This window comes from Streptomyces sp. NPDC048185 (assembly GCF_043202495.1).
Taxonomy (GTDB): Bacteria; Actinomycetota; Actinomycetes; order Streptomycetales; family Streptomycetaceae; genus Streptomyces.
This window is the reverse complement of the sequence record NZ_JBIDAN010000007.1, coordinates 110,772-168,442: the sequence shown is the minus strand read 5'-3', so window position 1 is coordinate 168,442 and position 57,671 is coordinate 110,772. Positions and strand designations below refer to the sequence as shown.

The window sequence follows — 57,671 nt, the reverse complement described above, 5'->3', positions numbered from 1 at the left end:
AGGTCACCGAACTGCGCCACCCGCGCGGTGTCGTCGGCCAGATCGCCCCCTGGAACTACCCGCTGGAGCTGTCCGTCGGCGACGCGCTCCCCGCGTTCGTCGCGGGCAACGCGGTCGTGATGAAGCCCGACACCGAGACCTGCCTGACCGCCCTGTGGGCCCGTGACCTCCTCATCGAGGCCGGGCTTCCCGCGGAGGTCTTCCAGGTCGTCCTCGGCGACGGCCCGGTCGTCGGCCCCGAGGTCGTCAAGCACGCCGACTACGTCTCCTTCACCGGTTCCACCCGGACCGGCCGCGAGGTCGCCCAGGGCGCCGCCGCCCGGCTCGTCGGCGTCTCCCTCGAGCTCGGCGGCAAGAACGCCATGCTGGTCCTCGACGACGCGGACATCGAGAAGGCCGCCGCGGGTGCCGTCCGCGCCTGCTTCTCCTCCGCCGGCCAGCTCTGCATCTCCATCGAGCGGCTCTACGTCCACGAGTCCGTCGCCGACGCCTTCCTGGAGCGTTTCGCCGCCCGCACCAGGGCCATGCGGCTCGGCACCTCCCTCGCCTACGGCGCCGACATGGGCTCGCTCGTGGGCGAACGGCAGCTGGAGACGGTCGAGCGGCACGTGGCGGACGCGCTCGCGCACGGCGCGAAGCTGATCGCCGGCGGCGTCGCCCGCCCGGACATCGGCCCCTACTTCTACGAGCCGACCATCCTCGACGGCGTCGCCGCCCCCATGACGGTGTGCACCGAGGAGACCTTCGGCCCGGTCGTCTCCGTCTACCGCTTCACCACCGAGGACGAGGCGGTCGAGCACGCCAACTCCACGCCGTACGGCCTGAACTCCTCGGTCTGGACGAGGAACGCCCGGCGGGGCCGCGACGTCGCCGCCCGGCTGCGCACCGGCACCGTCAACATCAACGAGGGGTACGCGCCCGCCTACGGCAGCGTCCAGTCGCCGATGGGCGGCATGAAGGACTCCGGCCTCGGCCGCAGGCACGGCTCCGAGGGCATCCTCAAGTACACCGAGGCACAGACGGTCGCCCACCAGCGGCTGCTGCCGATGGCGCCCTCGCTCGGCATGGACGACGAGAAGTACGCCCTGTTCATGAGCCGCAGTCTCCGGCTCATGAAGGCATTCCGATTCAAGTGACCGGCGCGGGGGCGCGGGGAACTGCGCGCTCAGCCACGACGCAGCCGCACGCGAAACTCAAAGAGGAGACCAACGTGCCCCACGACGTGCCCCAGGACGACGCATACGACTACGACGTTCTCGTCGTCGGCTCCGGCTTCGGCGGCTCCGTCTCCGCCCTCCGCCTGACCGAGAAGGGCTACCGCGTCGGCGTCCTCGAGGCCGGCCGCCGCTTCACCCGCGAGTCGCTGCCCAAGAACTCCTGGGACCTCAAGAACTACCTCTGGGCGCCGAAGCTCGGCATGTTCGGCATCCAGCGCATCCACCTGCTCGGCAACGTCATGGTCCTGGCGGGCGCCGGCGTCGGCGGCGGCTCCCTCAACTACGCCAACACCCTCTACGTGCCGCCGAAGCCCTTCTTCGACGACCCGCAGTGGCGGGACATCACCGACTGGCACGAGGAACTGACGCCGTACTACGACCAGGCCCGCCGCATGCTCGGCGTCCGCCTCAACCCGACGATGACCCCGTCCGACGTGCACCTGAAGGCCGCCGCCGAACGGATGGGCGTCGGCGACACCTTCCACATGGCACCGGTCGGTGTCTTCTTCGGCGACGGCGAGGACGCCGACGGGACGGCGCGGACCGAGCCGGGCGGGCAGGTGCCCGACCCCTACTTCGGCGGCGCGGGCCCGGACCGCAAGGCCTGCCACGAGTGCGGCGAGTGCATGACCGGCTGCAGGCACGGCGCGAAGAACACCCTCAACGAGAACTACCTGTACCTCGCCGAGAAGGCGGGCGCGGTCGTCCACCCCATGACCACGGTCGTGTCGGTCACCGACGACTCACGCGGCGGCTACGCCGTGGCCACGCTCCCCACCGACCGGAAGAAGAAGGGCGCCGGCCGCACCTACACGGCCCGCCGCGTCGTCCTCGCCGCCGGCACCTACGGCACCCAGACGCTGCTGCACCGCATGAAGGCGAACCGTCAGCTGCCCCACCTCTCCGACAGGCTCGGCGAGCTGACCCGCACCAACTCCGAGGCCCTGGTCGGCGCCCAGACCGACGACCGGCGCTACCGCAGCGCCACCGGCGAACCCCGGGCCGACTTCACGCGCGGCGTCGCCATCACGTCGTCCATCCACCCGGACGCCAACACCCACATCGAGCCCGTCCGGTACGGCAAGGGCTCCAACTCGATGGGCAGCCTGTCCATCCTCCAGGTCCCGTACGCCGGTGCCACCGCCTCGGGCGCGTCGCGCGTCCTGGGCTTCCTGGGCCACGCGGCGAGGCACCCGAGCCGCGTCCTGCGGTCCCTGTCGAACCGCAAGTGGTCGGAGCGGACCATCATCGGCCTGGTGATGCAGTCGCTGGACAACTCCTTGACGACCTACCTGAAGCCGGGTGGCGTCGGCAAGGGACTGCTCACCGCCCGGCAGGGCCACGGCTCGCCCAACCCCAAGCAGATCAAGGCCGCGACCGACGGCGCCTCGGCCCTCGCGGCGGAGATCAACGGCTTCGCCGGTTCCAACGTCGGCGAGCTGATGGGCACCCCGCTCACCGCCCACTTCCTCGGCGGCTGCCCGATCGGCGCCTCCCGCGAGACCGGCGTCATCGACCCCTACCACCGGCTGTACGGCCACCCCGGCATATCCGTCGTCGACGGCGCCGCGGTCTCCGCCAACCTGGGCGTCAACCCGTCCCTCACCATCACCGCCCAGGCCGAGCGGGCGATGTCGTACTGGCCCAACAAGGGCGAGGAGGACCCGCGCCCGGCACAGGGCGCGGCGTACGAACGCCTGGCCACCGTCGAGCCCAAGTCCCCGGCGGTCCCGGCGGAGGCCTTCGGCGCGCTGCGGCTGCCGTTCCTCGGGATGCCGGCGGTGCCGCCGAAGAAGTAGCGGCCGGGTACGGCACGACGAGAAGGACCTGCGCCCCCCTCCGAGCGCAGGTCCTTCTCGCGTTGTGCGTCAGGCCGTGTGGTTCAGCCCTTACGCCTCGGCACCGGCCTTGCGGCGCCGCACGACGAACACCGCACCGGCACCGGCGACGACGGCGAACCCGCCGACCAGCCCGATCATCGGCAGCGCGGAGCTGGAACCGGTCTCGGCGAGACTGCCGGTGACCTGCGGCGTGTTGGCGGCGGGCTTCTGGTCGGTGACGGGCGCCTTGCCGCCTTCCTGCGGCTCGGTCCCGTCGGTGTCCGTGCCGGGGGCGACGATCTGGAACTTGTACGCCACGTCGCCGTAGCCGAAGCACTCGCTGTCGGCGTCGCCGTAGATGGTCGCCCCGAGCGTGAAGCCGGCGCCGACCGGGGCACCGGCCTTCACGTTGATGCGCAGCGGGACGTCGACCTCGTAGTCCGGCTTCAGCTCGTCGGTGTAACCCGCCCAGCCGACGGCGTAGCCGTCGTCGTCGAGGTCTTCCCAGACCTTGTCGTCCGTGTTCCAGGCCTGGAGGCGGACCTGCTTGCTCTTGAACAGGTCGGCGCCCTCCTCGTCGGGGGAGGCGCCGGCCAGGTAGGCCAGGTCCTGGAGGGTGGAGTCGGAGTTGTTGACCACGTTCAGCGTGAACTTGTGCCAGCCGCTGCCTGCCGTGATCTTGCCGGACAGGCCGGTGATGCTGACGTCGACCTTGACGTCCGCGCACTCGGACGGGCCGGGCTCCGGGCTCTCCGACGCGTCGGGAGCGGAGGTGCTCGGCGCCGGGGACGTCGGCGAGGAGGAGCTGGTGCTGCTCGCCGAGGTGCTGGGCGCGGGAGCGGACTCGGTCGCCGTCTTGCTCGGCTCGGCGGAGGTGGAGGTGCTCGGCGCGGGCGAGGTCTCCGTCTCGGACGCCGTGGCGCTCGGGGAGGCGCTCTCGGTCTGCTCGGGCGCGGACTCGGTGGCCGTGGCGGTCGGGGACGGCGACTCGTCGGTCGCGTAGGCGGCGGGTGCCGCGAGCAGCGCCAAGGGGGCTATCACTGCCGTAGCAGCGGCTGCTGCCATGGCGCGACGGAGCTTCATGAAGACCTCGGAATGTCCGGCGTGCCGCGTGGGCGCGGCACGGGGGCGAGTCTGGGGAGGCCTCCGCGCAGGGGGCGCGGGACGGCCCTTGGTTCATCTGTTCGACGTGTTTGATCAGTGAACGCTGTGAATGGTTGTCCCTGGACTCACAGAATTTTTATGTGCCCTGCGCCACACGTGCGAGAGCGGCGCCGGGGGAGGAGTCGGCGCCGCTGGATCGGTGAAGCTGCACAGGTACGAGGGGAGGCCCTGGGCTCGGGCGGTTCCCGTGGGCCGGCCCCGGGCGTCCCCGGAGCCGGCCGTTTCCTTGGGTGACCGGGCTGCTGTCCCCTGCCGTCCGGTCACTTGCCGGAGCGAGGTCCCACGACGTACGGCACGATCCGTTCGTCTCATCGCCCCAGCGAGCCACGCGTGGTTCTTTCGGGCCCGCCCCTGGCTGGCACGGACACCGGGACCAACGAAGCGTCCCGCGCGACGGTCACGCGCCGTACGGGTGAGAGCGTGCCCGAACTCAGATGCGACCCCGGCACAGCTCCAGCAGCGTCATCGCCAGCGCGGTGCCCGGCTTGCCCAGCGCGTCCCTGTAGTGGCCGAGCACGTCCATCTCGCGGGAGAGGTTCACCCGCCGCCCGCCGGAGGCGATCCGCGCCTCCTGGATGACGGCCGAGACGGCCATCCGTTCCTGGATCAACCCGATGATGCGGTCGTCGAGCGCGTCGATGCGCTCGCGGGCGCCGGTGATCACGCCGGCGGCCTCGGTCGTGCGGGCGCCGGTCGTGTCTGCGGTGGTGACGGTCATGTCGGGGGCTCCTCGCCGGGAAGTGGGTGGCGGTGCCCCGGAGCGGCAGGACCCGGAAACGACAGGCGCCCCGGACCTTGTCGGCCCGGGGCGCCTGGGAAGTCGCTTGTCAGTTGCTCAAGCAGCACGACCATGGCAGCCGGTGGGCCGGTTGCCATAGGTAAAGAGGAAGGTCGGGTGCGTGAGCATGGACCCAGTATGCCCCGGGGGCGGACCGTGTCCAAGCGGGCCCGCATGGTGAGACGTGGGGCCGGGGGCGGGCGGCGCACCGCGGCGGGACGTTCCACCTGCCCACCTCGGTAGAATCGGGAGCACAAGACCCCCGCCCGACCGCCGGAAGGCACCCCGTGTCATCAGCGACTCCCGCTGCCGCCGCCCCCGACACCGTCCTGGTCGTCGACTTCGGTGCGCAGTACGCCCAGCTCATCGCCCGTCGCGTCCGCGAGGCGCGGGTCTACAGCGAGATCGTGCCGAGCTCCATGCCGGTCGAGGAGATGCTCGCCAAGAACCCGGCGGCCATCATCCTCTCCGGCGGCCCCTCGTCGGTGTACGAGCCGGGCGCCCCGACCGTCGACCGCTCCCTGTTCGAAGCCGGTGTCCCCGTCTTCGGCATGTGCTACGGCTTCCAGCTCATGGCGCAGGCCCTCGGCGGCACCGTCGACAACTCCGGCGCCCGTGAGTACGGCCGCACCGAGCTGTCGGTGTCCAAGCCTTCCTCCACCCTCTTCGAGGGCACCCCGGCCGAGCAGTCCGTGTGGATGTCGCACGGTGACGCCTGCTCCGCCGCGCCCGAGGGCTTCACCGTCACCGGCTCCACGCACGTCGTGCCGGTCGCCGCGTTCGAGAACGACGTCAAGAAGCTCTACGGCGTCCAGTACCACCCGGAGGTCATGCACTCCACGCACGGGCAGCAGGTGCTGGAGCACTTCCTGTACCGGGGCGCGGGCCTGGCCCCCGACTGGACCACGGGCAACGTGATCGAGGAGCAGGTCGCGGCCATCCGTGAGCAGGTCGGCGACAAGCGCGCCATCTGCGGGCTGTCCGGCGGCGTGGACTCCGCCGTCGCCGCCGCCCTCGTCCAGAAGGCCATCGGCTCGCAGCTGACCTGCGTCTACGTCGACCACGGCCTGATGCGCAAGGGCGAGACCGAGCAGGTCGAGAAGGACTTCGTCGCCGCGACCGGCGTCCAGCTGAAGGTCGTCGACGCGGAGGAGCGCTTCCTGAAGGCGCTGGCCGGGGTCTCCGACCCCGAGGAGAAGCGCAAGATCATCGGCCGCGAGTTCATCCGCGTCTTCGAGCAGGCGCAGCTGGAGATCATGCAGGAGGAGGGCCCCGAAGTCGCCTTCCTCGTGCAGGGCACGCTCTACCCGGACGTCGTCGAGTCCGGCGGCGGCACCGGTACCGCCAACATCAAGTCCCACCACAACGTGGGCGGGCTGCCGGACGACATCGAGTTCGAGCTGGTCGAGCCGCTGCGCCAGCTGTTCAAGGACGAGGTCCGCATGGTCGGCCAGGAGCTGGGCCTGCCCGAGGAGATCGTCCAGCGCCAGCCGTTCCCCGGCCCGGGTCTCGGTATCCGCATCGTCGGCGAGGTCACCAAGGAGCGGCTCGACCTGCTCCGCGAGGCCGACGCCATCGCCCGCGAGGAGCTGACCGCGGCCGGTCTCGACCGCGACATCTGGCAGTGCCCCGTGGTGCTGCTCGCCGACGTCCGCTCGGTCGGCGTCCAGGGCGACGGCCGCACCTACGGTCACCCGATCGTGCTGCGGCCCGTCTCCTCCGAGGACGCCATGACGGCCGACTGGTCGCGCCTGCCGTACGACGTCCTCGGCAAGATCTCCACCCGCATCACCAACGAGGTCAAGGACGTCAACCGCGTCGTCCTCGACATCACCTCGAAGCCGCCGGGCACCATCGAGTGGGAGTAGTCCCGGCGGTCACGTCCGCTTGAGAGTGCGCACCGGCTCTCCGGGCTTCCAGACCTGGACGACGAGATGCGTGTCGTCCTCGACGTAGGTCCGTACGACCTCCGTCAGCTCGGTGCGGAAGAGGTGGAACGGCTCCGGCGGTTCCACCTCTTTCACGTATCCGCCCTTGGTCCCCGGGTCGTCGACCTCGACGGCCCGTCCGCAGATCCGTACGTCACCGCCGGCCGGGCCGGTGCCCTCCCCGGGATTCGCCTGCAGCGCGAAGCGCGGGTCGCGGAGCAGGTCGAGCGCCTTGAGCGAGCCGTGCATCATGCCGAGCCACAGCTCGCCGTCGAGGAAGCGCACCTCCAGCCCCGTGGTGCGGGGCGAGCCGTCCCGGCGCAGGGTCGCGAGGGTGTGGTGCCGGTACGCGCCGAAGCGCGCCTCGACGAGGGCGGCGAGTTCGGGTGCGGCGGAGGTGAAGGAGGCCCAGTCGCGGCCCCCGGTGCTCGGTGTCATACGGGGAGTGTGCCGCCGATACCCGACATCTTTTGTCGCGTTTTTCCAGCGGGCTCGTCCGCGTGCGGCGACCGTCCGTCAGCCGGTCCGGTTGTCGTGCGTCCCGAAGCCCCGGAGCACGGCCGCCTTCGTCAGGGCGAACTCCTCGTCCGTCAGGACGCCGCCGCGGTACAGCTCGCCCAGCTCGCGCAGCCGGCGCAGCAGTACGTCGTGGTGCCCGGCCGGGGGTCCCGCGGCGGCCCGGGAGCGGGGTCGGACCACCGTCGTCGGGGCGGCCGCCCGGCCCTCGTCGGAGGCGGCGGCGCGGGTCGACGGGTGCGGGAGCCGGGCCGTGACCGCGGTGGCGATCAGCGCGGTGAGCAGGTCGCGGCGGGCGTTGCCCCACAGGTCCAGGGCGTAGGGGTCCTTCTCCGGCGGCAGCCTGGAGAACACCGTCTCCCGGGTCACGAACCGCAGGAAGCCGTCCTCGTGCCCGGAGCCGGGCAGCCACTCGACCCGCACCAGGTCGCCGACGCCGATGATCCGCGGGCCGGAGGCGCGCTTGACGCGGTGCGCGGTGTCGGCCCAGTCGATGCGCACCTGGCTGCCGTCGAAGGAGACGGTGCCGTCCGAGGAACGGACCGAGACCGGCACCGGTGGCCCGGACAGCAGATAGGCCCGGACGGGCTCCTTGGGGATCCGGTCGAGGAGCAGCGCGCGGCGGACCTCCTCGGCGACGTACTCGGCCACCCCGCAGCGGTCCACGTCCACCGCCAGCCGGTACGGGTCCGCCGCGTCCGGCAGCCGCCCGCCGGTCGCCTGGAGCAGGGGGTCGGCGCCCTCGCGCAACCGCAGGCGCAGCCGGCCGCGTCTGCGCTCGGGTTCGAAGGTGATGCCCGAGACGGCCGCCAGCGGTACGGAGACCTCACCGTACGTCTGCCGGAACAGCGGCACCGAGCGGTGGAGCCCGGGCGTGATCCGGACCGTGCTGCCGTCGAACGCCCAGGTCCCGTCGCGCTGGATGATCTCGGCCATGGGGGAATTCTCGCAGCCGGGTCAACACGGCGGCCCGTGCGTCACCCGCGCTGAGCAGAGGGGACCCGGGGCGCCGGGCGTCCAGGGCGTGGCGTACGGCACAATTCGCTGTCGTCGCAAGGGATTTACGGGTGTCGGCACACGGGTGTGCCGCAGGTGTTTCGGCGGGTTTCGGGAAGGCGGGCGTCGGGCGTGGCGGTGCAGGAGGCGAGACGCGGGAGCGGCTCGGGCAAGGGCGCGTACGAGGCGCCGCACACAGGCGGCTGCACGTGCGGGGACTGCCCGCACGGGGCCCGTGAGGGGCACCGCCGGGCGGTCGCCGCGTTCCTGCTCAAGCGGGACGAGTTCGCCGCGGGGCAGGGCCTGCCGGCCGCGGTGGCCCACTCGGCCTCGGCCTCCCGGCAGTGGGTCTCCGAGGAACTGACCCAGTCCGCGGACCTCGTCGCCGAACGCGGCCGGGCCGAGGGCGAGGCGTGGCTCGCGGGCCTGGGACGTCGCACGGCGGTCGCCGTGTGGGCCGCTGTCGCCGTGCTGCTGCTCGCCCAGTCGCTCACCGCGATCGGCGCCGGCTGGTCGGCGGCGCGCACCGCCGGGCTGGCGGCGGCCGTGGTCGTGGCCGGCGCGCTGACGGCGGCGTCCTGGTTCCACCGGGCGCGGGGAGGGGCGCTGGCCCCGGTCGTCGGCGAGGACAACCGCCTCTCCACCTCCCGGGCCGTGGCGGCGGTCTGGGTGCTCTTCGTCGCCTACGCGGTGCTCGTCCTGGCGGGTCAGCTGGCCGTGGCCCCGGGGCACGCGCGGCGGGACGCGCTGATCTCCGGGCTGGAACTCGCCCGCGGCGCCGGAGTGGTGACCGTGCTCGCGGTGGTGTGCGGGATCGCGGTGCTGGTGCGCCGGGTGGTCGGGCTGCGGGTGCTGGGGCAACGGCTCCAGAAGGTGCGCGCCGACCGGCCGCGCGCTGCCGATCTGCTCACCGACGACGCGGGCCGCGGGACGTTCGCCGACATCCAGTACGTCGTGATCAGCGCGGTCGCCCTGGTGTTCGCGGCGGTACGGCTGGCCCGGCGCCCGGAGCAGCTGCCCGACCTGCCGTGGGGGCTCGCCGTGGTGGTGCTGGTCTCGGCGGCGACCTACGTGGCCGGCAAGTACGCGGAGGGCGGCCGGCCCGTGATCCTCTCCGTGGTCCGGGCGCGCGAGGCCGGTGACCTGGACGCCCCGATCCGCACCGGCGACGACATCGAGATCCGCGGCGCCGGGTTCGTGCCGCCGGGCGCCCAGCGCGCGGACCGCCTGTCGCGCATGGTCGTCCGCATTGGTGCCGTCAACGTGCACGTGCCCCTGGTCCCCGTGACGGGCGGCTTCAGCAACCCGACGGACGCCCTGCTGACCGTGCCCGTGCCGGCGGACGTGGAACCGGGCCGGGTGGAGGTCCAGGTGGTCACCGGCGCGGGCGTGGAGACGAACCGGTACGCGATCGACGTGACCGACTGACGGACCGACCGCCCCCCTCCGGGGCGTGGCGTGCGGCCACTTGTCGCAACCGACGGAAAGAAATCGGCCGGACGGGGATTGAGCGCGGCGCGTACGTCGTACGTATGGTCTGTCGAGGGGGTTCGGCACGCGTGGGCGAGAGGCGGCTGGCAGTGATGACTCACGGCATGCGGACGGATCCGCACCCGTCCGGTCTCCACGGCGACCGGGGCTGGCGCGACAACGCCTCTCGGTACGCCCTTCTGCCCCTGCGGATCTTCCTGGGCGTCACCTTCATCTACGCGGGCCTGGACAAGCTCACCGACAGCGCGTTCCTGAAGGACTCGGGCGCCGGGTCCATCGGCGACATGATGCGCACCGTCCGCGACTCCTCGGCCATCCCCGCCCTGGTCGACCTGGCGCTGAAGAATCCGCCCGGCTTCGGGTACGCCATCGCCCTGGGCGAGCTGGCCGTCGGCATCGGCACGCTGCTCGGGCTGCTGGCCCGGCTGGCCGCGCTCGGCGGCGCGCTGATCTCGCTCAGCCTGTGGCTGACCGTCAGCTGGGCCTCCGACCCGTACTACTACGGCAACGACCTCGCCTATCTCATGGCCTGGCTCCCCCTCGTCCTCGCGGGTGCCCCGCTGCTCTCGCTGGACGCGGCACTGCGCACCCGGCGCCGCCGGCGGACCGGCGGGTACCGGTAGGCGCCGTCAGCCCGTGAGGTCCGTCCGGGCCTCGTCCGCGTCCCCGTCCGGGCCCGCGGGCGTGCGCCGGGTCCTGCGGCGTCCGCGCACCGCAGCGGTCAGCACCCCGACGGCGCCGGCCAGGCAGAGGCCGCCGGTGACGACCGGGATGATCACGAACCACGGCGTGTCCCACAGGCCTCCCGCGGCACCGGCGTAGAGCACGCCCGCGAGTGTCAGGAAGGCGCCGGCGACCAGGCGACCGGGCTGGAAGTCATGACGCAGCACGGGAGACCTCCGCCTGTCCGAGACCGACCTGGAGATCGAGGTCGAGCGTGCCGGCCTCCTCGACGCCCTTCGCAGGGGACAGCGTGACCTCCTTGTGCTTGCCGGGTGCCACGTCCACGTCCTTCGCGTCGTCGCCGGGGAGCTGGATGTCGCCCACGCCCACCTCGGCGCTCAGCCGCACGGTCACGTCCCGCGGCACGATCACCCGTATGCGTCCCACGCCGACGTCGGCCCGGGTGGTCACCGTCTGCCCCTTCGCCAGGTGCAGGCGGGACAGGTCGAGGGTGCCGGCGCCGGTGCCCACGTCGTACTGCTCGTGGACGTCGGCGACGGCCGAGGGCGTCCAGGTGCTCCGCGTCCACTCCGTCCCGGCGTCCTTCGGCAGGGCGGCCGATCCGGCGAGCAGGCCCGCCGTGACGATCGCCAGGAAGACCGAACCGGCTCCCGTACGGCCGAGGAACGCACTGACCGCGATTCCCACGCCGAAGACCGCCAGCGCACAGGCCAGCCCGGTCTGCAGGCTGGTGCCGAGCGGCTGCTCGTCCCAGGTCAGACGGGTGCCGAGGAAGCCCGCGAGCAGGGCGAGCAGGAAGACCCAGCCACCGATGCCGTGGGCGCCGCGCGACCGCGCGCGCCGGGAGGACCGGTCGGCCGGGGCGCTCCGGTCCCGGTACGCGCCGCGCCCGATGTTGACGGCCGCCGCGATGTCCCGGTCGCGGGATTCCCGGGGGCCCCACAGGTATCCCGTGCCGCCGACGTGGGTGCCGTCCTTGACGATGGGGTCGCGCCACCAGGACGGGTGGGTGACGGCGGCCGGCGGTGCCTTGGCCTCGGGCGGGGCGTCGGCGACGGCCTGGGCGGCGAGCGGATCGGGGCCCGGGGCGGCGCGCTGCCGCGACCAGTAGCCCGCCCCCGCGAGGAGGAGGGAAAGTATCACGGCGAAGGAGAGCACCCCGCCGTTCTTCAGCATGGTCAGGAACACGCCGCAGCCGACCAGGGCGAACAGCACGGCCGTCAGCGCCTGGCCGTCGACCCGGCCGGTCAGCAGCTTGCGCACCTCGTTCTCCTCCTCGTCGTCGTACGGGACGAAGAGCCAGGCGAAGCCGTAGAAGAGGAGGCCGATGCCGCCGGTCGCGGCCAGCACCACGAGCGTGATGCGGAAGATCACCGGGTCCATGTCGCACTGCCGCCCGAGCCCGGCGCACACCCCGGCGAGGGTCTTGTGCCGCCGGTCGCGGCGGAACCTGTGGGGCGGCCCCGAAGCGTCCGCGTCGAGCGTGCCGCCGCCCGCGGACCCCGTGGCATCCCCGCCGCCCGCGGACCCCGTAGCATCCCCGGCGCCCGCGGCGTCCCGTGGGCCGGCGCCCGCCGGCCGGCGCGGTCCGGAGCCGGGTCCCGGGCCCGGCGCGGCGTGCTCGTGATCTGTCATGGCTCCATGGTGACGGGCGCGCCGCCCCGGCGGCAGCCGGTACGACCCTGGTCGGACCCTGATATCGGTCCCTGACGCCGCGCCCGGGGAGCGTTCGAGGGGCCCGCGGTCCGAAGATCAGGGGAGTCTCCGGGACCGACCCTGATGCTGCCCCTCGGCCGGCCGTGTGACCATCGTTGGCATGCCGGACGCCGCAGCACCTCCCCTTCCCGATCCGCGGCCGCCGCGCAAGCTCTACCGCAGCAGCGACGGACGCTGGCTCGGTGGCGTGGCGCGGGGGCTCGCCGGGCATCTCGGGCTGCCCGTCATCTGGGTCCGGCTCGTCTTCGTCGGCCTGTTCATGGCCGACGGCCTCGGTGCGCTGCTCTACGCGGCCTTCTGGTTCTTCGTGCCGCTCGGTGTCGGCGGCGTCGACGCGCAGAAGCCGCCGTCCCTGGTCACGACGGAGACCTCGCCGGACGGCCGCCGCAGACTCGTCGCCCGCAAGCCGGACAAGGGGCAGATCGTCGCCCTGCTCCTCATGGTCGTCGTGGCCATGGTCTTCGTGGGCAACGTGAATCCGGGGAACGGAGCCAAGGCCTACCTGTGGCCGGTCGTGCTCGTCGGCGCGGGCGTCGCCCTCGTCTGGCGCCAGGCGGACAACGCCCGCCGGGCCCGCTGGGCCGAGGTCGGCCGCGACCGGCGCACCGTCACGCTGCTGCGCTCGGTCGCCGGTGTCCTGCTGGTGACGGCCGGCGTCTCCGGCATCTTCGTCCTGCAGGGGTCGGCCGCCCACCTGGGCTCCGTGCTCCAGGCCGCGCTCGCCGTCCTCGTCGGCATCACGCTCCTCGCCGGTCCCTACCTGGTGCGCATGACGCAGGACCTCTCCGAGGAGCGGCTGATGCGCATCCGCGCCCAGGAGCGCGCGGAGGTCGCCGCCCATGTGCACGACTCGGTGCTGCACACCCTCACCCTGATCCAGCGCAACGCGGAGAACGCGGGCGAGGTGCGCCGCCTGGCCCGCGCCCAGGAACGCGACCTGCGCGCCTGGCTCTACAAGCCCGAGGGCAACGGCAAGGACGAGGACGACGAGCCCACCACCCTCGCCGAGGCGGTCAAGCGCAATGCCGCGGAGGTCGAGGACAAGCACGGTGTGCCCATCGAGGTCGTCGTCGTCGGCGACTGCCCGCTCGACGAGAGGATCGGCGCACAGATGCAAGCGGCACGCGAGGCTATGGTGAACGCCGCCAAGTACGGTGGCGAGGGCGGCGCGGTTCAGGTCTACGCCGAGGTCGAGGGCAGGACGGTCTTCGTGTCCGTGCGGGACCGCGGTCCCGGCTTCGACCTCGACTCGATACCCGCCGACCGCATGGGCGTCAGAGAATCGATCATCGGCCGCATGGAGCGCAACGGGGGCACGGCGCGGCTGCGCGCGGTGCCGGACGGCGGCACGGAGGTCGAGCTGGAGATGGAGAGGGCGGAGAAGTCGTCATGAGCGAGCCGACCGAGGGCAACGCAGCGGCGGGACCGGCGGGAGCGGGGGAGCGCCATGTGCGCGTGGTCCTCGTCGACGACCACCGCATGTTCCGCACGGGCGTCCAGGCCGAGATCGGCCAGACCGCCGAGACCGGCGTCGAGGTCGTCGGAGAGGCCGCCGACGTGGACCAGGCGGTCACCGTCATCACCGCGACCCGGCCCGAGGTGGTCCTCCTCGACGTCCACCTCCCGGGCGGCGGCGGTGTCGAGGTCCTGCGCCGCTGCGCCCCCCTGATGGCGGACGCCGAGCGGCCCGTCCGCTTCCTCGCCCTGTCCGTCTCGGACGCGGCCGAGGACGTCATCGGCGTGATCCGCGGCGGTGCGCGCGGCTACGTCACCAAAACGATCACCGGCTCGGACCTGATCGACTCGATCTTCCGGGTCCAGGAGGGCGACGCGGTCTTCTCCCCGCGCCTGGCCGGTTTCGTGCTGGACGCCTTCGCCTCCACCGACGCCCCGCCGGTCGACGAGGACCTCGACCGCCTCACCCAGCGCGAGCGCGAGGTCCTGCGCCTGATCGCCCGCGGCTACGCGTACAAGGAGATCGCCAAGCAGCTGTACATCTCCGTCAAGACGGTCGAGTCGCACGTCTCCGCGGTCCTGCGCAAGCTCCAGCTCTCCAACCGCCACGAGCTGACCCGCTGGGCGACGGCCCGCCGGCTGGTGTGACGGCCGGCGGGCGTCCTCGGGCGTCCCGGCTATCCGGCGTAGGTCTCGAACTCGGCGACCTTCGGGGTGCCCGACGCGCTGGTGATCGTGAAGGTGACCTTCTTCAGCGAGGTCGCGGGGAAGGAGATGACCCCCGCGCCGCTGCCCGAGGCCAGGGTGGCGCCGGTGTCACCGTTGACGACCTTCCAGGAGCCGATGGCGCCCGAGCTGCCCGCCGCCTCCCGGATGTTGACCTTCGACACGGTGGTCGCGGAGCCCCACTTGACGGAGACCGAGCCCGTCGAGCCGGCCGGTGACCAGTAGGTGCTCAGGTCGCCGTCGCGCACGTTGCCGTAGCTGGTGCCGCTCGCCTTGGAGGAGCCGTCGGCACCGGCCCCGAGGCTGAGGTTGGTGCCGCTGGGCACCGTCGGGTCGGGCGTCGGGTCGGTGGGGTCCGGAGTCGGGTCGGTCGGGTCGGTCGGGTCCGGGGACTGGGCCGAGCAGCTGCCGTCCGACACCTTCAGGCCCTTGTTCGCACCCGCGGTCTGGCCCACGATGCCCGGCACGCAGGTCGCGTCGTCCAGGCTGTAGGAGTACGGGATGCTGACGCTGGTGTTGGACTGCGGGTTCGGGCCGGCCGGGTTGTTGTCCTCGCCGGGCTCGGACCAGGTCACGTTGTCGAAGATGTTGCCGTTGACCTGCCAGGAGCCGGCCGCGTCCGTGTAGAAGGTGCCGAGGACGTCCTTGGAGTCCTCGAAGTAGTTGTTGTCGACCCTGGCCTTCGCCCCGGCCCGGGAGTTGATGCCGGACTCGTTCAGGTGCACGTAGTGGTTGTTGTAGATGTGGGCGATGCCGCCGCGCAGGAGGGGCGCGCGGGAGTCGAGGTTCTCGTACAGGTTGTGGTGGAAGGTCACGTACCCGTTGGAGCGGTCGCTCTCGCTGGAGCCGATGAGGCCGCCGCGGCCGGAGTTGCGCAGGATGCTGTAGGACAGCGTCACGTACTGGGTGTTGTCCTTCATGTCGAAGAGGCCGTCGTAGCCCTCCGACTCCCCGCCGGACGCCTCCAGGGTGGCGTGGTCGACCCACACGTTGCGGACGTCGCTCTCCATGCCGATGGCGTCACCGCCGTTGGAGGTGGGCGAGCCGGACTTCTTGACGTTCCGGACGGTCACGTTCTGGATGATGATGTTGCTGGACTCCCGGATGTGGATGCCCAGTTGGTCGAAGACGGCACCGCTGCCCACGCCGACGATCGTGACGTTGCTGATCTGCTTGAGCTCGATCTTGTCCGCGGCGGTGCTGCAACTGCCGCCCGACACCTTGGTGGTGTTGCCGTGGTTGATGGTGCCCTCGACCTGGATGACGATTGGGGTGCTGCTGGAGGCCCGGTTGCACAGGGCCTGGTGGATCGCGGTGCCCGTGGTGGCGCGGACGGTCTGCCCGCCCGCGCCGCCGGTGGTTCCGCCGTTCTGCGTCGCGTAGCCGGTGGCGCCGCCGGCCGCGGCCGACGCCTCGGGTGCCGACAGGACCGCGGTGGCCGCGGCCGCCAGGGCCAGCGTGCCCACTGCGGTTGAGAGCCGTATGGCGACTGGTCGTCTCATCTCGCCTCGCCTTTCGTCTTCGCACGGCGGCGGTCGCCGCTCGCTGGTGAGGTGGTTCTGCAGGCCCTGAAGGTTGCCGCCTGTGGTGCATTAAGCGGTTTCCTCATGCCCGAGGTGCCTGGTTCCGTGGTGCGGTGACGTTCCGGGGCGACAGCGCTTCGCACAGGGGCTCAGCTCGAGGAAAAGGAGCACCCCAGTAGGTATGAGCTGAGCATGACAATCGGGAAAGCGCTTTCACCGGTCGAGAGAGTAGGCCTGGACCATTGGCGTGGCAAGGGTCCGCGCACGCATCGGTTGTACCGACCGGTCTCACACCACCCGCGCGGCTCCCGCGAACGGCATCGCGTCGACGGGGGCGAGGCGGACCGGCGCCGAGGGGTTCGGGGCGTGGATCATCTGCCCGTTGCCGACGTAGATGCCGACGTGGCTGATGCCGGAGTAGAAGAAGACCAGGTCGCCGGGGAGGAGTTCCGCGCGGGAGACACGGCGGCCCGCGCCGATCTGGGCGTAGGTCGTGCGGGGGAGGGAGACGCCCGCGGCGCGGTAGGCGGCCTGGGTCAGGCCAGAGCAGTCGAAGGCGTCCGGACCGGTCGCGCCCCACACGTAAGGGCTGCCGAGCTTCTGGTACGCGTACGCGACGGCCGCCGCGGCGCGGGAGTTCGGCGCCTGGGCGGAAGCGGCCAGGCCCTCGCGGGCGCCCGCCGAGCGGCCGGCGCGGCCCGCACCGGAGGTGAGGGCGCGCTCCTCGGGCGTCAGCCGGGACAGCAGACGGCGTGCCCGCTCCAACTTGCCGGTGACGGTGGCGCGGTGCCGTTCCAGCTCGGCCTGCCGCGACGTCAGCGAGGCCAGCTCGACCCGGGCGGCCCCGCGCAGCTGCTCGACGTCCCGCAGCTCCTCGCGTGCCCGGGCGACGGCGGCCGTCTGCCGGCTGCCCACCCGCTCGACGAACGCGGCGCCCTCCAGGTACCGGTCCGGGTCGGCGGAGAGCACGAGCTGCACGGCGGGGTCGAGACCGCCGCTGCGGTACTGCGCCGCCGCGACCGAGCCCAGCGTCTCCCGCGTCGTGTTCAGCCGGTCCTCCTTGCGGGCCACCTCGTCCCGCAGCTCCTCCAGGTGCCGCTCCGCGGCGTCGGCCTTCTCCTTCGCGCCGTTGTACTTCTCGGTGGCGACCTCGGCCTCCCGGTACAGCTTGTCGACCTCGGCCCTGACCTGCGCCGGCGTCGGCTCGGGATCGGCGTGCCCGGTGCCGGCCAGCCCGGCCGCGGCGGCCGCGCCCGCGAGGGTGACCGTGACGGCGGTGCGGGCGGCCGTCCCGTTGCCCGCGGGGCGCCGCCGTGGTCTGCGATGCGAAGCCACCGGGGATCCACGTCCTTCCGAACCGTGCGCCGGCCGCTGCTCGGACCGGTCGCCTGCCGAAGGACGCTAGGCCGGTGGGTAACGAGCGGGTGACGGATTGCGCGGAACTGGCGGTACCGGTCCGGCGGAGGACCGTACGTGACCGTGGACCGGACAGGGGGCCGTCGACTTCACGCAGAGTGATGACCGAAACGCCGGATCGGGGACATGTGAGGACGATGAGCTGCTATGGGGCGCATATATGCGCCCTGGCCCCCTCGGGCCGGGCGGCCCGGTGTCGGAGCGTGTCCGGCCGCTGATTAGGCTCCGGCCTCATGGACGTACTCATCCACCTCTTCGTCGGTCTGCACATCATCGGCATCGGAGCGCTCCTCGGCGGCTTCCTGACCCAGATGAAGGCGATGGGCCAGGGCACCGCCCGCTTCACGCCGGCCATGCTGCACGGCGCGCTGACGATGCTGGTCACCGGAGCGGTCCTGGTCGGCCTCAACCAGGCCCAGGACTACTCCATCGACAACGTCAAGATCGGCGTGAAGCTGGCCGTGCTGATCGTGATCCTCGGCCTCGTCTACGTGAAGCGCGACGACGAGAAGGTGGACAAGCCGCTGTTCGGCCTCGTCGGCCTGCTGACCCTGGTGAACATCTTCATCGCCGTGTTGTGGACCTGACGCCCGCGCCGCCCGCGGCCCCCGCCGAAGCGGAGCGCAGCCCGGCCCGGCCCGCGGCGACGGCACCCGCGGCGACCGCCAGCCACGCGGCCACCGCGATCCACACCAGGGCCCGACCGGGCCCCTCCAGCCACGGAACGTCCACGACGGCGGCGACGGACAGCGTCGCCGCCGCCGTCATGCCGAGGGGGAAGACGGTCGACCAGCGGCGCACGTCGTAGCGGGGGCGGGGCCACACGATCTCGCAGACGAGAAGGACGACGTACCAGGCGAGGTCGAGCACGAGCAGGGCGACGGTCGCGTCGTGCAGCACCGCACTGTCGTCGTCGTTCCACAGGTACGTCCCGCCGTCGGCCGCGGCGAGCAGCTTGGCCCCCGCGAGCGCCGAGATGGCGAGCGCGCCGCCCGCGACCCAGTGGTCCCCGGCGCCGCGGGCCACTTGCCGCGGGTCGAAGCGGAACAGCGCGATGACGTAGAGCACGAGCCCCAGCCAGAACGGCACCAGCGCCACGTGCGCGAGCCAGGCCGTGGAGGTGGCCGCGGCCAGCGTGGCCCCCAGCACGGCCAGGCCCTCCGTGGCCACGCAGCCCAGGAACACCGCCCCCGGCATCCGCCGCTCCCAGTGCTGCACGACCACCAGCAGCAGCCCGGGCCACAGCAGCGCGGCCAGTGCCAGCAGCGCCGCCGCCAGGGCCGTCCAGCCGAGCAGCGAGAAACGGGTGCCCAGCACGGTCGTCGCGGCGACGGCCGTGAGCGCGCCCGGTGTCCCCGCCCGCGTCATCCACTTCGCCCGGTCGGACAGCAGCAGGGAGACGAAGTTCGCCGCGAGCGCCAGCCACGCGGCGCAGGCGAGCACCAGCGCGATGCGCGACAGCAGCTCGTGGTGGATCAGGTGCAGGCCGACCGACAGGATGCCGGTCGCCATCACCGCGGCCCCGGCCGCCGGCGGACGCTGCGCCCACCAGGCGCGCAGAGGGTGACTGGAGGCGGATGACATGGGTCGATGCTAGAGAGCGCCGTGCGTCAGGCCGGACGCACCACGCTGTGGATCGACGACTCGCCGTCGTAGAAGACCGACTCCTCGCGGACGTACGCACCCGGCTTCGGGGCGTGGATCATCATGCCGTTGCCGATGTAGATGCCGACGTGGCTGATGTCGTCGTAGAAGAAGACCAGGTCACCGGGTTGTGCCTGCGAGACGGAGACCGTCGTGCCGGCGTCGACCTGGTCGTAGGTGGTGCGCGGCAGCGTCACGTCCGCGGCCTTCCAGGCGGCCTGGGTGAGACCGGAGCAGTCGTACGAGCCGGGGCCCGTGGCGCCCCAGACGTACGGCTTGCCGATCTGGGCCCGGGCGAAGGCGAGCGCCTTCTCGGCCTTGGTGCCGTACGACGGGTCCGGCGCGGAGGAGCCGGTGCCGGTGCCGGTGCCGCCGGTGGCGGAACCGGACGAGCCGGTGGAGCCGGAGGAGCCGGAGGGGTCTGCCGGGGTGTCGCTCTCCTGCGGGGCGGCCTCCTGCTGCCGCTGCCGCTCCTCGGCCTGCTGCCGGGCCAGCTCGGCGGCCTTGCGGGCGGCCTCCTCCTGCTTCCTCCTCTCGATCGCCGCGAGCCGGGCCTTCTCCTCGGCGGTCAGCGTCGACAGCAGCTCGCGCGCGTCGGTGAGCTTCTTCTGGACCGTGGCCTTGGCCGTCCGCAGGTCGTTCTGCGAGTCGGTGAGCGTTTCAAGGCTCTCGGTGGCCTCCCGGCGCTTCTTCATCGTCTCGGACTGCTGGGTGACGTAGTCGTCGACCGCTTCCTTCTGGCGGCCGGTGAGCCGGTCCATCAGCTGGCTCCGGTCGACGTAGTCCTGCGGTGAGTCCGCGAGGAGGAAGGTCGCGGTCGACGGGATCAGGCCGCCCGTGCGGTACTGCGCGGAGGCGTAGGCGCCCAGCTCCTCGCGGGCCTCGTTGAGCTTTTGGGTGCGCTGGGCGACGTCGTCGAGGAGGGTGTCGACGCGCTCGCGCTGCTTCGCGGTCCTCTCCTTGGCCGCGTTGTACTTCTCGGTCGCCGACCCGGCCTGGCGGTAGAGGTCGTCGACCTTCTTCTCGACCTCTTCGAGGGTGGGCCGGTCGTCCGACGGCACGGCGTCGGACGTCTGGGACAGCAGGGCGACGGAGGTGAGGGCCGCCGTGGCGAGGGCGGGGGTCCGTATGCCTGCTACGCGCGTACCGGTGGGGCGCGACTTGCGGTGCGACGCCAAGGGAGGCGACTCCTTCCGTGCTCCGCCTACCGGGTTAGCTGTCGGGTTCGGGCGGTGGTTCGGAAGGATTGCCCTACGGCACCGCCCGTGGTGGGCGGGTGGCCGATTCACCCCAGGAATTCGGTGGGTCCCCGGCTCCGGACGCCGTGCGGCACGCCGGACTCGGCGGAGGCCGCGCGGCCCGGCGACGTTCGCCGGAAGGGGCGTGCGACCTGTCCCGCACCGTAGCCAACTCGTGTGGCGCCTGGGAAGGTTGCCGGGTGATATGCCCGATACATTTTCGTGACCTCCGGTGCGAGGGTCACTCCGTGTGATAGCGCCTGCTCCGAGAGCTCCGATCCCGGCGATGCCGGCCATTTTCCGGGGTGGCAGCCGGTTGTCGGTGGGGCACCCTAGACTCGGAGAGCGATGAGCAGCCTCTTTGACGAAAGCTTCCTGGCGAGCCTCCAGACCCCGCGCGGTCACGAGGAGGAACCCCCGCCGCCGCCCGAGGACGACCACGTGACGGAGCCGGTTCCGCACGATCTGTTCGGCGGGAAGTTCGACGCGCCGCCGGACCGGGACCCGTACTACCGGGACGGCGCCCCCCGCCCCGTCCTGGACCCGGCCGCGCTCCTGGAGGGGCTCAACGACAACCAGCGCGCCGCCGTCGTGCACTCCGGCTCCCCCCTGCTCATCGTGGCCGGTGCCGGATCCGGCAAGACCCGGGTGCTCACCCACCGCATCGCCCACCTGCTGGGAGAGCGGGGCGTCCACCCCGGGCAGATCCTCGCGATCACCTTCACCAACAAGGCCGCGGGCGAGATGAAGGAGCGCGTCGAGCAGCTCGTCGGCCCGCGCGCGAACGCGATGTGGGTGATGACCTTCCACAGCGCGTGCGTCCGCATCCTGCGCCGCGAGTCCAAGAAGCTCGGCTTCACGTCGTCCTTCTCGATCTACGACGCCGCCGACTCCAAGCGGCTCATGGCGCTGGTCTGCCGCGACCTGGACCTGGACCCGAAGCGCTTCCCGCCGAAGTCGTTCAGCGCGAAGATCAGCAACCTGAAGAACGAGCTGATCGACGAGGAGGACTTCGCCGCGCAGGCCGCCGACGGTTTCGAGAAGACCCTCGCCCAGGCCTACGCCCTCTACCAGTCGCGGCTGCGCGAGGCCAACGCGCTCGACTTCGACGACCTGATCATGACGACGGTCAACCTGCTCCGCGCCTTCCCGGACGTCGCCGAGCACTACCGCCGCCGCTTCCGGCACGTCCTCGTCGACGAGTACCAGGACACCAACCACGCCCAGTACGCCCTCGTGCGCGAGCTGGTCGGCGGGGCCTCGGAGCACCCCGTCGACGTGCCGCCCGAGGCGGAGGTCCCGCCCGCCGAGCTGTGCGTCGTCGGCGACGCCGACCAGTCGATCTACGCCTTCCGTGGCGCCACCATCCGCAACATCCTCCAGTTCGAGGAGGACTACCCGGACGCGACGACGATCCTGCTGGAGCAGAACTACCGCTCCACCCAGACGATCCTCAGCGCCGCCAACGCGGTCATCGAGCGCAACGAGTCCCGCCGCCCCAAGAACCTGTGGACCAACCAGGGCGCGGGTTCGCAGATCACCGGGTACGTCGCCGACACCGAGCACGACGAGGCCCAGTTCGTCGCCGACGAGATAGACCGCCTCACGGACGCGGGCGACGCCCGGGCCGGTGACGTCGCCGTCTTCTACCGCACCAACGCCCAGTCCCGTGTCTTCGAGGAAGTGTTCATCCGCGTCGGCCTGCCCTACAAGGTCGTCGGCGGCGTCCGCTTCTACGAGCGCAAGGAGGTCCGGGACGTCCTGGCCTACCTGCGCGTCCTGGCCAACCCCGAGGACTCGGTGCCGCTGCGCCGCATCCTCAACGTGCCCAAGCGCGGCATCGGCGACCGCGCCGAGGCGATGATCGACGCGCTCGCCCAGCGGGAGAAGATCAGCTTCCCGCAGGCGCTGCGCCGCGTGGACGAGGCGTACGGCATGGCCGCGCGCTCGGCGAACGCCGTCAAGCGGTTCAACGCGCTCATGGAGGACCTCCGCACGATCGTCGAGTCCGGCGCCGGACCGGCGACCGTGCTGGAGGCCATACTCGAACGCACCGGTTACCTCGCCGAGTTGCAGTCCTCCACCGACCCCCAGGACGAGACCCGCATCGAGAACCTCCAGGAACTCGCCGCCGTCGCGCTGGAGTTCGAGCAGGAGCGGGCCGAGGCCGAGGGGGAGAGCACCGGCACGCTGGCCGACTTCCTGGAGCGGGTCGCACTGGTCGCCGACTCCGACCAGATCCCCGACGAAGAGGACGGCGACGGCGTCGTCACCCTGATGACCCTGCACACCGCCAAGGGCCTGGAGTTCCCGGTCGTCTTCCTCACCGGCATGGAGGACGGCGTCTTCCCGCACATGCGCGCCCTCGGCCAGCCCAAGGAGCTGGAGGAGGAGCGCCGCCTGGCCTACGTCGGCATCACACGTGCGCGGGAGCGGCTGTACCTGACCCGGTCCACTCTGCGCAGCGCCTGGGGACAACCGTCGTACAACCCGCCGTCGCGTTTCCTCGAGGAGATCCCGGCACCCCACCTGGAGTGGAAGCGCACCGGTGCGAACGGACCTGCTCCCTCCGCGCCGGTCTCGGGAGTGGCGGCCTCGCTGTCGTCGTCCCGTTCCCGCTCCTCGGCGTCGGGCGCGTCCGGCTTCGCCACCCGCCGGACCGCGTCCGAGAAGCCCACGGTCTCGCTCGCGGTCGGCGACCGTGTCACGCACGACCAGTTCGGGCTCGGCACGGTGGTCGGGGTCAAGGGCACCGGGTCGAACGCCGAGGCGACGATCGACTTCGGGGACACCAAGCCGAAGCGGCTGCTGCTGCGGTACGCGCCGGTGGAGAAGCTCTGAGCCTGCGCCGAGGGCGCTCACCTCGTGAGCCCCGTCGGCCGACGGGGCTCACGGCCGGCTGCTGAGACGCCACGCCGTCACTGCGGGTCGAGACCGTGGCTGCGCAGCCACGGGAGCGGGTCGATCGCGCCTCCGCCGGAGGGCCGCACCTCGAAGTGCAGGTGCGGTCCGGTCGAGTTGCCCGTGTCACCGGACAGCGCGATCGGATCGCCGGCCTTGACCTTGGCGCCGTAGGGAACCTGGTAACTGGAGAGGTGGCAGTACCAGGTCTCCGTGCCGTCCTTCGCCGTCAGGATCAGCATGTTCCCGTACGCGACGTTGTACTGCGTGCGCACCGTGCCGTCGGTCGCGGCCATCACCTTCGTGCCGTACGACACGGGGAAGTCGATGCCGGTGTGCGCGGACATCCAGTTGATGCCCGCCTGACCGTAGTAGGCGCTGAGCCCGTGCTGCTCGACCGGGAGCGCGAACTTGGGGCGCAGCCGCTCCTTGCGGGCCGCCTCCTCCGCCGCCCTCCTCTTCTCCGCCGCCTGCTCGGCCTTGAGGTCGATGCGTTCCTGCGTCCGGCTGGCCCGGTCGGCGAAGTCGTCGGCGCCGGCGGAGAGACTCGCGAGCTGCGTGTCCAGCTTGTTGTTGGCGGCGGACGGCTTCACCGGCGCGGCACCCGTGTCGGCCCCGTCCGCCGCCGACGCCGTGGTCTCCTTGCCGTCCTCGCCGCCCAGACCGCCCACGGAGGCCGCGGCGATGCCGGCGACGCTCATCACGCAGGCCGAGGGAACGGCGATGGTCAGCAGTGCCGAGCGCTTGGCCGGCTGACGCCGGCGGGAACGCGCTCCGCCCCGGGAGGCGGTGCGTGCGGCGGGGATCCGGGGAGCCGGGACGACCTCTTCCTGCTCCTCGAGCAGAGGGGTCACGGCGGGCAGTTCGCCGGTGGCGGTCAACCCGTCGTCGCGCGGGGCGGGTTCCTCGGCGGCGGCCGTCGCCGTGTCCGTCGCGGTGTCCTGCGCCGTGTCGTCCGGCGCCGCGCCGTCCGAGTTCCACTGCGTGGCGTCGTAGGCGCCGGTGTCGAACGTGCCGGTGCCGAAGGCCAGGGCCTCGAAGGTCCCTGTCTCGGATGCCCCTGTCTCGAAGGTCCCCGTCCCGGCGGTCACGGTTTCGACGGCGCCGGTGTCGAAGGCCTCTGCTGCGAACGTCCCCGTGGCGAAGGTCTGGGTGCCCCACTCCCACTGCTGGGTCCCGTCGGCGGGGCCACCGGACTGGTCGGGCAGGGCCCAGGCGGCCGTGTCCCACTGGCCCGTCGACTCGCCGCTCGTCGCCTGCGCCGGCACCATGACGGGCTGCTGGCCGCCGGCCGTCCAGGTGGTCGTGTCGTAGGCGCCGGTGTCATGGGCGGCGTGGTGCAGGCCGGCGTACGCGTCGTGGTGCAGGGTCTGGTGGCTGCCGGTGCCCCATTGGGTGGAGTCGTACGTGCCGGTGGCCGCGTAGGCGCCAGTGGTGTCGTACGAGCCGGTGGTGTCGTAGCCGCCGGCGCTCTGGCCCGGGAGGCTGCCGAACAGCGGATCCGCGGCGAACGTCGCCGTGGCATGGGGGCCGGTGGCAAAACCGGTGGCGTCGTATCCGCCGTACGTGGTGAGGTCGCCGTACTGGGCTTCACCGGTGCCGTACGGCGCGTAGTGCGCCGGGTCGGCGTCGGAAGCCGAGGCCGGGGTGGTCATGCCCCCCGACGGGTGACGGTCGTTCACCAACTTCTCTTTCGCCTCGACAACAGGGCTGCCAGAGCAGTGCGGCGACTGTACCCGGCGGTATGCGGGCGCGACAATCTTCTGCAGGTTTCGCCCACGCAGGAAACGGGCAATCGGCCGTGTTTCGGGGGACGGCGGGCGCGAGTTTGGTTTTGTGTTCGACGTTTGTTCGACGTAGAGGTGGGCGCGTCGCGGTGGTCACCGCCGCGGTGATCTCCGTGGTGACCGCCCCGGCGGTGGTCGATGAGGTGCCGCCTCGGCGGCCGAACGGGTGAGGGCTCCGGTCTCAGGCGACGGTCAGTCCGCCCGAACGGCCGCCGGCTGCCGTGCCCGAGTCCGGCCCGGGCGTGTCGAGCGCCTGCCGGATACCGGTGGCCACGGCGGGGTGCACGGGCAGGGCGAGATGGCCGATGCCGCTCACCCGGACGTTCTGGACGGTCAGGTCGGGGTGGTCGAGGCAGGCCGTCTCCAGCGGGTCCATCACCCGGTCCAGGTCGCTCCAGAAGCTGACGAACTGCGTGCGGCAGCCGGGCGCCGGCATCGCCAGCTCGTCGAGCACGGCCGAACCGGGGCGCATCTGGCGCACGATCGGGTGGGCGTTCGCCAGCGGCACCACCCGGGTGCCCGCGTGCGGGGTACCGAGCGTGACCAGCGTCCGGACGCGCAGATCACCGCCGAGGCGCTGCACGTAGTACCGGGCGATCAGCCCGCCGAGGCTGTGTCCGACCACGTCGACGCGGTCACTGCCCGTGCGCTCGCAGATCTCCTCGATGTGCCGGCCGAGCAGCTCGGCGGCGCAGCGTATGTCGCAGGTCAGAGGTGAATAGTTCAACGACTCGACCTGCTGCCTGCCGTGCTGGGCCAGGCTGCGGCGCAGCAGGAGGAAGACCGAGCGGTTGTCGATGAATCCGTGCAGCAGGACGACCGGGGGGTTGTCGGGAGTCGGCAGCTGTGCGGTGGGTGCGGAGGACGCCTTCGGGTCCCGCGATACCGCGCGGGCCGGCGCGGGGACGCACCGGCGCTCCTGGACGATGCCGGAGGGGTAGAGGAGGAGATGTCCGGCGAGGATCGCGGCCTCCAGGACCGTCGCCTTCAGGAGGGCCGTGGAGAGCCCCGTCACCCTGCCCGGAAGGCCGGCCAGACCGGACAGGCCCGAGAAGCCGGTGAGCGCCGACATCCCCGGAAGTCCTGGAAGCCCCGGCAGGGCCGTGAACGCCGGAATCGCCGGGAGTGCGGGCAGAAAACGCTGGCACAGCGGGAGAAGGGGCAGTGCTGCCGTCGTGACCTTCATGGGCCGACCTCCTGTCGGCACGCGGAGGAACGCCTCTGTCCCCGTGTGCCCTCGTGGAGAGCCGTGACACCAGTGATGGGTGGTGTTTGCGAGGTTTACGTAAACCAGTGTGCCAGTGCAGTGGGCTCTGTGCCCTTCGGTGCCGTTGGATACGGCGACGAGGCCCGCGGCTGCCCTGCCTTGCCCTGCCCTCGCTGCGGCTCTCCGTGCGCGTGTTCACTCCCCGCCCCTGCGACGGAGCGCGGCGAACATGTCCCACCGTGTGATTTCCCCCTCTGTCTCCACCGCGAAACTGCGGGTTGCGGGATGCTGGCGATAACGTGCGTTCACTTTCCCCGGACGGTGTGGTGCGGGGTGTCTGTACCGCGAGGGCGGGCATTTGGTGCACTTGGTGCCGAATGCGCGATCCATGCGCACCATGCGTCTGTGTACGGGCATGGGTGATGTGTGCGGTACTTGTCGGTACGGATGGATGTAGTCGCTTCATGGAGGCAGTGATGGGTGTGGCAGCCGGTCCGATCCGCGTGGTGGTGGCCAAGCCGGGGCTCGACGGCCACGATCGCGGGGCCAAGGTGATCGCGCGAGCACTGCGCGACGCCGGTATGGAGGTCATCTACACCGGCCTCCACCAGACACCCGAGCAGATCGTGGACACCGCGATCCAGGAGGACGCCGACGCGATCGGGCTGTCCATCCTCTCCGGTGCGCACAACACGCTCTTCGCCGCCGTGATCGACCTGCTCCGGGAGCGGGACGCGGCGGACATCCTGGTCTTCGGCGGCGGGATCATCCCCGAGGCGGACATCCCCCCGCTGAAGGAGAAGGGCGTCGCGGAGATCTTCACCCCCGGCGCGACGACGGCGTCGATCGTGGACTGGGTGCGGGCGAACGTGCGGGAACCCGCGGAGGCGTAACCGCTGCGCTCGGCCGAAGAGGGGGCGAGTGCGGCGGCCGGCGAGGACGGCAGTGGCCGTCATGTCCGGCGCCCCGATGCCCGTCCCCGGGCACGCCCCGAGGCCGGCCCGAGGAGGGGTGCGGCGTGTGCGGAGGCTTCGGCACGGGTCGCGTGCCGTGATGTGGGTGGACGTGCCGGGCCGCGCGCCCGGCACCGGGCCACGGTGCGGGCCCCGGGCCCGGGCTGCTGCGCGTCGGGCCGAGTGTTCGTGGCTTGCGGAACGTGGCGTCGGGCGACCGGCCCGACTCCCGCATCGCCCTGTGCCGCCCCTCATCGCCCGGGCCGAGTGCCGGAGCGCGGCGTACGTCCTCGTCACCGCCTGGCCCCTACACCGCCCCCAACTCCTCGGTCATCGCCGCGCGCAGCCGCAGCGTCGTGACCAGGCGCTGGAACGCTTCCGCCCAGTACCCGCCCGCTCCCGGTGACGCGTCCTCCGGTTCGTCCGGCACGGCCAGCAGGCCGTCCAGGCGGCCCGCCTCGCAGGGATCGAGGCAGCGCTCGGCCAGGCCCATGACACCGCTGAAGCTCCAGGGGTAACTTCCGGCGTCCCGGGCGATGTTGAGCGCGTCGACCACCGCCCGTCCGAGCGGCGGGGCCCACGGGACCCCGCACATGCCGAGCAACTGGAACGCCTCGGACAGGCCGTGCGTCGCGATGAACCCGGCGACCCACTCGGCCCGTTCGTCACCCTCCAGGGTGCCGAGCAGCTTCGCCCGCTCGGCCAGAGACACCGCACCGGGACCGCCGGCCTCCGGCGCCGTGGGTGCTCCCAGCAGCGCCCTCGCCCACGCGGCGTTCCGCTGCCGCACCGCCGCCCGGCACCACGCCGCGTGCAGCTCGCCCTGCCAGTCGTCCGTCACGGGCAGCGCGACGATCTCCTCCGGTGTGCGCCCGCCCAGCCGGGCCGGCCAGGTCCCCAGCGGTGCCGCCTCCACCAGCTGGCCGAACCACCACGACCGCTCACCACGCCCCGCGGGCGGCTTGGCGACGACCCCGTCCCGTTCCATGCCCGCGTCGCACTCGTGCGGCGCCTCCACGGCGATCGCCGGCCGGTCCGTGGCGTGGTCCAGCGACACACACGTCAGGGCGCGTGCCGCCATCCGCGCGGCCAGCGCCGAGTCCGGCAGCGCCGACAACAGCTCCGCCGCCGTCGCCCGCACATTGCGGCTGCGGTCGGCCAGCGCCTGCTCCAGGAACGGCTCGTCCGCGGGCGCCAGCCCCGTCCGCAGCGAGTCGAGGAACATCAGCCGGTCCTCGGCCCGCTCCGTCGCCCAGGTGGAGGCGAGCAGTTCGCGGCCGGCGGCCGGATCGCGAGAGCGCAGGGACGCCAGCAGGGCGACGCGCTCGGCGAACAGGCCCTCCTGCCACAACTGGCGTATCCGCTCCGTCGCCCCGGGGCCGGGCAGCGCGGTGCCGCCGCCCGGCGTCGCGCGCAGGGCGAACTTCCAGTCCGGGTTCAGCCGGGCCAACCACAGGGCGCGCGGCCCCGCGAAGGCCAGCGCCGCCGGGCGCAGGTCGGTGCGCCCCCGGGCCGCGTCCAGCAGGGCCGGAAGCGTCTCGGGCGGTGCCGCGAAACCGCGGGCGTTCGCCGTCGCCAGCCACTGGGGCAGCAGCTCCATCAGGTCGGGCGCGGTGCCCCTGCGTCCTGTGCCCGCCGCTCCGGGGCGGTCGGTGAGGAGCATCGCGAGCCGGCGGGCGGCCGCGGCCGGCAGCGACGGGCGGTCGTCGTCGGGGGCCGGCTCCGGACGCCGTGCCGCTCGTGCCGGTACCAGGCCGGCGCGTCTGCGGACGGTCTCCACGGCCGCGGCGTCCAGCAGCGCCGCCGCAGCGTTCGGGCCGGGCTCGCTGCCCCGGGGGGTGCGCCGCTGCGTGCCGAGCAGCGCCGAGGTGACGAGTTCCTCCCAGGCCCCGGACGAGAGCGCGTCCGCGTCCGTGGCGGCGTGCGTCGTGGTCATGCGGTTCCCTTCCGTGGAACGGGTCAGCACAGGGTCACCGCCGGGCCCGGTCCGTCCGGCCAGGCCGTCAGCGGGGTGAAGCCCCGGTGGCCGCACTCGCCGAAGACCGTGACCGGCCTGCCGCCCGCCAAAGCGACCAGGCGCCACAGGCCAGGGCGGTTGCGGGCCGCGGGGGCGAGGGGCAGCGCCGTGTCCTCGTCGGCGTCGGCCAGCTGCCAGGAGTCGCCGTCCGGTACCGGTACGACCCGGTCCAGGGTCACCGGGACCGACTCCAGCCACGGGTCGTCACCGAGGGCCTCGCCGTACCGGACGACCGCACGGGAGGTCGTCACGCCCGGCGGGCGGGTCTCCATCCACGTGGGCGGCGCGAACTGTTCACCGAGAGCAACCCGTTGCCGGACCGCACCCGGGTAGGAGGACACCTCCGCATCCAGCGTCAGACCCACCGGAAGCGCGAGCTCCGGCGCCCGGCCCGCGGCCCCGTAGGAGAGGAGCAGCGCGGTGCGCTCCGACTCGACGCCGTACAGCCAGATGCGCCGGGTCGTCAGCCGTGCGTCCGCCGTGTCGTACTGGGCGAGGACCAGCCACCGGTCCCGCACCGGTGGACCGTCCGCCGACGCCGGCAGGCCGACGCGTGAACGGACCGTCGCCGCCAGCGCGTCCGGAAGCCGCTCGCGGCGCAGCCAGCCCTGGTCGAGGAGGTGCAGCAGGGCACACTCCTCCAGCAGCCGTACCGGCCAGCCGGGACCCGACGCCGGGAGGGCACCCAACTCACGTGCCCGGGCCGCCAGTCCCGGCGCCTGGGCGTCGACCATGCGGGCCGCGGTCTCCTCCCACAGCGCGTACCCGGCCTGCTCCGCACCGGCCAGGCCGTCGCGCAACAGGTCCGTCAGACGCTGCTCCAGCTCCGTCGCGCCCGCGGTGATCCGCTCGGCCCGGCGCTCCGCCCGGCGCCGCGCCGCCTCGGGATCGGCGGCCCCCTCCCCGGCTCCGGACGAGCCCGCCGCCTCCTCCCCCTTCCCCCTCCCCTTCGTGCGCTCGCGTCTGCGCGTGATCCACCCCTCCGCCCAGTCCGGGGTATCGGCCCGCGGCACCGCGCCGGGGCCGCCCGCCCACAGGAGCAGCAGCCCGAGCGCGTGCTTGCACGGGAACTTCCGGCTGGGACAACTGCACGTGTACGCCGGCCCGGACAGGTCCGCGACATCGACGACCGTCTGGTACGGCTTGCTGCCACTGCCCTTGCACAGCCCCCACATCGCCCCGTCGTCGGAGCTCCCCGTGCCGGACCACGGCCCGGCCGCGCCGAGTTTGCTGCCCGCTTTGCGCGACGCGGCGTCAGGTGCCAGTGCCAGCACCTGGTCCGCGGTCCAGCGCACCCCCTGCTGAGTCATGTCCCCGAAGGTAGATCGTGCCACTGACAATCGGCTCGACGAAGCGCTCCGCAGGGCCATTCGTGCAGGTCAGAGCGATTGTCAGTGGGGTGGTGCACGGTTGGTGCCAGACCGAACCGGCCGAGCTGGAGGGGGACTCCGCCATGCCTGTGTCCGCAGAACCGACGTCCGTGGACCCGACCGTGAACGGGCCCGTCCCGGAGGCGTTGCGTCCGCACGCCGAGCACGCCTTCGCGGGCGAACTGGCCGCGCTGGCCGCGCAGGACGACCGTCCGCGCCCCGCTCGCTGGAGGCTGTCCCCGTGGGCCGTCGCCACGTATCTGCTCGGCGGCACGCTGCCCGACGGCACGGTGATCACCCCGAAGTACGTGGGGCCGCGCCGCATCGTCGAGGTCGCCGTCACCACCCTGGCCACCGACCGCGCGCTGCTCCTGCTCGGCGTGCCCGGGACCGCGAAGACGTGGGTGTCCGAGCACCTCGCCGCCGCCGTCAGCGGCGACTCGACCCTCCTGGTGCAGGGCACCGCCGGCACCCCCGAGGAGGCCATCCGCTACGGCTGGAACTACGCACAGCTGCTCGCCCACGGCCCCAGCCGCGACGCCCTGGTGCCCAGCCCGGTCATGCGGGCCATGGCGGAGGGCATGACCGCCCGGGTCGAGGAACTGACCCGCATCCCGGCCGATGTGCAGGACACGCTCATCACCGTCCTGTCGGAGAAGACCCTGCCGATACCGGAGCTGGGCCAGGAGGTGCAGGCGGTCCGCGGCTTCAACCTGATCGCCACGGCCAACGACCGCGACCGGGGGGTGAACGACCTGTCCAGCGCCCTGCGCCGCCGCTTCAACACCGTGGTGCTGCCGCTTCCGGAGAGCGCCGAGGCGGAGGTCGACATCGTCTCGCGCCGTGTCGACCAGATCGGCCGGTCCCTCGACCTGCCGGCCGCGCCCGACGGCATCGACGAGATCCGACGGGTCGTCACCGTCTTCCGCGAGCTGCGCGACGGGGTCACGGCCGACGGGCGCACCAAGCTCAAGTCGCCCAGCGGCACGCTGTCGACGGCCGAGGCCATCTCCGTGGTCACCAGCGGCCTCGCGCTCGCCGCCCACTTCGGGGACGGAGTGCTGCGCTCCGGTGACGTCGCGGCCGGCATCCTCGGCGCCGTCGTCCGCGACCCGGCGGCCGACCGCGTGATCTGGCAGGAGTACCTGGAGACCGTCGTCCGCGAGCGCGACGGCTGGAAGGACTTCTACCGGGCCTGCCGGGAGGTGAGCGCGTGAACGGCGTGCGTGCGCGGTCGCGGGCGGCCCTTCCGGTCAGCGGCCCGTCGGGGGACGACGGGGACTCGTCCTGGAACCGGCGGCGAGGAGGACGGCGTGGCGGGCACTGAGGAAGCGGCCGGGTGGCAGCCCGGGGACGGGCCGCTGCTGCTCGGCGTGCGCCACCACGGGCCGGGGTCGGCACGTGCGGTCCGGGCGGCACTGGAGGCGGCTCGGCCGGGGGTCGTGCTGATCGAGGGCCCGCCCGAGGCCGACGCCCTCGTTCCGCTGGCCGCCGACGAGGACATGCGGCCGCCGGTCGCCCTGCTCGCCCACGCCGTGGACGAGCCCGGCCGCTCGGTGTTCTGGCCGTTCGCGGAGTTCTCCCCGGAGTGGGTGGCCGTCCGCTGGGCCCTGGAACACGACGTACCGGCCCGTTTCATCGACCTCCCGGCCACCCACACGCTGGCGTGGGAAGCCCCCGGGAGCCTGCCGCCGGACACCGGCCCGGACGAGGGGGAGCAGCGCCCGGAGCCAGGGCCGGCGGAGGGGACCGGCCCGGGGGAGGGGGGCGAGCCGGGCCCCGGATGCGACGTCCGGGCCGATCCGCTGGCCGTGCTCGCCGCGGCCGCCGGGCACGACGACCCGGAGCGGTGGTGGGAGGACGTCGTCGAGCACCGGGGCGCCGGGCAGGGGGACCCCTTCGCGCCGTTCACCGCACTGGAAGAGGCCATGGGGGCGCTGCGGGAGACGGAGCGGGACGCCGGGCACGACCGGGACCTCGTCCGGGAGGCGTACATGCGGTTGCAGGTGCGGGCCGCCCAGCGGGAGTTCGAGGCGGGCGTGGCCGTGGTGTGCGGGGCCTGGCACGTGCCGGCGCTGCGCCGCCGGGCCACCGTCGCCGCCGACCGTGCCCTGCTCAAGGGGCTGCCCAAGGTCAAGGCGGACATGACCTGGGTGCCGTGGACCCACCGCAGGCTGTCCCGGGCCGGCGGGTACGGGGCGGGCATCGACTCGCCCGGCTGGTACGGGCACCTGTTCAGCGCCCCGGACCTGCCCGTCGAACGCTGGCTGACCAAGGTGGCCGGACTGCTGCGGGAGGAGGGCCGGACGGTTTCCCCGGCGCACGTCATCGAGGCGGTACGGCTGGCCGAGACCCTCGCGGTGATGCGCGGCCGTCCGCTCCCCGGGCTGAGCGAGACGACGGACGCCGTGCGGGCGGTGATGTGCGAGGGCTCGGACGTGCCGCTGGCCCTGGTGCACGACCGGCTGGTCGTCGGGGACGCGCTGGGAGAGGTGCCGGCGGGGGCGCCCGCGGTGCCGTTGCAGCGTGACCTCGCCCGCGTCCAGCGACGGCTGCGGCTCAGGCCGGAGGCGCGGGAGCGGGAGCTGGAGCTCGACCTGCGCAAGGACACCGACGCCGGCCGCAGCAGGCTGCTGCACCGGCTGCGGCTGCTCGGCATCGGATGGGGCGAGCCGGCCGGCTCGCGGGGCAGCACGGGCACGTTCCGGGAGACCTGGCGGCTGCGCTGGGAGCCCGAACTGTCCGTGCGGGTGGCGGAGGCCGGGGTGTGGGGCACGACCGTGCTCGCCGCCGCGACCGCCAAGGCAGAGGCGGACGCGGTCACCGCCCGGGGGCTCGCCGAGGTCACGGCGCTCGCCGAGCGCTGCCTGCCGGCCGGGCTGCCGGACGCGCTCCCCACGGTGATGCGGGTCCTCACCGACCGGGCGGCGCTCGACACGGACGTCGGCCACCTCGCCCAGGCCCTGCCCGCCCTCGTCCGCGCACTGCGCTACGGCGACGTGCGCGGCACCGACACCCGCGCGCTGGCCGAGGTCGCCGCGGGGCTCGCCGAGCGGGTCTTCGTCGGTCTCCCCACGGCCTGTGCCGCGCTGGACGCCGACGCCGCCGAGGAGATGCGGCGTCACGTGGACGCCGTGCACGGGGCGGTGGGCCTCCTCGGCGACGACCCCGCCCCCGGCCACGCCGACCTGCGACCCCGCTGGCAGGCGGTGCTGCGGGCGCTGTCCGCGCGGGACACCGTGGCCGGCGTCGTCCGGGGCCGCGCGGTGAGGCTCCTGCTGGACGACGGCGCGCTCGCGCCGGAGGAGACGGCACGGCGCATGGCGCTGGTGCTCTCACCGGGCACCCCGCCGGCGGACGCGGCGGCCTGGATCGGGGGCTTCGTCGGAGGCGGCTCGGGGGGAGGGATGCTCCTCGTCCACGACGAGCGGCTGCTCGCGCTGGTCGACGCCTGGCTGACCGGCGTACCGGCGGACGCGTTCACGGACGTCCTGCCGCTGCTGCGACGCACCTTCTCCGGCTACGAACCGGGGGTGCGCCGCACCCTCGGCGAGCTGGTCCGGCGTAGGCCGGAAGGGCGGGGGGACGTGACCACGGCCGGCGCGGCCGTACCCGGCTTCGCCGCCGGGCTCGACACCGGGCGCGCGGACGCCGTGCTGCCGGTGGTCCGTCTCCTGCTCGGCCTGGACACGGAGAACGACGACCTCGTGGGGGTGGACGCATGACGACGGAGCACCCGGAGACGGACCCGGCGGGGGAGCGGCTGCGGCGGTGGCGGCTCGTGCTCGGCGGCGACACGGCCGACGGCACCGGATGCGCGCTGTCCGGACGCGACGCCGCGATGGACGGGGCACTCACCGCGCTCTACGGGAACAACGGCAGACCGGGGGCGCGGCGGGACCGCGCGGCGGGGCTGGGGGCCTCCGCCCCGTCCGTGGCGCGCTGGCTGGGGGACGTACGTACCTGGTTCCCGCCGTCCGTGGTGCAGGTCATGCAGCGGGACGCCATCGACCGGCTGGGACTCGCCTCCCTGCTGCTGGAGCCGGAGATGCTCGAGGCGGTGGAGGCCGACGTCCACCTCGTCGGCACGCTGCTGTCCCTGGGCAAGGCGATGCCGGAGACGACGAAGGAGACGGCGCGGGCCGTCGTCCGCAAGGTCGTCGAGGACCTGGAGAAGCGGCTCGCCGGCCGGACCCGGGCCACCCTCACCGGTGCCCTCGACCGCAGCGCGCGCATCGGCCGGCCCCGCCACCACGACATCGACTGGAACCGCACCGTCGCGGCCAACCTCAAGCACTACCTGCCCGAGTACCGGACCGTGGTGCCGGAGCGGCTCGTCGGCTACGCGCGGGCGTCGCGGTCGGTGAAGAAGGAGGTCATCCTCTGCATCGACCAGTCGGGGTCGATGGCGGCATCCGTCGTCCACGCCTCCGTGTTCGGTGCGGTGCTGGCCTCGATGCGGTCGATCGACACCCGGCTGGTCGTCTTCGACACGTCGGTCGTCGACCTCACCGACCAGCTCGACGATCCGGTGGACGTGCTCTTCGGCGTGCAGCTCGGCGGCGGGACGGACATCAACCGGGCACTGGCCTACTGCCAGTCGCAGATCACCCGGCCCTCGGAGACGGTGGTCGTGCTGATCAGCGACCTGTACGAGGGGGGCATACGGAACGAGATGCTCAAGCGGGTCGCGGCGATGAAGGCGGCCGGGGTGCAGTTCGTGACGCTGCTGGCCCTGTCCGACGAGGGGGCGCCCGCCTACGACCGGGAGCACGCGGCGGCGCTCGCCGCGCTGGACACGCCGGCGTTCGCCTGCACGCCGGACCTCTTCCCGGAGGTGATGGCGGCGGCGATCGAGCGGCGGCCGCTGCCGGTACCCGACGAGGGATGACGATGTGTCGACGTACGGCGGCCCGTTTCCGGGCGGCAAAGCGGACATGACTACCCATCGGTAACGGAGGGCTTGCGCAACCCTCCGAGTCCCGTGCGAGGATCGCGCGTCTGTTCGCCGTGCAGGAGGAAGCCCCCGTGATGTCGTCAGCAGCCCTCCCCGGTGCCGCCCTGCGCGTGATGCGCACGGCGGCCGGGTGGCGTGCGCTGCGTCTGGCGCTGCTGGTGGGTGGCTTGTTCGTGCTCGGCGCGGTCTGCGGGGAGCGGGCGCAGGCGGCCGAGGGAGCGCCGTCGGTGCCGGAAGCCGTGGGCAGGGTGCTGGACGTCCTTCCGGCGGAGCGTGCGCAGGCGTCCCCGGCCGGCGGGACGCCTCCCGCCGCACCGGCCTCCCGGCCCGGCCGGGCCGCCGGTCCGACGGTGGCGGGCGACCTCCGCCCGGTGACCGGTCTCGTCGTCCGCACCGTGACGGACCAGGTCGTGCGGCCGGTCGGTGACGTGGTGGGAGCGGTGACCGAGGAGCTCGGGGCGGCCGCGCGGGTGGCGGTGCCGCCGCTGGAGGCGCTGCCGAAGCCACCGTCGGAGCCCTCGCTGCCCGCGCTCCCCTCGCCGCCGCCGCCGTCGTCGACGCCGCCGGACGTCTCCGGCCTGCCCGGCCTGCCCGACCGGCCCGGCCTGTCCGAGTTGCCTGGCCGGCCGGTTCCGCCCGCCCGGGACGCGGGCCCCGCCACCGCGCCGCCGACCGCTCCGGACGTCCACGCCGCCGAGGCCGACAGCGACGACGGCGCGGCTGCCTCCGCCGGCGCCGCGGCCGGCGGTCCGGCAGACGTGCCGGCCGTCGCGTACGGGCCGGCGCTCGACGGGGACGGCGGGGCGCGCTTCACGGCGCACGACGACGCCCGGGGTGTCACGTCCGGTCCCCCCGTCCCCGCACCGGCCCACCGGGCGCCCGCCGGTGGGGCCGACGGAGCGCTGGGCGCCGGCACGGGTGCCGACGGCGGCATGACGCGCCACGGCGACGTCCACGCGCTCGCCCCGCACCACCCGGCACCGGTCCGGCTCGTGCCCGGCGCCGTCGCACACGCCGACGCGCCCGAGCCCCGCGAGCCGTACCGGGACGTTCCCGTCTCTCCGGCCTAGGACAGGCGCCCTCCGCACCGGCGCGGGGCCCCTGCACAGCGCGACCGGCCTCGGCCGGCGAGTGACGTCGCTGCTGGGGGCCGGGCGACGTGGCCCGGCACCGGCCGGGTGCCGCCACACCCACCCGTGCCGCCCCCGGGGGACCTCCCAGGCCGTTCAGGCACTGGGGGAGGCACGACTCCCGCGGTGACGCGCCCCTGCCGCGTACCTGCCGCACGCATCGAGCCCTTCGGCCACGACGCCGGCGCGCACCGGACGCGTGCCCCGCACAGCCCCTGACCGACCCCGCACCGCCTCGCGCCCCGGCCTGCGAGCGGACGCCCACGAGCCCTCGGCGGCGTGGCGCGGACCGCAGGTGACCGCAGGGCGCAGGGGCAGACGAGAGACTCCGCGGGGACCGAGGCCACGGACGGACGGCCGAAAGCCGTCGGCCCCCGTCCGGCCGAGGCCCGCGGACGGGGCCGGCCGGTCCCCATGGGGGTGGGGATCAGCCGGCCGCACTCCGCAGGACCGCAACCCGTGCGGCCGCTGCGGAGGAGCACCACGGACCTCACCGGGTCAACCCCAACCCGGTGAGGTCCCTCACTCCCGGCCCCGCCCGGCGTCGCCTCACGCCCTCACTCCCGGCACCGCGTGCCAGTGAGGGCGGCATCATGTGACAGGTATCACCGCTCAGGTGTGACCCTCGATTTAGGGACCCCCCGCATGCGGCGATAACCTGCGAGACGGACATGCCGCGCGCTCGGTCACCGTGTGCGCCCCCCTTGTGACACAGCGGACGTCACGTTGCCCTTCGCGGCACGCCCACGCATCCAACGAACCGCGAGATCACTGATAGGGACGGAAGCGCGTGGACCTGTTCGAGTACCAGGCGAGGGACCTCTTCGCCAAGCACGATGTACCGGTGCTGGCCGGTGAAGTCATCGACACGCCTGAGGCGGCGCGCGAGATCACCGAGCGTCTGGGCGGCAAGTCCGTCGTCAAGGCTCAGGTGAAGGTCGGTGGCCGCGGCAAGGCCGGTGGCGTGAAGCTCGCCGCCACCCCGGACGAGGCCGTCGCCCGCGCGACGGACATCCTCGGCATGGACATCAAGGGCCACACGGTCCACAAGGTGATGATCGCCGAGACCGCTCCGGAGATCGTCGAGGAGTACTACGTCTCCTTCCTCCTCGACCGTGCCAACCGCACGTTCCTCTCCATCGCGTCCGTCGAGGGCGGCATGGAGATCGAGGAGGTGGCCGCCACCCGTCCGGAGGCCGTCGCCAAGACCCCGATCGACGCCATCGACGGTGTGACGCCGGAGAAGGCGCGCGAGATCGTCGAGGCCGCGAAGTTCCCGGCCGAGGTCGCCGACAAGGTCGTCAACGTCCTGGTCAAGCTGTGGGACACCTTCATCAAGGAGGACGCCCTCCTGGTCGAGGTCAACCCGCTGGCCAAGGTCGCCTCGGGCGAGGTCCTCGCCCTGGACGGCAAGGTGTCGCTCGACGACAACGCCGAGTTCCGTCACCCCGACTTCGAGGCCCTCCACGACAAGGCCGCGGCCAACCCGCTCGAGGCCGCCGCCAAGGAGAAGAACCTCAACTACGTCAAGCTCGACGGCGAGGTCGGCATCATCGGCAACGGCGCGGGTCTCGTCATGAGCACCCTGGACGTCGTCGCGTACGCCGGTGAGGCGCACGGCAACGTCAAGCCCGCCAACTTCCTGGACATCGGTGGCGGTGCCTCCGCCCAGGTCATGGCGAACGGCCTGGAGATCATCCTCGGCGACCCGGACGTCAAGTCCGTCTTCGTCAACGTCTTCGGCGGCATCACCGCCTGCGACGAGGTCGCCAACGGCATCGTCCAGGCGCTGAAGCTCCTGGAGGACCGCGGCGAGAACGTCTCCAAGCCGCTCGTCGTCCGTCTCGACGGCAACAACGCCGAGCTGGGCCGGCAGATCCTCACCGACGCCAACCACCCGCTGGTCCAGCGCGTCGACACCATGGACGGCGCGGCCGACAAGGCCGCCGAGCTGGCCCACGCCGCCAAGTAAGCACTCAGGACGAGGACACCAACACACCATGGCTATCTGGCTCAACAAGGACAGCAAGGTCATCGTCCAGGGCATGACCGGCGCCACCGGCATGAAGCACACCAAGCTCATGCTCGGCGACGGCACCAACGTCGTGGGCGGCGTCAACCCGCGCAAGGCGGGTCAGTCCGTGGACTTCGACGGCACCGAGGTACCGGTCTTCGGCACCGTCAAGGAGGCCATCGAGAAGACCGGCGCCAACGTCTCCGTCATCTTCGTGCCGGAGAAGTTCACGAAGGACGCGGTCGTCGAGGCCATCGACGCCGAGATCCCGCTGGCCGTCGTGATCACCGAGGGCATCGCCGTGCACGACTCGGCGTCGTTCTGGGCGTACGCCGGCAAGAAGGGCAACAAGACCCGGATCATCGGCCCGAACTGCCCCGGCATCATCACCCCGGGTCAGTCCAACGTCGGCATCATCCCGGGCGACATCACCAAGCCGGGCCGCATCGGCCTGGTCTCGAAGTCCGGCACGCTGACGTACCAGATGATGTACGAGCTGCGTGACATCGGCTTCTCGACCGCCGTCGGCATCGGTGGCGACCCGATCATCGGCACCACGCACATCGACGCGCTCGCCGCGTTCGAGGCCGACCCCGAGACCGACCTGATCGTGATGATCGGCGAGATCGGCGGCGACGCCGAGGAGCGGGCCGCGGACTTCATCGCGAAGAACGTGACCAAGCCGGTCGTCGGCTACGTCGCGGGCTTCACCGCGCCCGAGGGCAAGACCATGGGCCACGCCGGCGCCATCGTCTCCGGTTCCTCCGGCACCGCGCAGGCCAAGAAGGAGGCCCTCGAGGCCGCCGGCGTCAAGGTCGGCAAGACGCCGACCGAGACGGCGAAGCTCGCCCGCGAGATCCTGGCCGGCTGATCCGGCTGATCCGGCTGATCCGGCCGTTCCGGCTGATCCGGCTGATCGGCCGGATCGGCTGAGCACGTCGCAACACACGAGTGGGCCCGCTCCCCGTACGGGGGCGGGCCCACTCAGCGTTCCGGTAGGAGGCCCGCTACCCGGTTCCGGGCACCAGCCTCTCCGGGCCGTCCTGCAACTCGTCGCGCAGCTTCTGCCGCAGCTCCAGCTCCTCGTCCGACAGCGCGCCCGGCGCCGCCCTGACCGGTACGCCGCCCACCGCCTCGCCCGGCGGAACGGGCGGCTCGTACTGGGTCGGGGCCGTGCGCAATGTCAGGGCCGTGGTGCCGATCAGAGCGACCGTGAAGGCGATCGCGGCCCGCGTCCGGAACCGCGCCCGGCGTTCGCTGCCCGCCCGCACCGTCGGCGGCCGGGACGCCCGCAGCCGCTCGGTGGACGCCAGCTCGGCCAGCCGCCGGTGCAGCACCTCGGGATCGCCGAGCTCGGGCAGCCGGTCGGCGACGGCCTCGCGGGCGCGCATCAGCCGGCCTGCCGCCGCCGGGGTGCTCGCCTCCGTCTCCGCTGCCGTCTCGGGCAGGTCGAGGCCGACGCCGTCGTACAGCACGAGCGTGCGGCGGTGCGGCGGGGGGAGTCTCAGCAGGGCCTTCAGCAGGGTGCGGCCGGCGGGGTCGGCGGGCGGCGGTTCCGGCTGCCGGTGGCGCCGCCGGAAACGGTGCCACGGCGAGAGGGCGTACTCGTACGCCGTCGCGCGCACCCAGCCCACCGGGTCCCGGTCGCGGGCCACCTCGGGCCAGTGCTCCCAGGCGAGCTGGAAGGCCCGCTCCACCGACTCGCGCGCCAGCTCGCGGCGGCCCGTCAGCAGGTACGTCTGGCGTACGAGGGCGGGGGCGCCGAACTCGTACAGCGCGTCGAACGCCTGAGCGGGCGTCAATGCGGGCGGCCGTGCCGTCCTCGCCGGCGATTCCTCGGCCAGGGTGCTCAGCAGCTTCGCGTACGCGTCCCGTCTCCTGCCGCGCGGGATCTCGCGGCCGCTCTCCCACGCACCGACCGTCTTGCGCGTGACGCCCACCCGCGCGGCGAGCTGATCCTGCGTCAGCGCGGCGCTCTCGCGCAGGCGTCGTCTCACCTCCGGAGGAGGCAGCGGGGGTGCGGGGCTCCGTTTCACAGGACACCCCTCCGTACGAAAAAGTACATAAACGTATATTGAGCGACACAACGGTGCTTCGCTTGTTACGCCGCGAAAGCGCGTGTCGTTGGGAGCATGGCGGGCGTGATCCAGACGACCGCTCGCCGAGCCCCGTTGTCCCTGCTCCGCGCCCGGTGGCACGACCGCGCGCCAGGTATGGCCGCCGGCCTCCTGGGCGGGGTGTTCGCCGCGGGCCTGGGGCTGGCCGCGATCGCCGTGCTCGTGACCGTGCTGTGGATCAGCTCGCCGTACCCCGTCCGCGGGCCCGGCGACGCCCTGCACGTCGCCGCCGCGCTGTGGGTGCTGGCGCACGGGGCCGAACTGATCCGCACCGACACCCTCTCCGGCGTGCCCGCACCCATGGGCGTCACTCCACTGCTGCTGCTCGTGCCGCCCGTATGGCTGGTGCACCGGGCGGCCCGGGACGCCACGGACCCGGGGGACGGCGTGGGGGTGGCCGTGGGGGCGGGCGCCAGGGCGGGGGTCGGCGTACGCGTGGGCGGCGCCGGGGGCCGGGGCGACGGGCCGCACCCCCTCTCCGCGCGTCTCGCCTGGGCGGGGGTCGTCGTCGGCTACCTCGCCGTCGCCGCGCCCGCCGTGCTGTACGCGGCGGGCGGCGAACTGCGGCCCGCCCTGGGCCGGACCGCGGTGTGCCTGCCGCTGGTCACCATGGCGGCGGCGGGCGCGGGCGCGTGGACTGCGTTCGGGCGCCCCGGCGGGCCGGTGGGACGGGCGCTGCGCGCGCTGCCCCGGAACCTGCGGGAGCTGCTCGTCCTGCCCGACGCACGCCTGGGCGCCGCGTCGCGCGCCGCGGCCGCGGGGGTGACGGTGCTCGTCGGGGGCGGGGCGCTGCTGCTCGCGATCTCGCTGGTGTGGCACGGCGGCACCGCACGCGAGTCCTTCCTGCGCCTGAGCGAGGGGTGGTCGGGGCAGTTCGCCGTGCTGCTGCTCTGTCTGACGCTGCTGCCGAACGGGGCCGTATGGGCGGCGGTGTACGGCCTCGGGCCGGGCTTCGTGCTCGGCGCAGGGCAGGTGACGGGGCCCATGTCCTCCGCCGCCGCTCCGCTGCTGCCGCCGTTCCCGCTGCTGGCGGCGGTGCCGGAGGCGGGGGCCGGTACGCCGCTGCACTGGGCGGTTGGGGTGGTGCCCCTGGCCGCGGGGGTGGCGGTGGGGTGGTTCACGGCGCGGGTCGCCGCGGTGGGCGGCGGGGCGGTGGGGTTCGCCACGACGCAGTTCGTCACGGTGGGGCCCGCCACGGTGGGGTCCGCCACGACGGGGGTGCGGCGGGCGGCGGCCGGGGAGCGGGGCGGGGGTGCGGGCGAGCCGTGGACCGTGCGGCGGACCGTGGCCGCGGCGTGGGTGGCCGCGCTGTTGTGCGGGGGGATGGTCGCCGTGCTGGCCGCGTGGGCCGGCGGGCCGCTGGGGAATGCGGGGCTGGCGCGGTTCGGGCCGGTGTGGTGGGAGGCCGGGGGAGCGATGGTGGCGTGGGTGGCCGTGGTGGGGGGCCCGGTGGCTGTGGTGGGGCGGTGGTGGCTCCGGCGGGGGGTCGGGGGCCGGGGTGGGGGCGGGGCCTTCGGCTTTGTCGAGCGGGTGTGGGGCTGGGTGCGGGTGGGGGTGCGGGTGCGGGTGCTGCCGGTGCGGGCGGTGGGGAAGTGGTGGGGGCGTGGTGCGGTGCGGTCGTCCGGGGGTGGGGAGGCGTACGACCTGCTGCCCGTCGACTCGTCGGGGGAGGCGCGCCGGGCGCCCTGACTGGGGCGGGGCGCCGCGTCCGTCCGCAGGGCTTCTTTCGCCCCCGCCGCCCCTTCCCGTCCCGTCCCCGGGGGCTGCGCCCCCGGACCCCCCCTTTCGGCCTGAACGGCCTCGTCCTCAAACGCCGGACGGGCTGGTGGGGGCCTCCTCCTCAAACGCCGGACGGGCTGGTGGGGGCCTCGTCGTCGTGCGCCGGACGGCCGTGGGGGCCTCGGGCTGGGGTGTCGGTCGGGTCAGTCTTCTGTGGTCAGGACGTCGCGCAGGTGTTCCGGGAGCAGCTTGCTGCAGGTCTGTTTCGCCTCGCTCGTCAAGGCGTCGTTCTGGCAGGTGTAGTAGTCGCTGTAGACCAGCTGCGCCGTGAAGGACGCGGCGACGAAGAGGACGGCCAGGGAGGACGTGACCAGGCCGCTGATCGCGGCGGTCCGCTGGGGCCGGGTGTCCTGCGGGGCGGCCGGCGCCGGGTTGTCCGGGTCGGTGGCGGCGCGGGGCTTGGCGCGCAGGGAGCTGATGCCCCAGTACAGGGCGAGGGCGCCGAGCAGCAGGGCCAGGTAGGACCAGCTGAAGAGCGCGAAGAACAGGGCCCACATGCCGCACAGCAGGGCGTAGCGGGCGCGTCGCTGGGCGGGGTCCGTCGGGTCCCAGCGCGGGCCCCCGCCGCCGCCCTGGCCCTCGGGGCCGGAGCTGCCGGGACGCTCGCCGAAGCCGCCGGAGGAGCGGCCGGGCTGGCGGTCGCTCCACTGCCGGCCCCACGGCGAGTGCCCGCCGTCGTCCTGCGGGCCCTGCGGGCCGTCGCCGCCCGAGGGGTGCCGGGGCTGCCAGGGGCGGTCCGGCGAACCTTCCGGGGGCGGGGCGAACGGGTTGTCGTCCTGGGGAGTGCCGCCGCCCTGCTCGTCGCCGTTCTTCCGGTCCGAGGAGGCGTCGGGCGGCGTGGATGGACGTTCCCGCAGCAACACGGCGCTGCGCTGGTCTGGCTGCGCCGACTGCTGGGGGAGCGTGAGCAGTCGCAGGCTGCGGTCCGGCATCAAGTGAGCGTCTTCCCCTTGGCGATAACGAACTGGCGACAACGGCGTGGAGGGCATGAACGGGGCGGCACGACTGGTGAACGCGTGGCACACAGGTCCCGTTCCCGGTCCGGTTCCCCGCAGACGCTACCTGTCGGCCGTGCCCCCGTCCCGAGGGGGCCGTCCGGTGTGCCGGTATCGTTGCTGACGGTCGGCCGCTTCGTAGACTTCCCCGTATCCCGGGACGCGAAGCATTCGTAGGACCGTACAAACCGGCGAATGCGGGGGCCGACCGCACAGACCCGCTCCCCCGAGAAAGGCCCCCATCGTGGCCGCCAAGCCCGTGGACCGGCGAGCCAAGCGCCTCGTCGTGCTGGTCTCCGGATCCGGCACCAACCTGCAGGCGCTCCTCGACGAGATCGCCGCCACCGGCGTCGAGGCCTACGGAGCCGAGATCGTGGCCGTCGGCGCCGACCGCGACGGCATCGAGGGCCTCGCGCGTGCCGAGCGCGCCGGACTGCCGACCTTCGTGTGCAAGGTCAAGGACCACGGAACGCGGGAGGAGTGGGACGCGGCGCTCGCCGAGGCCGTCGCCGCCCACGAGCCGGACCTCGTCGTCTCGGCCGGGTTCATGAAGATCGTGGGGAAGGAGTTCCTCGCGCGGTTCGGCGGGCGGTTCGTCAACACCCACCCCGCCCTCCTCCCCAGCTTCCCGGGAGCCCACGGCGTGCGGGACGCGCTCGCGTACGGCGCCAGGGTCACCGGCTGCACCGTCCACTTCGTCGACGACGGCGTCGACACCGGGCCGATCATCGCGCAGGGCGTGGTGGAGATCCGGGACGAGGACGACGAGAGCGCTCTGCACGAGCGCATCAAGGAAGTCGAGCGAAGGCTGCTCGTCGATGTCGTGGGGCGGCTCGCCCGCAACGGCTATCGCATTGAGGGACGAAAGGTAGTTATCCAGTGACCGCCACCGCCGAGAGCAACAAGCGGGCCATCCGTCGCGCGCTCGTCAGCGTCTACGACAAGACCGGGCTCGAGGAACTCGCCCGCGGGCTCCACGAGGCCGGCGTCGAACTCGTCTCCACCGGGTCAACCGCCGGCCGGATCGCCGCCGCCGGTGTCCCCGTCACCAAGGTCGAGGACCTGACCGGCTTCCCCGAGTGCCTGGACGGCCGGGTCAAGACGCTGCACCCGAAGGTGCACGCCGGCATCCTCGCCGACCTGCGCCTGGACAGCCACCGCCGGCAGCTCGACGAGCTGGGTGTGGCCCCGTTCGACCTGGTCGTGGTGAACCTGTACCCGTTCCGCGAGACCGTCGCCTCGGGCGCCTCCCCCGACGAGTGCGTCGAGCAGATCGACATCGGCGGCCCGTCCATGGTGCGCGCCGCCGCCAAGAACCACCCGTCCGTCGCCGTCGTCACCAGCCCCGCCCGGTACGGCGACGTGCTCTCCGCGGTCAAGGACGGCGGCTTCGACCTCGCCGCCCGCAAGCGCCTGGCCGCCGAGGCGTTCCAGCACACCGCCGCGTACGACGTGGCCGTCGCCTCCTGGTTCGCCGCGGAGTACGCCCCCGTCGACGAGTCCCGCTTCCCGGACTTCCTCGGCGCCACCTACGAGCGCGCCCACACCCTGCGCTACGGCGAGAACCCGCACCAGCCGGCCGCGCTCTACACCTCCCCCGAGGGCGGCGGCCTGGCGCAGGCCGAGCAGCTCCACGGCAAGGAGATGTCGTACAACAACTACACCGACACGGACGCCGCCCGCCGTGCCGCGTACGACCACGACGAGCCCTGCGTCGCGATCATCAAGCACGCCAACCCGTGCGGCATCGCCGTCGGCGCGGACGTCGCCGAGGCGCACCGCAAGGCGCACGCCTGTGACCCGCTGTCCGCGTTCGGCGGCGTGATCGCGGTCAACCGCCCGGTCTCCAAGGAGATGGCCGAGCAGGTCGCCGAGATCTTCACCGAGGTCATCGTCGCGCCGGGCTACGAGGACGGCGCCCTCGAGGCCCTCACCAAGAAGAAGAACATCCGCGTGCTGCGCGCCCCCGAGGCCCCGGCCGCCCCGGTCGAGGTCAAGCCCATCGACGGCGGCGCGCTCCTCCAGGTCACCGACCGCCTCCAGGCCGAGGGGGACGACCCGGCCACCTGGACCCTCGCGACCGGCGAGGCGCTCTCCGAGGCGGAGCTGGCCGAGCTGGCCTTCGCCTGGAAGGCGTGCCGGGCGGTCAAGTCCAACGCGATCCTCCTCGCCAAGGACGGCGCCTCCGTCGGCGTCGGCATGGGCCAGGTCAACCGCGTCGACTCCGCGAAGCTCGCGGTCGAGCGCGCGGGCGCCGAGCGCGCGCAGGGCGCGTACGCCGCCTCCGACGCCTTCTTCCCCTTCCCGGACGGTCTGGAGATCCTCACCGCGGCCGGTGTGAAGGCCGTGGTCCAGCCCGGCGGCTCGGTCCGCGACGAACTGGTCGTCGAGGCCGCGAAGAAGGCCGGCGTGACGATGTACTTCACCGGAACGCGGCACTTCTTCCACTGATCCGTCCGGGCACTGCCGCGGACCTGACGCGGGCCGCCGGCTCTCCCCCGAGGGAGCCGGCGGCCCGCGTCGTGCGTTCACGGTGCCGGGCGCCGGGCGAGGGGGCCACCTCGGACGTCACAGGGTCACCGGCGGCCGGAAGGCGTGTACTCCTGGAGGTAATGGGCGACACGGTCGGCGTAGGCGCGGTACCGCGGGGGGACCCCGCCCGCGTCGTTGACCTTGTCGTACGACGTGCGGTAGGCGGCGGCGACCAGCACCCGGCGGTCGCCCGGCAGACCGGCCTCCAGACGGGGCGCGATCCAGCACAGGTACCTGCCCATCGCCGGGATCGACTCGGCGGGTGGGAAGGGCGGCTCGGGCACGGTCTCGCCGGGCGTGCCGTCGGCGTTCATCCACCAGCGCAGCACCTGCGGGGTCCAGCGGGCGATGCCGTACTCGTTCTTCCCGGGGTCGGAGAGGGCGGGGTCGAAGTCGCTCTCCACCTTGAGCATCGCCGCGAGGAGGACCGGCGTGACCTCCGTGCGGTCGCAGTCGTGGGCCGTCTCGACGATCAGCAGGCGGTAGGCGGGCGGCACGTCCCGGTCGGTGCGGAGCTCGTCGGCGCCGTAGGAGGCGGCGGCCACGGTGGTGGTGCCCCCGCTGCCCGGGGCGCCGGGTCCCCGGCCGGACGGGTCCCGGCCGCCGCCTGCCAGGGCGTCGATGCCGTACCCGAGCGCGGCGAGCGCGACGATCCCCGCGGCCGACGCGACGAGCACCGCCCGCCGGGGACGCGCCCGGAACCGGCGTACGGCCCCCGCCCTGCCGTCCGTGGCCGCCTCGACGCGCCGCAGCAGCGCGTCGGTGCCGACGCGTTCGGCGTGCGTACGGGTCAGGCAGTCCCGGACGACGTCCCGCCAGGCGTCCGGCAGTGCGGGCGACAGGCGCAGCTCGTCGGTGCCGCGGGCGTAGGCGACGGCGGCGTCGCGGCGGGCCGTCGGCGTACCGCCGGGCAGCGGGAAGGTGCCGGTGAGCACCAGGTGGGCCAGGACGCCGAAGGCCCACACGTCGGCGGACGGACGGATCCTGCGGCCCCGCTCGCCGATCTCGGACCACAGCAGCTCGGGCGGCGTGTAGTCGGGCGTGGAGAAGGCGGGCGTGTAGGCGTGGGTGCCCTCCAGCTCGGCGGCCATGTTGAAGTCGGCGAGCCGGACCGACCCGTCGGCCATCAGCAGCACGTTGGCCGGTTTCAGGTCCCCGTGCACCCAGCCCGCCCGGTGCAGCTGGGCCAGCCCCGCGCAGACCTGCGCCAGCAGCGCGGGCCCGTCCGGCGGGCGGGGCGTCCGGGCCAGCCGGGCCGCGAGGGATTCCTCGGCCCGTTCCAGCACCAGGACGGTGGCGCCGTCGAGCCGGGGGCGGGCGGGGTCGTCGACGGTGAGGGTCTCGTACATCCGGATCAGCCGGGGCTGCCGCAGCCGGCGCAGCAACTCGACCTCTCGCTCGACCAGTTCGCGCAGGTGGGCGAGGCGGCGCGGGGTGTCCGTGCCGGTCGGCAGGAACTTCAGGGCGGCCGTGCGCGGGAGGCCGCCGCCCGCGTCACCCGTGCGGCGGGCGGCGTACACGCTGCCGAAGGCCCCGGTGGCGATCGGCTCGCGCACCTCCCAGACGCCCACCCGGTACCCCTTGGGCACCGGCACGGCGTACGGCTCGGTCATCGCGGCGGCCGTTCGGACGGTGCCGCGAGGACCACCAGGTCGTCCTCGCGGACCAGGTCGAAGCGGAGCGCCAGCGAGACCAGCGACTCCTTCTTGCCGTTCAGCCGCGGCCCCGGCTCGCCCGTCTCCGGTCCCGGCTTGAGCCGCAGCTTCACCGCCAGGTAGTCGATGTTCCACTGCACCGACGTACGGGAGGCGGCCGGCCAGGCCGGGCGCAGCCGCTCGACGACCTGGTCCATGGTGGGCAGCGGCGCGTGCGGGGTGCCCCGCAGCCGGGGCTCGCACAGGGCGGCCAGGACCGCGAAGTACCGCTTGGAACGGTCCACGGAGAAGGCCGGGGCGGTCGGCTCGCCGTCGGCGCCGCCCTCGTCGGGCAGGTAGTCGTGGCGCGGCGCCCACACCTCGACGGGCAGCAGGTCGCCCGCGGCGGGCAGCACGATCCGCGAGAACTCGAACGGCACCGGCGCGTCCAGCCGCCCCGGCGCCACCTTGATGTGCTCGCCCGCGCCCTCCGGGTTCTCCACCACGTACGTCTGCCGGGACGACAGGTTGCTCAGCGTCCAGAACGTGCCGTGGGCGGTGATCTCGCCCGCTCTGCGGGACACCCCGTCGTGCCCGATCAGCAGCCCGCCCTCGGGTACGGCCCGCCCGAAGACGAGCCGTTCGCCGGGGGCGAGCCGGAACTGGGTGCGGGTGCGGTCGCGTTCGTCCTCCGTGGTCGGCGGAGGTACCACGATGATGCTGTACAAGGTGCGTCTCCCCGTGCCTGACGGCTGCCCAGGCCAGACTAGGGCGACGCACCAGGGCCGTGTCTCCCCTCGTACGGGTGAGACACGGCCCTGGGAAGTGATTGGCGCGAACTGTTCAGTCGCCGCGGGGCGTTTTCAGTACCGGGGGCGCCTGAACCACTCGGCGCTGGCCCGCTTGGCGGCGAACACGATCAGCAGGATGGAGACGATGATGACGAGCAGGCCGAGACCGTAGACGGCGAGCGTGAAGATGCCCGTGATGATCGCGAACGAGCCGTAGACGATCGAGCAGACCCGGACGCCGTTGCCGCCCTTCGCGTACTGCAACAGCAGCGCCAGGCCGAGGAGCGCGAAGACGGCGGCGAGGGCCAGGAAGAAGACGACGACCCCCTTGCCCAGGTCGGCGTACCGCTCGGCCTCGGAGTCCCCGGTGATGCCGGCTTCCAGCATCGTCTCGTCCCACTGCGACAGTGCCACGCCGTAGACCGCTGAGACGACGAGGTGGGCGAGGACGATCACGCCGAGCATGATCTGCGCCGCGCGCGTGATGCCGGGCATCTGCGCCGGTCCGGGCCCGTAACCGCCCCCGTACGGCTGCTGCACCGGAGGGGCCGCCGGGTAACCGTAGCCGGGCTGACCCTGGGGCTGCTGGGGGTAGCCGTAGCCGGGCTGGCCCTGGGGCTGCTGGGGGTAACCGTAGTTCGGCTGCTGGCCGCCCTGCGGCGGGCCGTAGGGGTTGTTCGGGTCGCCGAAACTCATGGCGGTCCTTCCTCCGGTGTGCTGTGCGGGGACGCGCGGCACGGATCGGAGGAAGGTCTACAGATGCGGTTCGTCCCCCCGGTACTGTCCGCGGCACTGTGCCGCACCATCGTTCTTGACCCGGTCGTTACTTGTCCAGCCGCAGTCGCATGCTGTTGTGCAAGTGCAACATCGCTGATCATGACCGGGCACACCGGGAACCGTCCCCTCGTGCCCGGGGGCGTCCCGGCCGGTGCCCGCATGGCGGCCGGATTGGAACAGGGGGCCGGTCATCCGCGAGGATGGGGGCATGACCGCCCAGATTCTCGATGGCAAGGCCACCGCAGCCGCGATCAAGTCCGAACTGGCCGCCCGCGTGGCGGCGCTGAAGGAGAAGGGCGTCACGCCCGGCCTCGGCACCGTCCTGGTCGGCGACGACCCCGGCAGCCAGAAGTACGTCGCGGGCAAGCACCGCGACTGCGCCCAGGTCGGCATCGCCTCCATCCAGCGTGAACTTCCCGGCACGGCGACGCAGGAGGAGATCGAGGCGGTCGTCCGCGAACTGAACGAGGACCCGGCCTGCACCGGCTACATCGTCCAGCTGCCGCTCCCCAAGGGCATCGACGAGAACCGCATCCTCGAACTGATGGACCCGGACAAGGACGCCGACGGCCTCCACCCGATGAACCTCGGCCGCCTCGTCCTGAACGAGCCGGCGCCGCTGCCCTGCACCCCGAACGGCATCCTCACCCTCCTGCGCCGCTATGGCGTGGAGATCAAGGGCGCCGAGGTCGTGGTCGTCGGCCGCGGCGTCACCATCGGCCGCCCGATGCCGCTGCTGCTCACCCGGCGCAGCGAGAACGCCACCGTGACCCAGTGCCACACCGGCACCCGCGACCTGTCCTCCCACCTCAAGCGCGCGGACATCATCGTCGCCGCGGCCGGCTCGCCGCACCTGGTCCGCCCCGAGGACGTCAAGCCCGGCGCGGCCGTCCTCGACGTCGGCGTCTCGCGCAACGCCGAGGGCAAGATCGTCGGCGACGTCCACCCGGACGTGTCCGAGGTGGCCGCCTGGATCTCCCCGAACCCCGGCGGCGTCGGCCCGATGACCCGGGCCCAGCTGCTCGTGAACGTGGTCGAGGCGGCGGAGCGCAGTGCCGGCTGAGGGACGGAGCGCGGTGCCGGCCGAGGGCAAGAAGGGGACCGAGGGCGACGACGACCGCCCGGAGAACGGCCGCCGGGACGACGATCGCCAGGAGGACGGTCGCCCGGAGGACGAACTCACCGTCCGGGACCCCGTCAGCGCGCCCGACGCCGAGGGCAGACCGCGGCGCGCCACCCGGCGCTTCCCGCTCTTCACGCGGGACACCGCGCGCCCCGAGGGCGGCGGCCGGGCGGCGCCCCGTGACGCCCCGGCTCCCGCCCGGCAGTGGCCGGTGCTCACGGTGGTGGGCCTCGTCGGGCTCGGTCTGCTGCTGACCGCGCTGGACGTCTTCCGCTGGGGCACGCTGCTGATCGGCGTCGCGCTCCTGGTCGGCGCGGTGCTGCGCTGGATGGTGCCCGACGTCGGCATGCTCGCGGTGCGTTCGCGCTTCACGGACATCGCCACGTACGTGGTGCTCGGTCTCGCCATCGCTCTGCTGGCCCTGATGGCCCAGCCGAAGCCGTGGCTGGAGATCCCGTTCCTGAAGGACACGCTGCACTTCACGGTCAGCAGGTAACCGGCCCGGGCAGGGCGGCCCGTCCTCCACCCCCGTGGGAGAACGGGCCGCCGCCGCGACCAACCCTCCTGCACGCGGAACGCCCTGTTCAACGCCTGACGGGGCGCTGTGGCACGGAAGTGACCGTTCCGCTACGCAGTCCGGGAATGACGGGGCCCGACGGGGTCGGTGTGCCGGGGGTGACCGCACATGTGCGTTCCGTGTGCCGAAGTGCCGACAAGTTCGGGGATGTGCCCCCAAGTCGTCCGACCACGGGGCTAGCGTGGTCGATCGGGACGGTCCGGGACGTCCCGTACGGCGGTCGGGGGCCGTTCCGTACGGCGCGGGGTTCCGTTCGATGCACCGGAACGCCGGTGGGACACTGGACCACGGACCAGCGAGCGTGCGACGGTGCGTGCTCGCTGCCTCTGTGCTCCTGTGCGCCCCCACCCCGGGAACTGAGATCCTGACCGGGCGCACCCCTGTGGGTAGCCAGAACGGGGACTCGGCGCGGGACGCCGCGCGCGAGGACCGCGGGGGAACGAGCGGGGAACGAAACAGCACGTCACCGGGGGGAAGAGGGGGAAGCAATGCCTCGTTGGAAGGCCTTGCCGGAGGAACTCGATCCGCAGATCAAAGAGTTCGCCAGTCAGTTGCGCCGGCTCGTGGACCGCAGTGAGCTGAGCATCGCGTCGCTCGCCGACGCCACGGGCTACAGCAAGACGTCCTGGGAGCGCTACCTGAACGGCCGGCTGCTCGCCCCCAAGGGCGCGATCGTGGCCCTGGCCGAGGTGACGGGGACCAACCCCGTCCACCTGACGACCCTGTGGGAGCTGGCCGAGCGTGCCTGGAGCCGCTCGGAGATGCGCCACGACATGACCATGGAGGCCATCCGGATCTCGCAGGCGCGTGCCGCGCTCGGAGAGCTGGGCACGCCCACGGGCGGCTCCAGGGACGGCCGGAGCGGCAAGTCGGGCCGGCATGGCGGCGGTGCGGCGGCGCCGGGAATCGCCGGGCCGGCCGGTGTCGCGCCCACGCTGCCGCCGAGGACCGTCCCCGCCCAGCCGACGGCCGCCGACAGCCCCGACTCGGCCGTCGGTCCGGTCCGGGGCGGCGGCGGGCCCGGCGGGCACCCGGGCACGTCCGCCGGCGGTCCCTCCGACGGCAACTCGTGGGGGCTCGCGGGGTACCGGGGGCCGTCACCGACCGGCGGGCGCGCGCCGCGCACCGGACACCGCGCCGATTCCGGTTCGGGTCCGGGTTCCGGGACCGCTTCCGGGGCGTACGCCAGCGGACCGGCCGCCGCCGCGCCGGTGCCGGACGGCCGCGGGGCCCCGGACCCGTACGGCGGGCCCCCGCAGGGCGGCTCCCGGGCGCGCGCCGGTGCCTCGGGGGGCGGCAAGCGGATGGGGACCTTCGTCGCGGGCGTCGTCGGCGTGCTGGTGGTGGCCGCCGGTGCCTTCTTCCTCCTGAACGGCGGGGACGACAAGAAGGACGAGCGCGCCGAGCCGTCCCCGTCGCCCACCGTGAGCGCCGACCCCCAGCTGCCGCCCGGGGTGAAGTGCAGCGGCGACCGGTGCACCGGCAAGGACCCGGAGACCATGGGCTGCGGCGGCGACCTGGTGACCACCGCCGCGACGGCCACCGTCGGCACGGCGTCCGTCGAGGTCCGCTACAGCAAGACCTGCGGCGCCGCGTGGGCCCGCGTCACCCAGGCCGGCCAGGGCGACGAGGTCCGGGTCAGCGCGGGCGGCGGGGCCGAGCAGACGGGCAGCGTCACCGCCGCCGGGGACACGGTCGCGTACACCCCGATGGTGGCGGTCAAGGCCGCGGCCGACGCCAAGGCGTGCGTGACCCTGGCCGCGGGCGGCAAGGGCTGCACGGACTGAGCCCACCGCACAGCCCCGCCCCCGAGGCCCGGGCCGGCGGGGCTGCGGCTGGGCCGTTCGGGGGACCGCCGTGCGTACGGAAGAAAATCTTCCTGTCGTAAGGCATGGTCCGCGGACGTGCGGGCACGCGACAGGTATCCCCCCACGGGAGTCCGGCAACGGTCCCCGAACGGCGGTCGCCAGTCCCCCCCTCTCCCGGACCAGGCGGCCGCCTCTTCCTGTCGGCGTCCTCCCGGCGTGTGCCCCCTCCGGGTGACCGGAACCGGTGCTGTGGGGTGGGCCACACCGGCCCCGACGCCTGGGGCACCGCGGGCGCGATAGCCTGACCGCTGGATCTCTCTTGACGCCAAGAGATCGATCATCCGTCGGATGATCCATCCGTACCGGTGATCGATCATCACGGCGGTCCGGTCACGAGCCGGAGCGGGATCCCGCACCCCGGGGCAGGGACCGCCCCACCGCCAGCTGTCATACGGAGAACGCCATGACCCGCACTCCCGTGAACGTCACCGTCACCGGCGCGGCCGGCCAGATCGGTTACGCCCTGCTCTTCCGCATCGCCTCCGGCCAGCTGCTCGGCGCGGACGTGCCGGTCAAGCTGCGCCTCCTGGAGATCACTCCGGCGCTCAAGGCCGCCGAGGGCACTGCGATGGAGCTGGACGACTGCGCGTTCCCGCTCCTGCAGGGCATCGAGATCACCGACGACCCGAACGTGGCCTTCGACGGCGCCAACGTCGCCCTCCTCGTCGGCGCCCGCCCCCGCACCAAGGGCATGGAGCGCGGCGACCTCCTCGAGGCCAACGGCGGCATCTTCAAGCCGCAGGGCAAGGCCATCAACGACCACGCCGCGGACGACATCAAGGTCCTCGTCGTCGGCAACCCGGCCAACACCAACGCGCTGATCGCCCAGGCCGCCGCCCCGGACGTACCGGCCGAGCGTTTCACCGCGATGACCCGCCTGGACCACAACCGCGCGCTGACCCAGCTCGCGAAGAAGACGGGCTCGACGGTCGCCGACATCAAGCGCCTGACCATCTGGGGCAACCACTCCGCCACCCAGTACCCGGACATCTTCCACGCCACCGTCGCCGGCAAGAACGCCGCCGAGGTCGTCAACGACGAGAAGTGGCTGGCCGAGGACTTCATCCCGACCGTCGCCAAGCGCGGCGCGGCCATCATCGAGGCCCGCGGCGCCTCCTCGGCCGCCTCCGCCGCCAACGCCGCCATCGACCACGTGTACACGTGGGTCAACGGCACCGCCGAGGGCGACTGGACCTCCATGGGCATCCCGTCGGACGGCTCCTACGGCGTGCCCGAGGGTCTGATCTCCTCCTTCCCGGTCACCACCAAGGACGGGAAGTACGAGATCGTCCAGGGCCTGGACATCAACGAGTTCTCCCGCGCCCGCATCGACGCCTCCGTCAAGGAGCTGTCGGACGAGCGCGAGGCGGTCCGCGGTCTCGGCCTCCTCTGAGTCCGTCCGCTCCGCGGGCCGTACGTCACGACCCCGCACGGGCTCCGTTCCGGTTTCGGCCGGAACGGAGCCCGTCGCCGTTTTCGCCGCTACCTTCGGAACACCGGGTTCGAGGTGTTCGGGGGGTACGGATGAACGGCTGGCGGGACGAGGGGCCGGGGCCGGAGCCGGAGCCGGAGCCGCAGGCGGCACCGGAAGCGGGCTCGGGGGACGGGCCGGGCGAGGAGGGAGGCCGGGCGGCCTGGGCTCCGGACGGCGGGAACGGCCCGGACGGGCCCGTGGAACCGCCCGCCTGGGCCACGGCCCAGACCCGCACGAACCTCACGCCCCCGCCCGCGCTGCCCTCCGCGCCCGCCGTCCCTCCGCCCTCGTGGTCCGCCCCGCCACCGGGCCCGGCCGACGCGGGCGGCCCACCGCCCACGAGCACCGCGCCCACGTCCCGGGGGACCTCGGACACCGACCGACCCGTGCCCGCGGTCCCGTGGGCCCCGGGCGCCGCCGGGCCACCATCCGCCGCTCCGGGCCCCGTCGGCCCGCCGCCCGCCGCTCCGGGTCCCGTCGGCCCGCCGCCCGCCGCTCCGGGCTCCGTCGGCCCACTGCCCGCCGCTCCGGGTCCCGTCGGCCCACTGCCCGCCGCTCCGGGTCCCGTCGGCCCTCTGCCCGCCGCTCCGGGTCCCGTCGGCCCTCTGCCCGCCGCTCCGGGCTCCGCCGCTCCGGGCTCCGCCGCTCCGGGTCCCGTCGGCCCGCCGCCCGCCGCTCCGGGTCCCGTCGGCCCACTGCCCGCCGCTCCGGGTCCCGTCGGCCCACTGCCCGCCGCTCCGGGTCCCGTCGGCCCTCTGCCCGCCGCTCCGGGCTCCGCCGCTCCGGGCTCCGCCGCTCCGGGCTCCGTCGGCCCGCCGACCGCCTCCACCGGGGCGCCGCCCTCCCCCTGGGCGCACGGGTCGGCGCCCGCCGCACCTCCGTACCGGCCGGCACCGGCCGGGGCGGGACCCGGCTCCGGGGCCGGGCCGCGTCGGGTGCTGGTCGCGCTGACCGCGACGGCCGTTCTCGGTGCGGGCGTCGGGGCCGGGGTCTGGGCGCTCACCCGCGACCACGGCGCCGACCGGGCGGGCGCCGCCCCGGCGACCGGCGTCACCGTCCCCGAGGCCCCGACGGCCGCGGCGTCGGACACCGCGCCGACTCCGGCGGCACCGGCAGCCCCACCGGCCCCCTCCGCCTCCGCCTCGGCCTCCGTGTCCCCGTCCGCCGCTCCCGGTTACCGCCTCGCCCAGGACCCCGTCGGCTACGCGATCACCGTCCCGGAGGGCTGGCGGCGGCACGAGAAGCAGGGCGAGTCCGCGCCCGTCGTGACCTACGACTCCCCGGGCGACGGCCGGCAGCTCCAGATCTTCGCGCTGGCGGAGGAGTCCCCGGCCGCCTCGCTGGACCTGGCCGAGAACGCCCCCGGCTACGGATTCGCCCGGCAGCCCGGCTACCGCGCCCTCACCCGCGACGCGGACGGCGACGCCTTCGCCGAGCTCACCTACCGCTACGACGACGAGGACCGCGGCCCCCGCCAGGTGATCGACCACCGCTTCCGGGCCGCCGACGGCACCCCGTACGCCATCCGTTCCAGCGGCCCCGAAACGCTCGACGCGGCGCTGCTGCGCGAGCCGCTCACCACGGCCGTGGAGTCCTTCTGCCCGGCCGGAGGGCAGTGCGCCTGACCGCGCGGGAAACCGCCCGGGTTCCACCCCTTTCACCGTTCATTCCCGTGACCCACCGCACTTTCGCCCCCCGATCCCGCATGTGCCGGGAGGAAGCGGGCAGGGGCTCCGGGTCCCCGAGAGTGACATGCGTGTGACGCAGGGGCACCGAACAGGAACGGAAGGCAGTACCGGAGCATGGCGAACAGAACGGAAACCCGGGCAGAGCGGGCACACCGGACCATTCACGCGGGCGGTGAATGGCGGGAGGCGTCCTCCGGCGCGACGCGCGAGATCCTCGACCCCGCGGACGCCCAGCCCTTCGCCGTGGTCGCGGAGGGCGACGAGAAGGACACCGACCTCGCGGTGGCCGCCGCCCGGCGGGCCTTCGATACAGGAGAGTGGCCCCGCACCCCGGTCGCCGAACGCGCCGCCCTGCTGCGCCGCGTCGCCGGCCTGCTCGTGCGCGACCGCGAGGAGCTCGGCCTGCTGGAGAGCCGCGACGCGGGCAAGACCGTCGAGGAGGGCCGCGTCGACATCGACTGCGTCGCCGACGCCTTCCGCTACTTCGCCGACCTGGTCGCCGGCGAGGCGCCCGGCCGGGTCGTCGACGCGGGCTCGCCCGAGATCCACAGCGTCGTCGTGCACGAGCCGGTCGGTGTCTGCGCGATGATCACGCCCTGGAACTACCCCCTGCTCCAGGCCAGTTGGAAGATCGCACCCGCGCTCGCCGCCGGCAACACCTTCGTGATCAAGCCCAGCGAGATCACCCCGCTCACCACCGTCGCCCTGATCGACCTGCTGGTCGAGGCCGGACTCCCCACCGGCGTCGCCAACATCGTCACCGGCCCCGGTCACTCGGTCGGCGCCCGGCTCGCCGAGCACCCCGACGTCGACCTGGTCTCCTTCACCGGCGGCCTGGCCAGCGGCACCAAGGTCGCCCAGGCCGCCGCCGTCACCGTCAAGAAGGTCGCCCTCGAACTCGGCGGCAAGAACCCCAACGTCGTCTTCGCCGACGCGTGCGAGACCGACGAGGGCTTCGACACCGCCGTCGACCAGGCCCTCAACGCCGCCTTCATCCACAGCGGCCAGGTCTGCTCCGCGGGCGGCCGGCTCATCGTCGAGGAGTCGGTCCGCGAACGCTTCGTCGCCGAACTCGCCCGCCGTGCCGGGAGGATCCGCCTCGGCCGCGGCACGGTGGACGGCGTCGAGTGCGGCCCGCTCGTCTCCGAGCAGCAGCGCGCCAAGACCGAGGACTTCGTCGCCTCCGCCCTCGCCGAGGGCGCCGTGCTGCGCTGCGGCGGCAAGCGCCCCGAGCCGTCCCCCGAGCGGCCCGGGAGCGGCTGGTTCTACGAGCCGACCGTCCTCGACCAGTGCCACCGCGAGATGCGGGTCGTGCGGGAGGAGGTCTTCGGACCGGTCCTCACCGTGGAGACCTTCCGCACCGAGGACGAGGCCGTCGCCCTCGCCAACGACACCGAGTACGGACTCGCCGGCGCCGTCTGGACCGCCGACGCCGGCCGCGCCCGCCGCGTCGCCGGCCGGCTGCGCCACGGCACCGTGTGGATCAACGACTTCCACCCCTACCTGCCGCAGGCGGAGTGGGGCGGCTTCGGCAAGAGCGGCGTCGGCCGCGAGCTCGGCCCCGCGGGCCTGGCCGAGTACCGCGAGACCAAGCACGTCTACCAGAACCTCGCACCACGGCCCGTCCGCTGGTTCGCCGGCTGACCTCCCGGCTCGCCCGTCCCCGTC

44 protein-coding genes, 1 pseudogene and 1 riboswitch (1 of these 46 only partly in view) are annotated in these 57,671 nt (G+C 73.4%); of the genes and pseudogenes, 26 read left to right on the top strand and 19 right to left on the bottom strand.

Going from position 1 to position 57,671, the window contains the following annotated elements; all coding sequences use genetic code 11:
• Positions 1-1,136: the 3' portion of a succinic semialdehyde dehydrogenase gene (locus ACGF3H_RS21810; protein WP_362489507.1), read on the top strand. The gene continues 478 nt to the left of window position 1, outside the view; the window shows 1,136 of its 1,614 coding nt (coding positions 479-1,614); the start codon falls outside the window, past its left edge; its stop codon occupies positions 1,134-1,136.
• Between the two features lie 74 nt (positions 1,137-1,210).
• Positions 1,211-3,016, top strand: coding sequence for a GMC family oxidoreductase N-terminal domain-containing protein (locus tag ACGF3H_RS21805; protein ID WP_393584996.1), 1,806 nt, complete (start codon positions 1,211-1,213; stop codon positions 3,014-3,016).
• Positions 3,017-3,106: 90 nt separating this feature from the next.
• On the opposite strand, the gene ACGF3H_RS21800 is transcribed toward ACGF3H_RS21805, so the two are convergent.
• A complete protein-coding gene (locus ACGF3H_RS21800; RefSeq protein WP_393584994.1) occupies positions 3,107-4,120 on the bottom strand; it encodes an LAETG motif-containing sortase-dependent surface protein in 1,014 nt (337 codons plus the stop codon).
• Positions 4,121-4,631: 511 nt separating this feature from the next.
• A complete protein-coding gene (locus ACGF3H_RS21795; RefSeq protein WP_362489511.1) occupies positions 4,632-4,919 on the bottom strand; it encodes a chorismate mutase in 288 nt (95 codons plus the stop codon).
• 347 nt (positions 4,920-5,266) lie between these two features.
• On the opposite strand from ACGF3H_RS21795, the gene guaA reads away from it, so the two are divergent.
• Positions 5,267-6,847: a glutamine-hydrolyzing GMP synthase gene (guaA, locus tag ACGF3H_RS21790; RefSeq protein WP_362489513.1), complete on the top strand. Its 1,581-nt coding sequence runs from the start codon at positions 5,267-5,269 to the stop codon at positions 6,845-6,847.
• Between the two features lie 9 nt (positions 6,848-6,856).
• Here the strand turns inward: guaA and ACGF3H_RS21785 are convergent, their stop codons facing one another.
• Together ACGF3H_RS21785 and ACGF3H_RS21780 are read right to left on the bottom strand one after the other, a co-directional pair.
• The gene (locus ACGF3H_RS21785; RefSeq protein WP_362489515.1) at positions 6,857-7,345 is read right to left on the bottom strand and encodes a pyridoxamine 5'-phosphate oxidase family protein; all 489 of its coding nucleotides are present in this window, start codon (positions 7,343-7,345) and stop codon (positions 6,857-6,859) included.
• Between the two features lie 78 nt (positions 7,346-7,423).
• Positions 7,424-8,359, bottom strand: coding sequence for a DUF4429 domain-containing protein (locus ACGF3H_RS21780; protein WP_362489517.1), 936 nt, complete (start codon positions 8,357-8,359; stop codon positions 7,424-7,426).
• A 192-nt stretch (positions 8,360-8,551) separates the two neighbouring features.
• On the opposite strand from ACGF3H_RS21780, the gene ACGF3H_RS21775 reads away from it, so the two are divergent.
• Both ACGF3H_RS21775 and ACGF3H_RS21770 read left to right on the top strand, forming a co-directional pair.
• A complete protein-coding gene (locus ACGF3H_RS21775; RefSeq protein ID WP_362489519.1) occupies positions 8,552-9,847 on the top strand; it encodes a hypothetical protein in 1,296 nt (431 codons plus the stop codon).
• Positions 9,848-10,002: 155 nt separating this feature from the next.
• Complete coding sequence (locus tag ACGF3H_RS21770) at positions 10,003-10,533, top strand: DoxX family membrane protein (protein ID WP_362489521.1); 531 nt, start codon at positions 10,003-10,005, stop codon at positions 10,531-10,533.
• Positions 10,534-10,539: 6 nt separating this feature from the next.
• Here ACGF3H_RS21770 and ACGF3H_RS21765 read toward each other — a convergent pair whose 3' ends face one another.
• Together ACGF3H_RS21765 and ACGF3H_RS21760 are read right to left on the bottom strand one after the other, a co-directional pair.
• Complete coding sequence (locus ACGF3H_RS21765; protein WP_362489523.1) at positions 10,540-10,800, bottom strand: hypothetical protein; 261 nt, start codon at positions 10,798-10,800, stop codon at positions 10,540-10,542.
• On the bottom strand, positions 10,787-12,229 hold the full coding sequence (locus ACGF3H_RS21760) for a PspC domain-containing protein (RefSeq protein ID WP_362489525.1): 1,443 nt from the start codon (positions 12,227-12,229) through the stop codon (positions 10,787-10,789). The genes ACGF3H_RS21765 and ACGF3H_RS21760 overlap by 14 nt, the downstream gene beginning before the upstream one ends.
• Before the next feature lie 181 nt (positions 12,230-12,410).
• Here ACGF3H_RS21760 and ACGF3H_RS21755 point away from each other — a divergent pair, with 181 nt between their 5' ends.
• Together ACGF3H_RS21755 and ACGF3H_RS21750 are read left to right on the top strand one after the other, a co-directional pair.
• Positions 12,411-13,703, top strand: a complete 1,293-nt coding sequence (locus ACGF3H_RS21755; RefSeq protein ID WP_362489527.1) for a PspC domain-containing protein — start codon at positions 12,411-12,413, stop codon at positions 13,701-13,703.
• Positions 13,700-14,413 carry a response regulator transcription factor gene (locus ACGF3H_RS21750; RefSeq protein WP_362489529.1) on the top strand — a complete coding sequence of 238 codons (714 nt, stop codon included), beginning with the start codon at positions 13,700-13,702 and terminating at the stop codon, positions 14,411-14,413. Before ACGF3H_RS21755 ends, ACGF3H_RS21750 begins: the two co-directional genes overlap by 4 nt.
• 29 nt (positions 14,414-14,442) lie before the next feature.
• Here the strand turns inward: ACGF3H_RS21750 and ACGF3H_RS21745 are convergent, their stop codons facing one another.
• Positions 14,443-15,993, bottom strand: coding sequence for a polysaccharide lyase family 1 protein (locus ACGF3H_RS21745; RefSeq protein ID WP_362489530.1), 1,551 nt, complete (start codon positions 15,991-15,993; stop codon positions 14,443-14,445).
• 309 nt (positions 15,994-16,302) lie between these two features.
• Complete coding sequence (locus tag ACGF3H_RS21740) at positions 16,303-17,349, bottom strand: NlpC/P60 family protein (protein ID WP_362489532.1); 1,047 nt, start codon at positions 17,347-17,349, stop codon at positions 16,303-16,305.
• A 314-nt stretch (positions 17,350-17,663) separates the two neighbouring features.
• Here ACGF3H_RS21740 and ACGF3H_RS21735 point away from each other — a divergent pair, with 314 nt between their 5' ends.
• Positions 17,664-18,017: a hypothetical protein gene (locus tag ACGF3H_RS21735; RefSeq protein ID WP_362489534.1), complete on the top strand. Its 354-nt coding sequence runs from the start codon at positions 17,664-17,666 to the stop codon at positions 18,015-18,017.
• Here ACGF3H_RS21735 and ACGF3H_RS21730 read toward each other — a convergent pair.
• Positions 17,995-19,014, bottom strand: a complete 1,020-nt coding sequence (locus tag ACGF3H_RS21730) for a tellurite resistance/C4-dicarboxylate transporter family protein (RefSeq protein ID WP_362489535.1) — start codon at positions 19,012-19,014, stop codon at positions 17,995-17,997. The genes ACGF3H_RS21735 and ACGF3H_RS21730 overlap by 23 nt on opposite strands.
• Positions 19,015-19,040: 26 nt before the next feature.
• Complete coding sequence (locus ACGF3H_RS21725) at positions 19,041-20,252, bottom strand: NlpC/P60 family protein (RefSeq protein ID WP_362489537.1); 1,212 nt, start codon at positions 20,250-20,252, stop codon at positions 19,041-19,043.
• An 8-nt stretch (positions 20,253-20,260) separates the two neighbouring features.
• Positions 20,261-20,430: riboswitch (cyclic di-AMP (ydaO/yuaA leader) on the bottom strand.
• A 230-nt stretch (positions 20,431-20,660) separates the two neighbouring features.
• On the opposite strand from ACGF3H_RS21725, the gene pcrA reads away from it, so the two are divergent.
• Positions 20,661-23,153, top strand: a complete 2,493-nt coding sequence (gene pcrA, locus ACGF3H_RS21720; protein ID WP_362489539.1) for a DNA helicase PcrA — start codon at positions 20,661-20,663, stop codon at positions 23,151-23,153.
• A gap of 77 nt (positions 23,154-23,230) precedes the next feature.
• Here pcrA and ACGF3H_RS21715 read toward each other — a convergent pair whose 3' ends face one another.
• Positions 23,231-24,895 (bottom strand): M23 family metallopeptidase, encoded by a 1,665-nt coding sequence (locus tag ACGF3H_RS21715; RefSeq protein WP_362489541.1) that lies wholly within the window; start codon positions 24,893-24,895, stop codon positions 23,231-23,233.
• 286 nt (positions 24,896-25,181) lie between these two features.
• Positions 25,182-26,072: an alpha/beta fold hydrolase gene (locus ACGF3H_RS21710; protein ID WP_362489543.1), complete on the bottom strand. Its 891-nt coding sequence runs from the start codon at positions 26,070-26,072 to the stop codon at positions 25,182-25,184.
• Between the two features lie 611 nt (positions 26,073-26,683).
• Here ACGF3H_RS21710 and ACGF3H_RS21705 point away from each other — a divergent pair.
• Positions 26,684-27,100 carry a cobalamin B12-binding domain-containing protein gene (locus ACGF3H_RS21705; RefSeq protein ID WP_362489545.1) on the top strand — a complete coding sequence of 139 codons (417 nt, stop codon included), beginning with the start codon at positions 26,684-26,686 and terminating at the stop codon, positions 27,098-27,100.
• A 367-nt stretch (positions 27,101-27,467) separates the two neighbouring features.
• Here ACGF3H_RS21705 and ACGF3H_RS21700 read toward each other — a convergent pair whose 3' ends face one another.
• Both ACGF3H_RS21700 and ACGF3H_RS21695 read right to left on the bottom strand, forming a co-directional pair.
• Positions 27,468-29,096 (bottom strand): DUF5691 domain-containing protein, encoded by a 1,629-nt coding sequence (locus ACGF3H_RS21700; RefSeq protein WP_362489547.1) that lies wholly within the window; start codon positions 29,094-29,096, stop codon positions 27,468-27,470.
• 23 nt (positions 29,097-29,119) lie between these two features.
• Entirely contained in the window at positions 29,120-30,487 is a 1,368-nt protein-coding gene (locus ACGF3H_RS21695; RefSeq protein WP_362489549.1) for an SWIM zinc finger family protein, read from the bottom strand.
• Positions 30,488-30,630: 143 nt separating this feature from the next.
• Between ACGF3H_RS21695 and ACGF3H_RS21690 the strand changes: the two genes are divergently transcribed.
• From ACGF3H_RS21690 to sucD, 6 genes are all read left to right on the top strand, one after another.
• Positions 30,631-31,764 carry an AAA family ATPase gene (locus ACGF3H_RS21690; protein WP_362489551.1) on the top strand — a complete coding sequence of 378 codons (1,134 nt, stop codon included), beginning with the start codon at positions 30,631-30,633 and terminating at the stop codon, positions 31,762-31,764.
• Between the two features lie 96 nt (positions 31,765-31,860).
• Positions 31,861-34,272, top strand: a complete 2,412-nt coding sequence (locus tag ACGF3H_RS21685; RefSeq protein ID WP_362489553.1) for a DUF5682 family protein — start codon at positions 31,861-31,863, stop codon at positions 34,270-34,272.
• Entirely contained in the window at positions 34,269-35,438 is a 1,170-nt protein-coding gene (locus tag ACGF3H_RS21680; RefSeq protein WP_362489555.1) for a VWA domain-containing protein, read from the top strand. Before ACGF3H_RS21685 ends, ACGF3H_RS21680 begins: the two co-directional genes overlap by 4 nt.
• A 140-nt stretch (positions 35,439-35,578) precedes the next feature.
• On the top strand, positions 35,579-36,574 hold the full coding sequence (locus tag ACGF3H_RS21675; protein ID WP_362489557.1) for a hypothetical protein: 996 nt from the start codon (positions 35,579-35,581) through the stop codon (positions 36,572-36,574).
• An 850-nt stretch (positions 36,575-37,424) separates the two neighbouring features.
• Complete coding sequence (gene sucC / locus ACGF3H_RS21670) at positions 37,425-38,606, top strand: ADP-forming succinate--CoA ligase subunit beta (protein ID WP_362489559.1); 1,182 nt, start codon at positions 37,425-37,427, stop codon at positions 38,604-38,606.
• A 28-nt stretch (positions 38,607-38,634) separates the two neighbouring features.
• Entirely contained in the window at positions 38,635-39,519 is an 885-nt protein-coding gene (gene sucD, locus ACGF3H_RS21665; RefSeq protein WP_189229063.1) for a succinate--CoA ligase subunit alpha, read from the top strand.
• 136 nt (positions 39,520-39,655) lie between these two features.
• Here sucD and ACGF3H_RS21660 read toward each other — a convergent pair whose 3' ends face one another.
• Entirely contained in the window at positions 39,656-40,684 is a 1,029-nt protein-coding gene (locus ACGF3H_RS21660; RefSeq protein WP_362489562.1) for a helix-turn-helix domain-containing protein, read from the bottom strand.
• A gap of 96 nt (positions 40,685-40,780) precedes the next feature.
• Here ACGF3H_RS21660 and ACGF3H_RS21655 point away from each other — a divergent pair, with 96 nt between their 5' ends.
• Positions 40,781-42,454 carry a DUF6350 family protein gene (locus ACGF3H_RS21655; RefSeq protein WP_362489564.1) on the top strand — a complete coding sequence of 558 codons (1,674 nt, stop codon included), beginning with the start codon at positions 40,781-40,783 and terminating at the stop codon, positions 42,452-42,454.
• 233 nt (positions 42,455-42,687) lie between these two features.
• Here ACGF3H_RS21655 and ACGF3H_RS21650 read toward each other — a convergent pair whose 3' ends face one another.
• The gene (locus tag ACGF3H_RS21650; RefSeq protein WP_362489566.1) at positions 42,688-43,476 is read right to left on the bottom strand and encodes a hypothetical protein; all 789 of its coding nucleotides are present in this window, start codon (positions 43,474-43,476) and stop codon (positions 42,688-42,690) included.
• Positions 43,477-43,783: 307 nt separating this feature from the next.
• Between ACGF3H_RS21650 and purN the strand changes: the two genes are divergently transcribed.
• Both purN and purH read left to right on the top strand, forming a co-directional pair.
• Positions 43,784-44,422: a phosphoribosylglycinamide formyltransferase gene (gene purN / locus ACGF3H_RS21645; protein WP_362489568.1), complete on the top strand. Its 639-nt coding sequence runs from the start codon at positions 43,784-43,786 to the stop codon at positions 44,420-44,422.
• Positions 44,419-45,990: a bifunctional phosphoribosylaminoimidazolecarboxamide formyltransferase/IMP cyclohydrolase gene (gene purH / locus ACGF3H_RS21640; protein WP_362489570.1), complete on the top strand. Its 1,572-nt coding sequence runs from the start codon at positions 44,419-44,421 to the stop codon at positions 45,988-45,990. The genes purN and purH overlap by 4 nt, the downstream gene beginning before the upstream one ends.
• A 125-nt stretch (positions 45,991-46,115) precedes the next feature.
• Here purH and ACGF3H_RS21635 read toward each other — a convergent pair whose 3' ends face one another.
• The 3 genes from ACGF3H_RS21635 to ACGF3H_RS21625 all read right to left on the bottom strand — a co-directional run bounded on the left by ACGF3H_RS21635 (position 46,116) and on the right by ACGF3H_RS21625 (position 49,192).
• Positions 46,116-47,684: a protein kinase gene (locus ACGF3H_RS21635; RefSeq protein WP_362489572.1), complete on the bottom strand. Its 1,569-nt coding sequence runs from the start codon at positions 47,682-47,684 to the stop codon at positions 46,116-46,118.
• Positions 47,681-48,433, bottom strand: a complete 753-nt coding sequence (locus ACGF3H_RS21630) for an FHA domain-containing protein (protein ID WP_362489574.1) — start codon at positions 48,431-48,433, stop codon at positions 47,681-47,683. The genes ACGF3H_RS21635 and ACGF3H_RS21630 overlap by 4 nt, the downstream gene beginning before the upstream one ends.
• 135 nt (positions 48,434-48,568) lie before the next feature.
• Positions 48,569-49,192: a hypothetical protein gene (locus ACGF3H_RS21625; RefSeq protein WP_362489576.1), complete on the bottom strand. Its 624-nt coding sequence runs from the start codon at positions 49,190-49,192 to the stop codon at positions 48,569-48,571.
• Positions 49,193-49,481: 289 nt separating this feature from the next.
• Between ACGF3H_RS21625 and ACGF3H_RS21620 the strand changes: the two genes are divergently transcribed.
• The 7 genes and pseudogenes from ACGF3H_RS21620 to ACGF3H_RS21590 all read left to right on the top strand — a co-directional run bounded on the left by ACGF3H_RS21620 (position 49,482) and on the right by ACGF3H_RS21590 (position 57,647).
• The gene (locus tag ACGF3H_RS21620; RefSeq protein ID WP_362489578.1) at positions 49,482-50,336 is read left to right on the top strand and encodes a bifunctional methylenetetrahydrofolate dehydrogenase/methenyltetrahydrofolate cyclohydrolase; all 855 of its coding nucleotides are present in this window, start codon (positions 49,482-49,484) and stop codon (positions 50,334-50,336) included.
• Positions 50,326-50,892 (top strand): DUF3017 domain-containing protein, encoded by a 567-nt coding sequence (locus ACGF3H_RS21615; RefSeq protein ID WP_362489580.1) that lies wholly within the window; start codon positions 50,326-50,328, stop codon positions 50,890-50,892. The genes ACGF3H_RS21620 and ACGF3H_RS21615 overlap by 11 nt, the downstream gene beginning before the upstream one ends.
• A gap of 569 nt (positions 50,893-51,461) precedes the next feature.
• A complete protein-coding gene (locus ACGF3H_RS21610; protein WP_362489582.1) occupies positions 51,462-52,760 on the top strand; it encodes a DUF2690 domain-containing protein in 1,299 nt (432 codons plus the stop codon).
• 484 nt (positions 52,761-53,244) lie between these two features.
• Entirely contained in the window at positions 53,245-54,234 is a 990-nt protein-coding gene (locus tag ACGF3H_RS21605) for a malate dehydrogenase (protein WP_362489584.1), read from the top strand.
• A gap of 370 nt (positions 54,235-54,604) precedes the next feature.
• Positions 54,605-55,072 (top strand): annotated as a pseudogene (locus ACGF3H_RS21600) (hypothetical protein); the annotation flags it as partial.
• A gap of 178 nt (positions 55,073-55,250) precedes the next feature.
• Positions 55,251-55,940, top strand: a complete 690-nt coding sequence (locus ACGF3H_RS21595) for a hypothetical protein (protein WP_362489586.1) — start codon at positions 55,251-55,253, stop codon at positions 55,938-55,940.
• Between the two features lie 177 nt (positions 55,941-56,117).
• Entirely contained in the window at positions 56,118-57,647 is a 1,530-nt protein-coding gene (locus ACGF3H_RS21590; protein ID WP_362489588.1) for an aldehyde dehydrogenase family protein, read from the top strand.
• Positions 57,648-57,671: the final 24 nt, after the last annotated feature.

Excerpts from the sequence above, each read along its gene's own strand:
- ACGF3H_RS21760 (WP_362489525.1), bottom strand. The coding sequence starts at position 12,229 with ATGACAGATCACGAGCACGCCGCGCCGGGCCCGGGACCCGGCTCCGGA.
- sucD (WP_189229063.1), top strand. The coding sequence starts at position 38,635 with ATGGCTATCTGGCTCAACAAGGACAGCAAGGTCATCGTCCAGGGCATG.
- ACGF3H_RS21635 (WP_362489572.1), bottom strand. The coding sequence starts at position 47,684 with ATGACCGAGCCGTACGCCGTGCCGGTGCCCAAGGGGTACCGGGTGGGC.
- ACGF3H_RS21780 (WP_362489517.1), bottom strand. The coding sequence starts at position 8,359 with ATGGCCGAGATCATCCAGCGCGACGGGACCTGGGCGTTCGACGGCAGC.
- ACGF3H_RS21690 (WP_362489551.1), top strand. The coding sequence starts at position 30,631 with ATGCCTGTGTCCGCAGAACCGACGTCCGTGGACCCGACCGTGAACGGG.
- ACGF3H_RS21705 (WP_362489545.1), top strand. The coding sequence starts at position 26,684 with ATGGGTGTGGCAGCCGGTCCGATCCGCGTGGTGGTGGCCAAGCCGGGG.
- pcrA (WP_362489539.1), top strand. The coding sequence starts at position 20,661 with ATGAGCAGCCTCTTTGACGAAAGCTTCCTGGCGAGCCTCCAGACCCCG.
- ACGF3H_RS21655 (WP_362489564.1), top strand. The coding sequence starts at position 40,781 with ATGGCGGGCGTGATCCAGACGACCGCTCGCCGAGCCCCGTTGTCCCTG.
- ACGF3H_RS21695 (WP_362489549.1), bottom strand. The coding sequence starts at position 30,487 with ATGACTCAGCAGGGGGTGCGCTGGACCGCGGACCAGGTGCTGGCACTG.
- ACGF3H_RS21785 (WP_362489515.1), bottom strand. The coding sequence starts at position 7,345 with ATGACACCGAGCACCGGGGGCCGCGACTGGGCCTCCTTCACCTCCGCC.
- ACGF3H_RS21675 (WP_362489557.1), top strand. The coding sequence starts at position 35,579 with ATGTCGTCAGCAGCCCTCCCCGGTGCCGCCCTGCGCGTGATGCGCACG.
- ACGF3H_RS21800 (WP_393584994.1), bottom strand. The coding sequence starts at position 4,120 with ATGAAGCTCCGTCGCGCCATGGCAGCAGCCGCTGCTACGGCAGTGATA.
- ACGF3H_RS21770 (WP_362489521.1), top strand. The coding sequence starts at position 10,003 with ATGACTCACGGCATGCGGACGGATCCGCACCCGTCCGGTCTCCACGGC.
- ACGF3H_RS21680 (WP_362489555.1), top strand. The coding sequence starts at position 34,269 with ATGACGACGGAGCACCCGGAGACGGACCCGGCGGGGGAGCGGCTGCGG.
- ACGF3H_RS21755 (WP_362489527.1), top strand. The coding sequence starts at position 12,411 with ATGCCGGACGCCGCAGCACCTCCCCTTCCCGATCCGCGGCCGCCGCGC.
- ACGF3H_RS21710 (WP_362489543.1), bottom strand. The coding sequence starts at position 26,072 with ATGTCGGCGCTCACCGGCTTCTCGGGCCTGTCCGGTCTGGCCGGCCTT.
- ACGF3H_RS21610 (WP_362489582.1), top strand. The coding sequence starts at position 51,462 with ATGCCTCGTTGGAAGGCCTTGCCGGAGGAACTCGATCCGCAGATCAAA.
- ACGF3H_RS21795 (WP_362489511.1), bottom strand. The coding sequence starts at position 4,919 with ATGACCGTCACCACCGCAGACACGACCGGCGCCCGCACGACCGAGGCC.
- ACGF3H_RS21750 (WP_362489529.1), top strand. The coding sequence starts at position 13,700 with ATGAGCGAGCCGACCGAGGGCAACGCAGCGGCGGGACCGGCGGGAGCG.
- ACGF3H_RS21745 (WP_362489530.1), bottom strand. The coding sequence starts at position 15,993 with ATGAGACGACCAGTCGCCATACGGCTCTCAACCGCAGTGGGCACGCTG.
- ACGF3H_RS21735 (WP_362489534.1), top strand. The coding sequence starts at position 17,664 with ATGGACGTACTCATCCACCTCTTCGTCGGTCTGCACATCATCGGCATC.
- ACGF3H_RS21605 (WP_362489584.1), top strand. The coding sequence starts at position 53,245 with ATGACCCGCACTCCCGTGAACGTCACCGTCACCGGCGCGGCCGGCCAG.
- ACGF3H_RS21620 (WP_362489578.1), top strand. The coding sequence starts at position 49,482 with ATGACCGCCCAGATTCTCGATGGCAAGGCCACCGCAGCCGCGATCAAG.
- ACGF3H_RS21700 (WP_362489547.1), bottom strand. The coding sequence starts at position 29,096 with ATGACCACGACGCACGCCGCCACGGACGCGGACGCGCTCTCGTCCGGG.
- ACGF3H_RS21730 (WP_362489535.1), bottom strand. The coding sequence starts at position 19,014 with ATGTCATCCGCCTCCAGTCACCCTCTGCGCGCCTGGTGGGCGCAGCGT.
- ACGF3H_RS21625 (WP_362489576.1), bottom strand. The coding sequence starts at position 49,192 with ATGAGTTTCGGCGACCCGAACAACCCCTACGGCCCGCCGCAGGGCGGC.
- ACGF3H_RS21650 (WP_362489566.1), bottom strand. The coding sequence starts at position 43,476 with ATGCCGGACCGCAGCCTGCGACTGCTCACGCTCCCCCAGCAGTCGGCG.
- ACGF3H_RS21590 (WP_362489588.1), top strand. The coding sequence starts at position 56,118 with ATGGCGAACAGAACGGAAACCCGGGCAGAGCGGGCACACCGGACCATT.